The sequence below is a fragment of the Pseudomonas sp. EYE_354 genome, from assembly GCF_023148575.1.
Taxonomy (GTDB): domain Bacteria; phylum Pseudomonadota; class Gammaproteobacteria; order Pseudomonadales; family Pseudomonadaceae; genus Aquipseudomonas.
In genome coordinates, this window is record NZ_JAHXNQ010000019.1 from 57,672 (window position 1) to 112,635 (window position 54,964).

Annotated in this window: 56 protein-coding genes and 2 pseudogenes (1 of these 58 running past the window's edge); 24 read left to right on the plus strand and 34 right to left on the minus strand. The window is 61.8% G+C overall.

The window, feature by feature from the left end; all coding sequences use genetic code 11:
• Positions 1-375: 375 nt before the first annotated feature.
• Positions 376-1,401, minus strand: a complete 1,026-nt coding sequence (sohB, locus tag KZX66_RS22700; protein ID WP_248083475.1) for a protease SohB — start codon at positions 1,399-1,401, stop codon at positions 376-378.
• 192 nt (positions 1,402-1,593) lie between these two features.
• Here sohB and KZX66_RS22705 point away from each other — a divergent pair, with 192 nt between their 5' ends.
• Together KZX66_RS22705 and KZX66_RS22710 are read left to right on the plus strand one after the other, a co-directional pair.
• Entirely contained in the window at positions 1,594-2,304 is a 711-nt protein-coding gene (locus KZX66_RS22705) for a histidine phosphatase family protein (protein ID WP_248083476.1), read from the plus strand.
• Between the two features lie 56 nt (positions 2,305-2,360).
• Positions 2,361-2,675, plus strand: coding sequence for an SCP2 sterol-binding domain-containing protein (locus tag KZX66_RS22710; protein ID WP_248083477.1), 315 nt, complete (start codon positions 2,361-2,363; stop codon positions 2,673-2,675).
• A gap of 60 nt (positions 2,676-2,735) precedes the next feature.
• Here the strand turns inward: KZX66_RS22710 and KZX66_RS22715 are convergent, their stop codons facing one another.
• Both KZX66_RS22715 and KZX66_RS22720 read right to left on the minus strand, forming a co-directional pair.
• Positions 2,736-5,363 carry a glucosidase gene (locus KZX66_RS22715; protein ID WP_248083478.1) on the minus strand — a complete coding sequence of 876 codons (2,628 nt, stop codon included), beginning with the start codon at positions 5,361-5,363 and terminating at the stop codon, positions 2,736-2,738.
• 68 nt (positions 5,364-5,431) lie between these two features.
• A complete protein-coding gene (locus KZX66_RS22720; RefSeq protein ID WP_248083479.1) occupies positions 5,432-6,841 on the minus strand; it encodes an OprD family outer membrane porin in 1,410 nt (469 codons plus the stop codon).
• 288 nt (positions 6,842-7,129) lie between these two features.
• Here KZX66_RS22720 and KZX66_RS22725 point away from each other — a divergent pair, with 288 nt between their 5' ends.
• The gene (locus KZX66_RS22725) at positions 7,130-8,506 is read left to right on the plus strand and encodes a VOC family protein (RefSeq protein ID WP_248083480.1); all 1,377 of its coding nucleotides are present in this window, start codon (positions 7,130-7,132) and stop codon (positions 8,504-8,506) included.
• Positions 8,507-8,639: 133 nt separating this feature from the next.
• On the opposite strand, the gene KZX66_RS22730 is transcribed toward KZX66_RS22725, so the two are convergent.
• Positions 8,640-8,867, minus strand: coding sequence for a YdcH family protein (locus tag KZX66_RS22730; RefSeq protein WP_248083481.1), 228 nt, complete (start codon positions 8,865-8,867; stop codon positions 8,640-8,642).
• 174 nt (positions 8,868-9,041) lie between these two features.
• On the opposite strand from KZX66_RS22730, the gene tkt reads away from it, so the two are divergent.
• Positions 9,042-11,096, plus strand: a complete 2,055-nt coding sequence (tkt, locus tag KZX66_RS22735; RefSeq protein ID WP_248083482.1) for a transketolase — start codon at positions 9,042-9,044, stop codon at positions 11,094-11,096.
• A gap of 70 nt (positions 11,097-11,166) precedes the next feature.
• Here tkt and KZX66_RS22740 read toward each other — a convergent pair whose 3' ends face one another.
• The 6 genes from KZX66_RS22740 to lexA form a co-directional block, all read right to left on the minus strand.
• Complete coding sequence (locus KZX66_RS22740) at positions 11,167-13,686, minus strand: excinuclease ABC subunit UvrA (RefSeq protein WP_248083483.1); 2,520 nt, start codon at positions 13,684-13,686, stop codon at positions 11,167-11,169.
• A gap of 2 nt (positions 13,687-13,688) precedes the next feature.
• Positions 13,689-15,395 carry an ATP-binding protein gene (locus KZX66_RS22745; RefSeq protein ID WP_248083484.1) on the minus strand — a complete coding sequence of 569 codons (1,707 nt, stop codon included), beginning with the start codon at positions 15,393-15,395 and terminating at the stop codon, positions 13,689-13,691.
• Positions 15,396-15,504: 109 nt separating this feature from the next.
• Positions 15,505-18,576 (minus strand): error-prone DNA polymerase, encoded by a 3,072-nt coding sequence (locus KZX66_RS22750; protein WP_248083485.1) that lies wholly within the window; start codon positions 18,574-18,576, stop codon positions 15,505-15,507.
• Entirely contained in the window at positions 18,573-19,985 is a 1,413-nt protein-coding gene (locus KZX66_RS22755) for a DNA polymerase Y family protein (protein ID WP_248083486.1), read from the minus strand. Before KZX66_RS22755 ends, KZX66_RS22750 begins: the two co-directional genes overlap by 4 nt.
• A gap of 7 nt (positions 19,986-19,992) precedes the next feature.
• On the minus strand, positions 19,993-20,607 hold the full coding sequence (gene imuA, locus KZX66_RS22760) for a translesion DNA synthesis-associated protein ImuA (RefSeq protein ID WP_248083487.1): 615 nt from the start codon (positions 20,605-20,607) through the stop codon (positions 19,993-19,995).
• A complete protein-coding gene (lexA, locus tag KZX66_RS22765; RefSeq protein ID WP_248083488.1) occupies positions 20,607-21,224 on the minus strand; it encodes a transcriptional repressor LexA in 618 nt (205 codons plus the stop codon). The genes imuA and lexA overlap by 1 nt, the downstream gene beginning before the upstream one ends.
• Before the next feature lie 200 nt (positions 21,225-21,424).
• Here lexA and KZX66_RS22770 point away from each other — a divergent pair, with 200 nt between their 5' ends.
• The gene (locus KZX66_RS22770) at positions 21,425-21,646 is read left to right on the plus strand and encodes an RHS repeat-associated core domain-containing protein (RefSeq protein ID WP_248083489.1); all 222 of its coding nucleotides are present in this window, start codon (positions 21,425-21,427) and stop codon (positions 21,644-21,646) included.
• Positions 21,647-21,656: 10 nt separating this feature from the next.
• On the opposite strand, the gene nudK is transcribed toward KZX66_RS22770, so the two are convergent.
• Positions 21,657-22,244, minus strand: a complete 588-nt coding sequence (nudK, locus tag KZX66_RS22775; protein WP_248083490.1) for a GDP-mannose pyrophosphatase NudK — start codon at positions 22,242-22,244, stop codon at positions 21,657-21,659.
• A gap of 143 nt (positions 22,245-22,387) precedes the next feature.
• On the opposite strand from nudK, the gene KZX66_RS22780 reads away from it, so the two are divergent.
• Positions 22,388-23,314, plus strand: coding sequence for an alpha/beta hydrolase (locus KZX66_RS22780; RefSeq protein WP_248083491.1), 927 nt, complete (start codon positions 22,388-22,390; stop codon positions 23,312-23,314).
• Positions 23,315-23,505: 191 nt separating this feature from the next.
• Here the strand turns inward: KZX66_RS22780 and KZX66_RS22785 are convergent, their stop codons facing one another.
• Entirely contained in the window at positions 23,506-24,666 is a 1,161-nt protein-coding gene (locus KZX66_RS22785) for an alpha-hydroxy acid oxidase (protein WP_248083492.1), read from the minus strand.
• 121 nt (positions 24,667-24,787) lie between these two features.
• Here KZX66_RS22785 and KZX66_RS22790 point away from each other — a divergent pair, with 121 nt between their 5' ends.
• On the plus strand, positions 24,788-25,573 hold the full coding sequence (locus KZX66_RS22790; RefSeq protein ID WP_248083493.1) for a DeoR/GlpR family DNA-binding transcription regulator: 786 nt from the start codon (positions 24,788-24,790) through the stop codon (positions 25,571-25,573).
• On the opposite strand, the gene KZX66_RS22795 is transcribed toward KZX66_RS22790, so the two are convergent.
• Genes KZX66_RS22795 through KZX66_RS22805 form a run of 3 tightly spaced genes read right to left on the minus strand, consistent with a single transcriptional unit; the run spans position 25,538 to position 26,930 of the window.
• Positions 25,538-26,275 (minus strand): DUF72 domain-containing protein, encoded by a 738-nt coding sequence (locus KZX66_RS22795; protein ID WP_248083494.1) that lies wholly within the window; start codon positions 26,273-26,275, stop codon positions 25,538-25,540. The genes KZX66_RS22790 and KZX66_RS22795 overlap by 36 nt on opposite strands.
• A complete protein-coding gene (locus tag KZX66_RS22800) occupies positions 26,272-26,703 on the minus strand; it encodes a DNA methylase (RefSeq protein ID WP_248083495.1) in 432 nt (143 codons plus the stop codon). Before KZX66_RS22800 ends, KZX66_RS22795 begins: the two co-directional genes overlap by 4 nt.
• Positions 26,704-26,705: 2 nt before the next feature.
• Positions 26,706-26,930 (minus strand): hypothetical protein, encoded by a 225-nt coding sequence (locus KZX66_RS22805; protein ID WP_248083496.1) that lies wholly within the window; start codon positions 26,928-26,930, stop codon positions 26,706-26,708.
• Between the two features lie 184 nt (positions 26,931-27,114).
• On the opposite strand from KZX66_RS22805, the gene KZX66_RS22810 reads away from it, so the two are divergent.
• Both KZX66_RS22810 and KZX66_RS22815 read left to right on the plus strand, forming a co-directional pair.
• Positions 27,115-27,618 (plus strand): DUF4142 domain-containing protein, encoded by a 504-nt coding sequence (locus KZX66_RS22810; protein ID WP_248083498.1) that lies wholly within the window; start codon positions 27,115-27,117, stop codon positions 27,616-27,618.
• Between the two features lie 27 nt (positions 27,619-27,645).
• A complete protein-coding gene (locus tag KZX66_RS22815) occupies positions 27,646-28,206 on the plus strand; it encodes a type 1 glutamine amidotransferase domain-containing protein (protein ID WP_248083499.1) in 561 nt (186 codons plus the stop codon).
• Positions 28,207-28,269: 63 nt separating this feature from the next.
• Here the strand turns inward: KZX66_RS22815 and KZX66_RS22820 are convergent, their stop codons facing one another.
• Positions 28,270-28,476, minus strand: a complete 207-nt coding sequence (locus KZX66_RS22820; RefSeq protein WP_248083500.1) for a PLDc N-terminal domain-containing protein — start codon at positions 28,474-28,476, stop codon at positions 28,270-28,272.
• A gap of 345 nt (positions 28,477-28,821) precedes the next feature.
• Between KZX66_RS22820 and KZX66_RS22825 the strand changes: the two genes are divergently transcribed.
• Positions 28,822-29,298, plus strand: a complete 477-nt coding sequence (locus KZX66_RS22825; protein ID WP_248083501.1) for a hemerythrin domain-containing protein — start codon at positions 28,822-28,824, stop codon at positions 29,296-29,298.
• 71 nt (positions 29,299-29,369) lie between these two features.
• The gene (locus KZX66_RS22830; protein ID WP_248083502.1) at positions 29,370-29,651 is read left to right on the plus strand and encodes a hypothetical protein; all 282 of its coding nucleotides are present in this window, start codon (positions 29,370-29,372) and stop codon (positions 29,649-29,651) included.
• On the opposite strand, the gene KZX66_RS22835 is transcribed toward KZX66_RS22830, so the two are convergent.
• The 5 genes and pseudogenes from KZX66_RS22835 to KZX66_RS22855 form a co-directional block, all read right to left on the minus strand.
• Positions 29,640-29,849 (minus strand): DUF3079 domain-containing protein, encoded by a 210-nt coding sequence (locus KZX66_RS22835; protein WP_248083503.1) that lies wholly within the window; start codon positions 29,847-29,849, stop codon positions 29,640-29,642. The two genes, KZX66_RS22830 and KZX66_RS22835, sit on opposite strands and share 12 nt — an antisense overlap.
• A 180-nt stretch (positions 29,850-30,029) precedes the next feature.
• Positions 30,030-30,215: pseudogene (locus KZX66_RS22840) on the minus strand (GTP 3',8-cyclase MoaA); the annotation flags it as partial.
• Positions 30,216-30,383: 168 nt separating this feature from the next.
• Positions 30,384-30,827, minus strand: coding sequence for a hypothetical protein (locus tag KZX66_RS22845; protein WP_248083504.1), 444 nt, complete (start codon positions 30,825-30,827; stop codon positions 30,384-30,386).
• Between the two features lie 117 nt (positions 30,828-30,944).
• Positions 30,945-31,532 (minus strand): putative natural product biosynthesis protein, encoded by a 588-nt coding sequence (locus tag KZX66_RS22850; RefSeq protein ID WP_248083505.1) that lies wholly within the window; start codon positions 31,530-31,532, stop codon positions 30,945-30,947.
• A 62-nt stretch (positions 31,533-31,594) separates the two neighbouring features.
• Positions 31,595-31,978, minus strand: a complete 384-nt coding sequence (locus tag KZX66_RS22855) for a DUF2946 domain-containing protein (protein WP_248083506.1) — start codon at positions 31,976-31,978, stop codon at positions 31,595-31,597.
• A 182-nt stretch (positions 31,979-32,160) separates the two neighbouring features.
• On the opposite strand from KZX66_RS22855, the gene KZX66_RS22860 reads away from it, so the two are divergent.
• Positions 32,161-32,766: an SCO family protein gene (locus KZX66_RS22860; protein WP_248083507.1), complete on the plus strand. Its 606-nt coding sequence runs from the start codon at positions 32,161-32,163 to the stop codon at positions 32,764-32,766.
• Positions 32,766-33,248 carry a copper chaperone PCu(A)C gene (locus KZX66_RS22865; RefSeq protein ID WP_248083508.1) on the plus strand — a complete coding sequence of 161 codons (483 nt, stop codon included), beginning with the start codon at positions 32,766-32,768 and terminating at the stop codon, positions 33,246-33,248. Before KZX66_RS22860 ends, KZX66_RS22865 begins: the two co-directional genes overlap by 1 nt.
• A gap of 9 nt (positions 33,249-33,257) precedes the next feature.
• On the opposite strand, the gene KZX66_RS22870 is transcribed toward KZX66_RS22865, so the two are convergent.
• Complete coding sequence (locus KZX66_RS22870) at positions 33,258-33,587, minus strand: DHCW motif cupin fold protein (protein WP_248083510.1); 330 nt, start codon at positions 33,585-33,587, stop codon at positions 33,258-33,260.
• A 140-nt stretch (positions 33,588-33,727) separates the two neighbouring features.
• On the opposite strand from KZX66_RS22870, the gene KZX66_RS22875 reads away from it, so the two are divergent.
• On the plus strand, positions 33,728-34,213 hold the full coding sequence (locus tag KZX66_RS22875) for an HIT family protein (protein ID WP_248083511.1): 486 nt from the start codon (positions 33,728-33,730) through the stop codon (positions 34,211-34,213).
• A gap of 64 nt (positions 34,214-34,277) precedes the next feature.
• Here KZX66_RS22875 and KZX66_RS22880 read toward each other — a convergent pair.
• Positions 34,278-34,496 (minus strand): annotated as a pseudogene (locus KZX66_RS22880) (GNAT family N-acetyltransferase); the annotation flags it as partial.
• Positions 34,497-34,550: 54 nt separating this feature from the next.
• Here KZX66_RS22880 and KZX66_RS22885 point away from each other — a divergent pair.
• Positions 34,551-35,042 (plus strand): GNAT family N-acetyltransferase, encoded by a 492-nt coding sequence (locus tag KZX66_RS22885; protein ID WP_248083512.1) that lies wholly within the window; start codon positions 34,551-34,553, stop codon positions 35,040-35,042.
• Positions 35,043-35,059: 17 nt separating this feature from the next.
• The gene (locus KZX66_RS22890) at positions 35,060-35,485 is read left to right on the plus strand and encodes a GNAT family N-acetyltransferase (RefSeq protein WP_248083513.1); all 426 of its coding nucleotides are present in this window, start codon (positions 35,060-35,062) and stop codon (positions 35,483-35,485) included.
• A gap of 41 nt (positions 35,486-35,526) precedes the next feature.
• Here KZX66_RS22890 and KZX66_RS22895 read toward each other — a convergent pair whose 3' ends face one another.
• Positions 35,527-36,729 (minus strand): YgcG family protein, encoded by a 1,203-nt coding sequence (locus tag KZX66_RS22895; RefSeq protein WP_248083514.1) that lies wholly within the window; start codon positions 36,727-36,729, stop codon positions 35,527-35,529.
• A gap of 128 nt (positions 36,730-36,857) precedes the next feature.
• Here KZX66_RS22895 and KZX66_RS22900 point away from each other — a divergent pair, with 128 nt between their 5' ends.
• Complete coding sequence (locus KZX66_RS22900; protein ID WP_248083515.1) at positions 36,858-37,673, plus strand: alpha/beta hydrolase; 816 nt, start codon at positions 36,858-36,860, stop codon at positions 37,671-37,673.
• Complete coding sequence (locus tag KZX66_RS22905; RefSeq protein WP_248083516.1) at positions 37,663-38,805, plus strand: PAS domain-containing sensor histidine kinase; 1,143 nt, start codon at positions 37,663-37,665, stop codon at positions 38,803-38,805. Before KZX66_RS22900 ends, KZX66_RS22905 begins: the two co-directional genes overlap by 11 nt.
• Here KZX66_RS22905 and dapF read toward each other — a convergent pair.
• Positions 38,793-39,596, minus strand: coding sequence for a diaminopimelate epimerase (dapF, locus tag KZX66_RS22910; protein WP_248083517.1), 804 nt, complete (start codon positions 39,594-39,596; stop codon positions 38,793-38,795). The genes KZX66_RS22905 and dapF overlap by 13 nt on opposite strands.
• Positions 39,597-39,816: 220 nt before the next feature.
• Positions 39,817-41,418 carry a L,D-transpeptidase family protein gene (locus KZX66_RS22915; protein WP_248083518.1) on the minus strand — a complete coding sequence of 534 codons (1,602 nt, stop codon included), beginning with the start codon at positions 41,416-41,418 and terminating at the stop codon, positions 39,817-39,819.
• Positions 41,419-41,457: 39 nt separating this feature from the next.
• Between KZX66_RS22915 and KZX66_RS22920 the strand changes: the two genes are divergently transcribed.
• Complete coding sequence (locus KZX66_RS22920) at positions 41,458-42,171, plus strand: murein L,D-transpeptidase catalytic domain family protein (protein WP_248083519.1); 714 nt, start codon at positions 41,458-41,460, stop codon at positions 42,169-42,171.
• Positions 42,172-42,194: 23 nt separating this feature from the next.
• Positions 42,195-42,941 carry a creatininase family protein gene (locus KZX66_RS22925; protein WP_248083520.1) on the plus strand — a complete coding sequence of 249 codons (747 nt, stop codon included), beginning with the start codon at positions 42,195-42,197 and terminating at the stop codon, positions 42,939-42,941.
• A gap of 28 nt (positions 42,942-42,969) precedes the next feature.
• Here the strand turns inward: KZX66_RS22925 and KZX66_RS22930 are convergent, their stop codons facing one another.
• Both KZX66_RS22930 and KZX66_RS22935 read right to left on the minus strand, forming a co-directional pair.
• Complete coding sequence (locus KZX66_RS22930; protein WP_248083521.1) at positions 42,970-43,302, minus strand: hypothetical protein; 333 nt, start codon at positions 43,300-43,302, stop codon at positions 42,970-42,972.
• A 42-nt stretch (positions 43,303-43,344) separates the two neighbouring features.
• A complete protein-coding gene (locus tag KZX66_RS22935) occupies positions 43,345-43,989 on the minus strand; it encodes an ATPase (protein ID WP_248083522.1) in 645 nt (214 codons plus the stop codon).
• A 130-nt stretch (positions 43,990-44,119) separates the two neighbouring features.
• On the opposite strand from KZX66_RS22935, the gene KZX66_RS22940 reads away from it, so the two are divergent.
• Positions 44,120-44,392: a hypothetical protein gene (locus KZX66_RS22940; RefSeq protein WP_248083523.1), complete on the plus strand. Its 273-nt coding sequence runs from the start codon at positions 44,120-44,122 to the stop codon at positions 44,390-44,392.
• Here the strand turns inward: KZX66_RS22940 and yfcF are convergent.
• Positions 44,367-44,999, minus strand: coding sequence for a glutathione transferase (gene yfcF / locus KZX66_RS22945; RefSeq protein WP_248083524.1), 633 nt, complete (start codon positions 44,997-44,999; stop codon positions 44,367-44,369). The genes KZX66_RS22940 and yfcF overlap by 26 nt on opposite strands.
• 221 nt (positions 45,000-45,220) lie before the next feature.
• On the opposite strand from yfcF, the gene KZX66_RS22950 reads away from it, so the two are divergent.
• Positions 45,221-46,375, plus strand: coding sequence for a DUF1624 domain-containing protein (locus KZX66_RS22950; RefSeq protein ID WP_248083525.1), 1,155 nt, complete (start codon positions 45,221-45,223; stop codon positions 46,373-46,375).
• Between the two features lie 80 nt (positions 46,376-46,455).
• Here the strand turns inward: KZX66_RS22950 and metE are convergent, their stop codons facing one another.
• Complete coding sequence (metE, locus tag KZX66_RS22955) at positions 46,456-48,744, minus strand: 5-methyltetrahydropteroyltriglutamate--homocysteine S-methyltransferase (RefSeq protein ID WP_248083526.1); 2,289 nt, start codon at positions 48,742-48,744, stop codon at positions 46,456-46,458.
• 98 nt (positions 48,745-48,842) lie between these two features.
• Positions 48,843-49,448 (minus strand): LysE family translocator, encoded by a 606-nt coding sequence (locus KZX66_RS22960; protein ID WP_248083528.1) that lies wholly within the window; start codon positions 49,446-49,448, stop codon positions 48,843-48,845.
• A 191-nt stretch (positions 49,449-49,639) separates the two neighbouring features.
• On the opposite strand from KZX66_RS22960, the gene KZX66_RS22965 reads away from it, so the two are divergent.
• Together KZX66_RS22965 and KZX66_RS22970 are read left to right on the plus strand one after the other, a co-directional pair.
• The gene (locus KZX66_RS22965; RefSeq protein ID WP_248083529.1) at positions 49,640-50,140 is read left to right on the plus strand and encodes a GNAT family N-acetyltransferase; all 501 of its coding nucleotides are present in this window, start codon (positions 49,640-49,642) and stop codon (positions 50,138-50,140) included.
• A gap of 183 nt (positions 50,141-50,323) precedes the next feature.
• Positions 50,324-51,718: a hypothetical protein gene (locus KZX66_RS22970; RefSeq protein WP_248083530.1), complete on the plus strand. Its 1,395-nt coding sequence runs from the start codon at positions 50,324-50,326 to the stop codon at positions 51,716-51,718.
• 64 nt (positions 51,719-51,782) lie between these two features.
• Here the strand turns inward: KZX66_RS22970 and KZX66_RS22975 are convergent, their stop codons facing one another.
• The 3 genes from KZX66_RS22975 to KZX66_RS22985 all read right to left on the minus strand — a co-directional run.
• Positions 51,783-53,102, minus strand: coding sequence for an OprD family porin (locus KZX66_RS22975; protein WP_248083531.1), 1,320 nt, complete (start codon positions 53,100-53,102; stop codon positions 51,783-51,785).
• A 139-nt stretch (positions 53,103-53,241) separates the two neighbouring features.
• A complete protein-coding gene (locus tag KZX66_RS22980) occupies positions 53,242-54,075 on the minus strand; it encodes a phosphodiesterase (RefSeq protein ID WP_248083532.1) in 834 nt (277 codons plus the stop codon).
• Between the two features lie 10 nt (positions 54,076-54,085).
• Positions 54,086-54,964, minus strand: the 3' portion of a protein-coding gene (locus KZX66_RS22985; RefSeq protein ID WP_248083533.1) for an ABC transporter ATP-binding protein. Its footprint extends 153 nt past the window's final position; the window shows 879 of its 1,032 coding nt (coding positions 154-1,032); its start codon lies beyond the right edge, outside the window; its stop codon occupies positions 54,086-54,088.

Below are 54,964 nucleotides of genomic sequence, written 5' to 3' on the forward strand. Positions count from 1 at the left end.
CTCTGTATTCGAAATATTCAAAATGCCGGGCACGACAAAGTGCGGTCCATGGGGCCGGACCAAGGGTAGTCGACGGAATACGGGGGGCTTTAGCGGTAACGGCAGCAACGGATGTCTTGGGGAAAGACGACTGGGGGGCTCCGAGAGGGTGTTCATGCATGTCCTACGATTAGAAAAGGACCTGAATCCTACAACCGAAGAGCAGATTTCCTTCAGAGCTAAATCATTACAAAATCTGTAACCCCAGCCACGCCAAGGCTTATGGGGTAAGGGCTGGCTTGCGAAGCGACCCTGTGAGCCGAGAGTTGCTTTGTCGGCTACACCGCCTTCGCAAAAGAGCTCGCCCCACAGGGTGCCGCTATTTTCAGGTATGGATTACCAGAAGCGCTGCTGGGTCAAGCGGCTCCACCAGGTCAGCAGTACCCGGTCCACAGAGCCGCTGGCCGCCAGGCCGACGCGTTCCTGCAGGCTCTTGCGCTCGGCGTAATGCAGGTGGAATACCTCGGCGGCCTTGGCCTTGGTGGCCAGGTATTCGTCGCTGGTCTGCAGCTCGTCGACCAGTTGTTTGTCGAGGGCTGCCACGCCCAGCCACACTTCACCCGTGGCGACTTCATCAATGGCCAGTTGCGGGCGATAGCGCGACACGAAGTTTTTGAACAGCTGATGGGTGATGTCCAGGTCTTCCTGGAACTTCTCGCGCCCCTTCTCGGTGTTTTCGCCAAACACAGTGAGGGTGCGTTTATATTCACCGGCGGTCAGCACTTCAAAGTCGATGTCGTGTTTTTTCAGCAGGCGGTTGACGTTGGGCAACTGCGCGACCACGCCGATGGAACCGAGGATGGCGAACGGTGCGCTGATGATCTTCTCGCCGATGCACGCCATCATGTAGCCGCCGCTGGCCGCGACCTTGTCGATGCACACGGTCAACGGCACGCCTGCCTGGCGGATACGCGCCAGTTGCGAGGATGCCAGGCCGTAGCTGTGCACCATGCCGCCGCCGCTTTCCAGGCGCAGCACCACTTCATCCTTCGGCGTGGCCAGGCTGAGCAGTGCGGTGATCTCGTGGCGCAGGCTTTCGGTGGCCGAGGCTTTGATGTCGCCGTCGAAGTCCAGCACGAACACCCGTGGCTTGGGCTCGGCTTTGTTTTTGCTGTTCTTTTTTTCGGTTTTACTTTCGGACTTGCGCAGGGCCTTGAGTTGGTCCTTGTCGAGCAAAGTCGATTCCAGCCGCTCACGCAGGCCTTTGTAAAAGTCATTGAGCTTGTTGACCTGCAGTTGCCCGGCAGATTTACGACGACCCTTGCTGCGCAGCGCCGCGAAGCTGATCAGTACCACCAGAATAGCCACCACCAGAGTGACGGTCTTCGCCAGAAAACTCGCGTATTCGGCCAGAAAATCCATGTTGCTCCTTACCAATGCAGTGCGCCACGCGCGGATTGCCCCAGCATACCGGCGGCACTGTCTTCGAGCCAGCGCTCAAACCTTGCCGGCGCGCCTCCAACGAGCTTTTAAAACAAGCGTATGTTTTTTCATTGACAGCTCTCCGGCATCCTCATAACCTCGCCAGACTTTCAACGTACCGGGAAAACGGACGTGGGCAGCATCTATCTGATTCGACATGGCCAGGCCTCCTTCGGTGCAGACGACTATGACGTGCTGTCGCCCGTAGGCGTGGAGCAAGCGCAAGTGCTCGGCCAACACCTGGCTGACCTCGGCGTGGTATTCGACCGTTGCATCGCCGGCGACCTGCGCCGCCAGCAGCACACCGCCACCGCCGCCTTCGATCGCTACACAGCGCTCGGCCTGCCGGTTCCCGACCTGGAGACCGACAGCGCCTTCAATGAATTCGATGCCGACGCGATTATTCGCGCCCTGCTCCCCGACCTGCTCACCACCGAACCCGACGCACTGGACATCCTGCGTAACGCCGCGCAAAACCGCGGCGAATTCCAGCGCATCTTCGCCCTGATCATCGACCGCTGGCTGGCCGGAACGTATGACCCGCCTGGCCTGGAAAGCTGGCTGGGGTTTGTCGAACGCGTCCAGGCGGGCTTGCAACGCATTCTTGAAACGGCGGACAACTCGCACAAAGTCGCGGTGTTTACCTCCGGCGGCACCATCACCGCCCTGCTCCACCTGATTACCCGAATGCCTGCCGCCCAGGCCTTCGAACTGAACTGGCAAATTGTTAACACCTCGCTCAACCAGCTGAAATTCCGCGGGCGCGAGGTGGCACTGGCTTCCTTCAACAGTCATACCCACTTGCAACTGTTGAAGGCGCCGCAACTCATCACCTTCCGATGAAATGCGGCCAACCGTGACCCCAAGGTCACTGGACTCCACCCTAAAGGATCGAAACCATGACTGACGTAGCTAAAGCTGTAGAAGCAATGAAAGCCAAATTCAACCCAAGCGCTGCCGACGGCCTGGACCTGGTATTCGGTTTCCGCATTGACGACACCAAGAACTTTTCGCTGATCGTCAAAGACAACACCTGCGAGCTGCAGGAAGGCGAAAACCCGGACGCCCAAGTGACCCTGGTCATGGACAGCGAAACCCTGGAAGGTATCGTCGACGGCTCCACCGACGGCATGCAGGCCTTTATGGGCGGAAAGCTGCGCACCGAAGGCGACATGATGCTGGCGATGAAGCTAAGCGAGCTGTTCCCTTCCTGATTCAAGGGCAACCCTGAATCCCAATGGGAGCGGACACGTCCGCTCCCATTTTTTTTCGCGTTAGATTTTCGGTTGCAACAGCAACGCCACCAGCGCACTCCACCCGGTTTGATGGGAGGCCCCCAACCCACGCCCGGTCTCGCCATGAAAATATTCATGGAACAACACTAAATCACGACTCGCCGGGTCCGCTTCCAACTGCGCATACCCTGCCATTGAAGGGCGCAGGCCATTTTCATCGCGAAGAAACAACCCCGTCAGACGCTGACTTAAGCTGTCCGCCACTTCCTCCAGCGACGACAGATAACCGCTGCCCGTCGGGTACTCCACCGAGAAGTCATCCGCGTAGTAACGGTGAAACTCGCGCAGCGATTCGATCAGCATGTAATTGACCGGCATCCATACCGGCCCCCGCCAATTCGAGTTGCCGCCGTACAGGCGCGAATCGGATTCGCCCGGTTGATAGCGCGCGCACAGCGTGTCGCCATTGAGCTTCAACGCCAGAGGCTGCTCAGCGAAGGCCTTGGACAGGGAACGCACACCAAAGCTTGAGAGGAACTCACGGTCATCGAGCATGCGCCGCAGCAGATCCTTGGTGCGTTCGCCGCGTAACAGCGCCAGCAGCAGGCGATTGCCCTGCCCCGGCTCGTTCCAGCGCGAGACCAACTTAGCCAGGTCCGGTCGGTGCTTCATAAAACCCAGCAAGCGCTCACGCAAACCTTGCAACCCTTCGTGTTCACGTTGCTCCAGCACCAGCACGGCAAACAGCGGCATCAGGCCGACAATCGAACGCAGGCGTACGGGCTCGTTCTGGCCGTCGGGGCGGTGAAGCACATCGTAGAAAAACAAGTCCTGCTCATCCCACAGGCCATCGGCGCTGTCATCGACGCGGTTGATGGCACCGGCGATGTACAGAAAATGCTCGAAAAACTTCACCGCAATATCCACGTACACGCCATTGCGCTTGGCCAGTTCCAGGGCGATACGCATCAGGTCCAGCGCATACGCCGCGACCCACGCAGTGCCGTCGGCCTGATCCAATTGATACCCCGGCGGCAAGGCGGCCGAACGGTCGAACAAGGCGATGTTGTCCAGCCCGAGGAACCCGCCCTGGAACAGGTTGCGACCCTCGGCGTCCTTGCGGTTGACCCACCAGGAAAAGTTCAGCAGGAGCTTGTGGAAAATCCGCTCGAGGAAATCCATGTCGCCGACGCCGGTCATCGCCTTGTCTTGCTGGTACACCCGCCAGGTGGCCCAGGCATGCACCGGAGGGTTGGCGTCGTCGAACCGCCATTCATAGGCTGGCAGTTGGCCGTTGGGGTGCATGAAGCGGTCCTTCACCAGCAGCAACAACTGATGCTTGGCATACCCCGGATCGATCAGCGCGATCGCCACCGCCTGGAAGCCCTGGTCCCAGGACGCGTACCAGGGGTATTCCCAGGTATCGGGCATGGACAGGATGTCGAAATTCGATAAGTGCCGCCAATGGGTGTTGCGGATATGCAGGCGCTCGGGCGGTGGCGCCGGTTGGGCGGGGTCGCCATCGAGCCAGCCGTTCACGTCGAAATAATAGAGTTGCTTGGACCACAGCAAACCGGCCAGGGCCTGGCGCTGTACGTTGCGCGCGTCGGCATCGGCGATGCCGTGTTGCAGCGCGGCATAGAAGTCGTCGGCTTCCTGACGACGTTGCTCGAACAGCTTGCGCGCATTGACCGGTGGTGCCTGCATAGGCGCAAAGCGCAGGTACAGGGTTTGGCTTTGCAGGCCCGCCAGCTCAAGGATGAACCGCGCGGCGACCTTGGTGCCGCGGTCACGGCGAATCGCCGTTTCCTGCCCGTGCACCACGTAATCGTTGATGCCGTCCTTGAATGGCCCCGGCGCGGCCAGCCCGTCCAGTGTGACAACGTTGCTCTCGTTTTCGCAGAACAGCCACTCCATGCCGTCCTGGCCCCAGGCAGTCAGTTGGCGATCCGGCAATTCGTGATGACGGGCCACCACTCGTTCACCGTCCAGGCGCAACTGCGGCTTGGGTGCATCAACGGTCCAGCTCCAGTCATTGCGCGCCCACAGCTGGGGCAGCACCTGCACGCGGGTCGGCTGATCCGAACGGTTGTGCAGCGTGACACGCATGAAGATATCGTCAGGCTGATGCTTGGCGTACTCGACGCTGACGTCGCAATAGCGATTGTCTTCAAAGACGCCGGTGTCGAGGATTTCATACTCGGCATCCGCCAGCCCGCGACGGGCGTTTTCGCTGATCAGGTCGCTGTAGGGAAAAGCCCCATGGGGGTATTTGTAGAGCATGCGCATGTAGGCATGGCTCGGGACACCGTCGACGAAAAAGTACAGTTCCTTGACGTCTTCACCGTGGTTGCCTTCGGCATTGGTGAGGCCGAACAGACGTTCCTTGAGGATCGCATCACGCTCGTTCCACAGTGCCAGCCCCAGGCACCAGCGTTGCGCTCTGTCGCTGAAACCGGCCAAGCCGTCCTCGCCCCAGCGGTAGGCACGGCTGCGGGCATGTTCGTGGGGAAAATAGCGCCAGGCGTCGCCATCGGCGCTGTAGTCCTCGCGCACCGTGCCCCACTGGCGCTCGCTCAGGTATGGGCCCCAATCGCGCCAACGCTCGGCATCCTCGGTCGCCAGGCGTTGGCCTTCAATCGTTTGGGTTATGGGCGTGGCCGTCATGGGTCCTCCTCCACCTGCACAGTGAGGTGCAGTGTAGGACCCATCCACGCCCGGATGCACATGAAGACTTAGAAGATGGCGTAGGTGTAGTTGAAGATCAGGCGGGTCTGGTCCTGGTCGGCGGTGCCGGTGTTTTTTCCGTGATAAGTACCGGTACGCAGCGTGGTACCGAAGCCTTTCAGAGGACCGGCCTGCACTACGTAGTCCAAACGGAAGTCGGCTTCGTTTTCTTTCTGGTCAGGACCACCGGCAACGCTGGACTTGATGTCCTTACCGTCCAGATAGGCCACGGACGCCTTCAGCCCCGGTACGTAGGCCTTGAAGTCATAGGCATACTGACCAAAGTTGACCTGCTCGCCCGCTCGGGAGAACTGGCCGACCACCGCGTCGGTGAACAGATAGAAGTCGCTGCCGCCGGCGCCTTGCGCGTGCGGGTCGGCGAGGCTGCCCTGGTTGACCCAGACAAAGCCGCCGTCATCCCCTACGCCGATGTGGCCGAGCATCAGGCTGCTGCCGCCCAACTGATAAGTGAAGGCAGCACTGTAGGTTTTGTTGTCCACTTCGCCAGCATGCCTGGCATAGCCGCCGTTGTTGTTGAACGCATAGCCGCTCGAGCCATTCTTGCCGTCGCTGGTGCTGTCGAAGTAGCGCAGGTCGGTCTTGAAGGACTGGTCATTGCCCAACGGCAATACGTGCACCAGACCGACGTAGTTCTGTTTGTAGAAGTCTTGCAACTGGGCGTAGTAGTACTGCAGCGTCAGGTTTTTCGCGAGGGTGTTATCGGAAAACCCGAAGGGCTTGTAGTCCACACCACCGAACTTGAAGCTGTCGCTGTCGCGCTGACCACCGGCGACACTCAAGCCCGTGGCGTTACTCGATGCACGACCTTCTGCACGGTTCAGTTCACCGCCGGTAAAGGTCACGTTGGGAATGTCGTTCGAGGTCAGCACGCCGCCGTCGAACGTCTGCGGCGCCACACGACTGTCGTTGGCCACCAGGATCGGCAACACCGGCGCCAGGCCGCCACCGACATGCAATTCGGTCTGGGAAATACGGAACTTCACATTCCCCGCCGCACGGCCAAAGGAGTCGGCAGGTTCAGTGCCGTTGTTCCTGGTCGGGAAGAAGCTGTTGCCGTTACCCGCCAGACCTGGGCCCGCTGCGTGGCCATCGCCACCGTCCAGGCGCAAGGCGCCGAACCCCATCACATCAAAGCCCACACCCACGGTGCCCTGGGTAAAGCCGGACTTGTAGTCAAAGCGCAGCGCCGTGGCCGCTTCGCGCAAGTCATTGTTGGTACCCGAACGGTTGTCGGCGCTGTAGTACATGGTCCGCGAACTGACGGACGCATGGCTGTCCTCCAGAAAACCGCTGTGACCGTTGCCGGTGCCCAGCGAACCGAGCCCGAAATCATCCGCGCAAGCCTGTTGTGCAAGCACGGCGGCGGTGATGGATAACGCCAGTGTAGATAGCTTCATGAACGACGGCCCCTAAACGTTTTTTTATGTGATGTGTGTGCAAACGGCGTTTTCATCCCTACAACCGTGACGATTGTTTCATGAGGTCCGGGGCAGACTCCGTGAAGAAAAAGTTAGAAAAACCGCTCGAAAATGAAGTTTCGGCACAGGCGTTTTTTGTCATATTCAGGTCATCCCATTCATTTGCAGAATGAAGTCCAGAGGAATCTTCGTTTGCAAGGCGGCCTGCAGCCCAACAAGATCCAGCAAAAGGCCATGCCCCACTCCACCGCCATCAGGAATTTTTCTATGCCCAGTTCCTTACATGTGAGCCCGGATGAGATCCGCAAGGGCTTTTCCCAGGCCATGTCCGCGATGTACCGAGATGAAGTTCCGCTGTACGGCGCGCTGATGGCGCTGGTGGCCGAGACCAATACCCGCGTGCTCGACGCCGAACCGGACCTGGCCCGACAGCTGCAACGCACCGGCGAGATCCAGCGCCTGGACATGGAGCGCCACGGCGCCATCCGCCTGGGCACCGCGGCGGAACTGGCCACCATCTGCCGCCTGTTTGGGGTGATGGGCATGCAACCGGTGGGCTACTACGACCTCACCCCAGCCGGCGTGCCCGTGCACTCAACGGCGTTTCGCGCGGTGCATGAAGACGCGCTGCAAACCAGCCCGTTTCGCGTGTTCACCTCCTTGTTGCGCCTGGAGTTGATCGAGAACCCTGACCTGCGCGCCTTCGCAGCAGCCGCCCTGGCCAAGCGCTCGATCTTCACCCCTCGCGCCCTCGCCCTGATCGAGCAAGCGGAACAAGACGGCGGCCTTAACGCCGACGACGCCGCCGAATTTATCCGTCAGGCCCTGGAAACCTTCCGCTGGCACCACACCGCCACCGTCACCGCCGCGCAGTACCAACAGCTCAGCGACCAGCACCGCCTGATCGCCGACGTGGTGGCGTTCAAAGGGCCGCACATCAACCACCTCACCCCGCGCACCCTGGACATCGACCAAGTGCAGGCCGCCATGCCCGGCAAAGGCATCACCCCCAAAGCCGTGATCGAAGGCCCACCGCGCCGCCAATGCCCGATCCTGTTGCGCCAGACCAGTTTCAAGGCCCTCGACGAAGCCATCGCCTTCACCGACGCCAGAGGCAGCCACAGCGCGCGCTTCGGTGAAATCGAACAACGTGGCGTCGCACTCACCCCTAAAGGGCGCGCGCTGTATGACCGATTGCTCAATGCCGCCCGCGACGAATTGGGCGCGTTCCCCAACGACACCAACGCCGCGCGCTACATGCAATTGATGGAACAACACTTCCAGGTCTTCCCCGACAACCACGCGCACATGCGTGAGCAGGGCCTGGCCTACTTCCGCTACTTCGCCACAGAAAAGGGCCTTTTGGCACGCGGCAGCGCCAATCAGCCGCGCACACTGGAGGCGCTGATCGCCGCCGGCCATGTCGATGTGGAGCCGTTGGTGTATGAGGATTTTCTACCGGTGAGCGCGGCGGGGATCTTCCAGTCGAACCTGGGGGATGCCGCACAAAGTCATTACGCTGCGAACTCGAATCAAGCCGAGTTCGAGCAAGCGCTGGGGCGCAAGACCCTTGATGAATTGACGCTTTATGACGAGACGCAACAGCGGTCGATGGATGAGTGCATGGAAGCACTGAACGCCTGAAACAAGATGCCACCCGGCTCATCGACGCAGTCCTTGCGCCGCAACAGTCCCCGGAGCCGGGTGGGCGCAGGGCATCACAAAGACAGAGTCACGCGATGCCCCGCCGGTAAATCCGGGCAAAACCTGATGCGTATCAGGCGTCCAATCGTCCGGCGATCTGGTCTTTTATCAGCAGGCGTTTCTTCTTCAGCACTTCCACCTCCCTGTCGTCGGCTTTGCGTGATTCGGCCTCCAGCACGTCTCCATCGGCAGCGTCGTATTGCGTGAGCAGCGAGTCCAGGCGTTTATCGCTCGCCCTGCGTTCGTGAACAACTTCCTTGCTCAATCCCAAGTCCTGATACAGGTCGTGTTTCACTGGCATGGCTTACCTCCGCAAGTTGATCAATGGCTTACGCACTTGAAGCTAGACCATTGCGAGGGGTCTTGTCATGTTTACGCTCAATACATCCCCGTTCGTCGCGGTAACGCCGATGGGATCAAACCTTTGCGGCGCCCGGCCCTCCACACTAGATCGCCACTCGAGGGAGACCGGTTCATGACTAACGCTGCCACCACTGTCGACACCCTGTGCATCAACACCCTGCGCACCCTGGCGATGGACGCCGTACAAAAGGCCAATTCCGGCCACCCCGGCACGCCCATGGGCCTGGCACCAGTGGGATACACGCTGTGGAGCCGCTTCTTGCGCTATCACCCCGAACATCCCGACTGGCCTAACCGCGACCGGTTTGTGTTGTCAGTGGGGCATGCGTCGATGCTGCTGTATTCGCTGCTGCACCTGGCCGGCGTGGTAGAGATCGATGCCAAGGGTAAACGCACCGGGCAGCCGGCGATAAGCCTGGACGATATCCAGCAGTTTCGTCAGGCCGACTCAAAGACCCCAGGGCACCCGGAATACCGCATGACCACTGGCGTGGAAACCACCACCGGGCCCCTCGGCCAGGGCTGCGCCAACAGCGTGGGCATGGCCATGGCCGAGCGGTGGCTGGCCGAGCGTTACAACCGCGACGGCCAGGTGCTGTTCGACTACAACGTCTACACCCTGTGCGGCGACGGCGACATGATGGAAGGCATCAGCAGCGAAGCGGCGTCCATGGCCGGGCACCTGAAGCTGGATAACCTGTGCTGGATCTACGACAACAACACCATCAGCATCGAAGGCCACACTGAGCTGGCCTTCAGCGAGGACGTGATCAAGCGGTTCCAGGCCTACGGCTGGCACACCTTGCACGTGACCGACGCCAATGACTTGCACGCCCTGAGCACCGCCCTGGCGACCTTCCAGGCCAACACCGGCGCACCGACCCTGATCGTGGTCGACAGCGTGATCGGCTACGGCTCGCCCCATAAACACAACACCGCCGCCGCCCATGGCGAGCCGTTGGGTGACGAGGAAATCCGCCTGACCAAGGCCGCGTATGGCTGGCCGCAGGATTCGAGCTTTCTGGTGCCCGATGAAGCACGCACGGTGCTGCGCGATGCCCTGCACGCCCGGGCCGAACCGTTGTTGCAGCAGTGGAACCAGACCCTGGCAGACCTCGACCCGCTATTGGCCGATGAATTGCAGCGCATGCGCGCAGGAGAAATGCCCACGCAATGGCAGGCCGAATTACCCGATTTTGCCGCCGACGCGAAGGGCGTTGCCAGTCGCGCCTGCGGTGGTGAAGTGCTGAATGCCTTCGCCAGGCACATCCCCTGGCTGCTCGGCGGCTCGGCGGATTTGTCGCCGTCGACCAAGACCAACCTCACTTTTGACGGTGCGGGACGCTTCAGTGCCGACGACTACAGCGGGCGCAACCTGCATTTCGGTATCCGTGAACACGCCATGGGCGCGATTGCCAATGGCATGGCGCTGTCCTACCTGCGCCCGTACACCTCGACCTTCCTGGTGTTCAGCGACTACATGAAACCGCCGATCCGCCTGGCGGCGATCATGGAGTTGCCGGTGGTGTTCGTGTTCACCCACGACTCCATCGGCGTCGGTGAGGATGGCCCCACGCACCAACCCATCGAACAGCTGACCCAGCTACGCGCCACACCGGGCCTGCTGACCCTGCGCCCAGGCGATGCCAATGAAACACGAGAACTGTGGAAAGTCGCCCTGGCGCAAACCCATCGACCCAGTTGCCTGGTGCTGTCGCGCCAGCCGCTGCCGACGCTGGACCGCACGCAGTATGCGGCGGCATCCGGAGCGGCCAGGGGCGCTTATGTGCTGGCCGCCGCGCAGGAGCCGCAGGTGATCCTGATCGGCACGGGCAGCGAAGTGAGTTTGGTCGTGGCCGCGTATGAGCGGCTCACAAAAGAAGGGATTGCTGCGCAGGTCGTGTCGATGCCCAGTTGGGAGTTGTTCGAAGAACAGGACCAGGCCTATCGCGACAGCGTGCTGCCGCCGACGGTGAAAGCCCGGGTGGTGGTTGAACAGGCCGGCCCGTTGGGGTGGGACCGTTATGTGGGGCAGACCGGCGCCAAGGTGGTGATGAACAGCTTTGGCGCCTCGGCGCCGCTGGCCAAGTTGCAGGAGAAGTTCGGGTTTACCGTTGAGCACGTCGTGAGCCAGGCCAGGCAACAAATCGAACGCGCCAATCGCTGACCATTATGGTGAGCGAGCTTGCCTCGCGCGGGCAAAACCGCTCACCACAAAAGCCCGGCGGTCGTACGGCCTAATTCAGCGCTCGGGCCAGGAAGGGCGCAGTGCGGCTCTTCTTGCTCCGGGCCACCTTCTGCGGCGGACCGCTGGCAACCACCTGCCCGCCAAGGTCGCCTGCGCCTGGGCCGATATCGATCACCCAGTCACTCTGGGCCACCACGCGCATCTCATGCTCCACCACAACCACCGTGTGTCCTGCATCCACCAGGTTATTGAGTTGGCTAAGCAGGCGGTCCACATCCCGCGGGTGCAACCCGGTCGTTGGCTCATCCAACACATACAAGGTCGCGCCCCGTGCGTTGCGTTGCAATTCAGTGGCCAGCTTGATGCGTTGCGCTTCGCCACCGGACAGCTCGGTGGCCGGCTGTCCCAGCCGCAGATAGCCCAGGCCGATATCGCGCAATACCTGCAGCGAGCGCAGTACGCCTGGCTGTTCGGCAAACACCTCGACCGCCTGTTCCACGGTCAGCGCCAACACCTGGGCGATGCTCAAGCCCTGCCATGTGATCGCCAACGTTTCGGGGTTGTAGCGCGCGCCATGGCAGGTCGGGCACGGCGCATAGACGCTGGGCATGAACAACAATTCAACGCTGACAAACCCCTCTCCTTCGCAGTTCGGGCAACGGCCTTTGGCGACGTTGAAGGAGAACTGCCCGGCATCGTACTGGCGCTTTTTCGCCGCCGGTGTGGCGGCGAACAATTTGCGCACGTTGTCGAACAGCCCGGTGTAGGTGGCCAGGTTCGAGCGTGGGGTGCGGCCGATGGGTTTCTGGTCCACCTGCACCAGGCGGCGGATGTGCTCCAGCCCGGCGCTGATGTGCCCACCACTGGTTTGCGGCGCGTCGTCTTCCAGGCTCGGTTCGTCGTCGTTTTCCACCACGCGCCCAAGCCCGCTGCCCACCAGTTCCAACAGCGCCTGACTGACCAGGCTCGACTTGCCCGAGCCGGAAATACCGGTCACGGCAGTAAAGCAGCCCAGCGGAAACGCCACACTCAGGTCGTTGAGGTTATTGCGCGTCACCCCCGCCAGCTTCAACCAGGCGCTGGGCTCGCGGCGCACCCGATGCGAGGTGCCCGGCTCGGCAAACAGGTACGCGCGGGTCTGAGAGGCCTGCACATCGGCCAAGCCTGCCGGCGGGCCGCTGTACAACACTTGGCCGCCATGCTCGCCGGCAGCCGGGCCCACATCGATCAGCCAGTCGGCGCGGCGCATGGTTTCCAGGTCGTGCTCCACCACAAACAGTGAATTGCCCGCCGCCTTCAAGCGCTCAAGCGCGATGAACAGCGCTTCACCATCGGCAGGGTGTAACCCCGCCGACGGTTCATCCAGCACATAGATCACGCCAAACAGTTGCGAACCCAATTGAGTGGCCAGACGCAAACGTTGCAACTCGCCGGACGACAACGTCGGCGTACTGCGCTCCAGGGACAGGTAACCCAACCCCAGCTCGGTCAAGGTGCTGACCCGCTCGAGCAAATCCTGGGCAATGCGCTGCGCCGCCAGGCGTTTTTCCACAGACAGTTTCATCCTGTCCTGCCCCGCCGCCACCGGCCGCAGCAGTTCGGCCAGTTGCGCTAGCGACAACTGCGATAACTCACCAATGTCCACCCCGGCAAACTTCACCGACAACGCCGCCCTGGTCAGGCGCTTGCCCTCGCACAACGGGCACGGGCTGCCCTGCATGAATTGCGCGACGCGCTTTTTCATCAGCGCACTTTGGGTGTGGGTGAAGGTGTGCAGGATATAACGCCGCGCGCCGCTGAATGTGCCTTGGTAACTCGGCTCCAGCTTGCGTTTGAGTGCGTCGCGGGTTTGCTTCGGGGTGAGACCGGCGTACACCGGCACAGTGGGGGTTTCTTCGGTGAACAGGATCCAGTCGCGCTGCTTTTTCGGCAGGTCGCGCCACGGGATATCCACGTCGTAGCCCAGGGTCACCAGGATGTCGCGCAGGTTCTGGCCCTGCCAGGCCAGCGGCCAGGCGGCCACCGCGCGCTGGCGAATCGTCAGTGAGGGGTCGGGCACCATCAATGCCTCGGTCACCTCATACACGCGCCCCAAACCGTGGCATTGCGGGCAGGCGCCCTGGGGCAGGTTCGGTGAAAAGTCCTCGGCGTACAGCATCGGCTGCCCCGCCGGGTAGCTGCCGGCGCGGGAGTAAAGCATGCGGATAAGGCTCGACAAGGTGGTGACGCTGCCCACCGACGAGCGCGCACTCGGCGTGCCGCGTTGCTGTTGCAGGGCCACGGCGGGCGGCAGGCCCTCGATGCTGTCCACATCGGGCACGCCCACTTGATCGATCAAGCGCCGCGCATAGGGCGCCACCGACTCGAAATAGCGCCGCTGGGCCTCGGCATACACCGTGGAAAATGCCAGGGACGATTTGCCCGAGCCCGACACCCCGGTAAACACCACCAGGGCATCGCGGGGGATGTCCACATCGACATTACGCAGGTTGTGTTCGCGAGCGCCGCGCACCCGCACAAAACCTGGGCGTTGGGCAGTGATCGGGGGGATGTTGCGCTGAGACGTCATGGTCAACCTTGTCTGGCGGTGAGCACGCGGCGCACCCTTAGCGTCAGGGCTTCGGGGCTGTAGGGCTTGCTCAGCAGATGAATATCGGGGCTCAGCAAGTGGTTGCTGGAGAGGATGTCGCGGGTGTGCCCGGAGGTGAACAACACCGGCACGGGGGGCTGTTGCTGGCGGGCCCAGTCGGCCAGGTCGGTGCTCTTGACCCGGCCAGGCATGACCACGTCGGTGAAAATCAGGTCCGGTTGCAGGCCGCCTTGTAACTTGAGGATGGCCTGGTCACCGTCTTCAGCGGTGAGCACGGTGTAGCCCGATTGTTCGAGCACCTCCACCACGGTCAGGCGCACGCCTTCGTTGTCTTCCACCACCAGGATGGTTTCCTGGCCGCCCATCGACGCCACAGGCTCGGACGGCGACTCCTGGCATTCCTCGCCCAGGCTGCGTGGAAAATACAACTGCACCACGGTGCCCTGGCCTTCTGCGCTACACACGTCGACATGCCCGCCACTCTGGCGCACGAAGCCGAACACCATGCTCAAGCCCAGGCCGGTACCGTGTCCGTCGCGCTTGGTGGTGAAGAACGGCTCGAACACCTTGGCCTGGATGGCCGGCGACATGCCCACCCCGGTGTCACTCACCGCCAGGCGCACATACTCGCCGGGGCTGATGCTTTTGCCGATGCAGTCGTTGGGATTGAGGATGATGTTTTCGCCGGTGATGCGAATCACGCCCTCGCCTTTCATGGCATCGCGGGCATTGATCGCCAGGTTGAGCAAGGCATTTTCCAACTGGTTGCGGTCAACGTGGATGCACCAGGGGTCTGTGGGCAATTGCACATCCAGGTGGATGGTTTCGCCCAGCGCGCGCTGCAACAGTTCGCCGAGGTTTTCGTAGATGCGCAAGGGGTTGTACACCGCCGGCGACAGCGGCTGGCGCCGGGCAAAGGCGAGCAATTGCGCCGACAGCTTGGCGCCTCGCTCCACCGCCGCAATCGCGGCACTGACGCGACGCTGCACCTGAGGGTTGTCCGGCTCATGGCGGGCCAGCAGATGCAGATTTCCGGAGATCACTTGCAACAGGTTATTGAAGTCGTGCGCCACGCCGCCGGTGAGGCCACCGATGGCTTCGAGTTTTTGCGACTGGCGCAACTGGTCTTCAGCGACCGAGCGCGCCTGCACTTCGGCGGCGACGCGCTTTTCGAGGTTATGGGTGAGTTCCTGGCGCACCTGCTCGGACTTCACCAGTTCGGTAGTCTCGACCACGATGGCCAGCACCCCGGCCGGTTGCTGATCGTCACCGGCGACGGGGCTGTAATACAGGTCCAGCCAGACCGTTTCCGGCTGCCCATTGCGCAGCAGCACCAGGTCCTTGTTGTTGAACGACAAGGTGCCGCCGGCCAGGCAGGTGTCCACCACGTGGCGGTTGAAATCCGCCACTTCGGGCCACCCCAGTTCCACCGGCGTGCCCAGCAGGTACGGGTGCCGGCCGCCGGCAAATGCCGAGTAGCTGTCGTTGTAGATCATGTAACCCGCCCGCCCCCAGAGCATCACCATGGGCACCGGCGAGGCGAGCATCATCTGCACGGTACACGCAAGGCTGGTGGACCATTGGTCGATCGGCCCGAGGTCGGTGGTCGACCAATCGAACCCACGAATACGCTGGGCCATTTCACCGGCCCAACCTTCACAGCCATGGGGGTTGGATAAGAATTGCATCGTTTGGCTCAAGGCAAAGAGAAGACAGTCGCCATTTTTGGAGCTTACACGGCGCGGTTGGTTTCATCTGGTATAAATTTGGGCGTAAACACCCTCAGATGCACCGGCTTCATTGAAAGTCGCGACTGCGCACATGAATGCCTTCCAACAGCGACGTCAGGTCGGTCAGGCGCCCGGCAATCAAGTGTCGCACCTCGCCCACCGCCTCCCAACGTCCATCCACCTTGAGCAGACGCGAGCCCACCAATGCCTGGCGCTGGCGCTCGGCAAGGTCACGCCAGACCACCACATTGAGGTTGCCGAATTCGTCTTCCAACGTCACGAATGTCACACCACTGGCAGTGCCTGGGCGCTGCCGGCCGGTGACCAGCCCCGCCACACTGACATTGCGTCCATGCTCCACCGCCATCAGCTCGCGGGAACTGCGGCAACGGCGCTTACGCAACTCATCGCGCAGCAACGCCAGCGGGTGCGGCCCAAGGGTGGTGCCGAGCGTGGCGTAATCCGCGTGCAGGTCCTCGCCCACCGTGGGCGCGGGCAAGTCCACCAGCGCTTCATCGGGGCCTGGCAAACCGGCAAACAGCCCCAGTTGTTTGTGCACCCCGGCCACGTCCCAGCGCGCCTGATGCCGGTTGCCGGCCAAGGCGCGCAAGGCGCCGGCATCGGCCAGCAGGGCCTGGGCACGCGCATCCAGCCCGGCGCGTGCATCCAGGTCGGCAATGTCGCTGAACGGCCGGCACTGACGCGCAACTTCGAGGCGACGCCCGTCCGCTTCACGGAACCCGGCGATCATGCGCAACCCCATGCGGATCGCCGGTTGCCCGCCGTCGATGGGCTCCAGGCTGCAATCCCAGTCGCTGGCCTGCACGTCCACCGGACGGATCTGTAGCCGATGGCGCCGCGCATCCTGCAGGATCTGATCCGGGCTGTAGAAACCCATGGGCCAGCTGTTTATCAGTGCACAGGCAAACGCCGCCGGTTCATGGCATTTGAGCCAGCAACTGGCGTAGGTCAGCAAGGCGAAACTGGCCGCGTGGGACTCCGGGAAGCCATAGCTGCCAAAGCCTTTTATCTGCTCAAAAATATGCGCGGCAAATGCCTCGGTGTAGCCGTTTTTAAGCATGCCGGTGCGCAGGCGTTCCTGATGCGGTTCCAAGCCGCCATGGCGTTTCCACGCGGCCATGGAGCGGCGCAACTGGTCGGCCTCGCCAGGGCTGTAGTCGGCGGCGACCATGGCGATCTGCATCACTTGCTCCTGAAACAGCGGGATGCCCAAGGTGCGCGTGAGCACACTTTCCAGTTCCGGCGACGGATAGGTGGTGGCTTCTTCCTTGTTTCGACGGCGCAAATACGGATGCACCATGCCGCCCTGGATCGGCCCCGGCCGCACGATGGCGACCTGGATCACCAGGTCATAAAAGGTCTGTGGCTTGAGCCTGGGCAACATCGACATCTGCGCCCGCGACTCGATCTGGAACACACCGATGGTGTCGGCCTTGCTGATCATCGCGTAGGTGGCCGGGTCTTCCTTGGGAATCGTGGCCAGGGCCAGGTCAAGGTTGCGATGGCGACGCAGCAGATCGAAACAACGACGGATCGCACTGAGCATCCCGAGCGCGAGGATATCCACCTTGAGCAGACCGACCGCGTCCAGGTCGTCTTTGTCCCACTGGATGATGGTGCGCTCGGCCATCGCGGCGTTTTCCACCGGCACCAGGGTGTCCAGCGGGTATTCGGAAATCACAAAACCGCCGGGGTGCTGGGACAGGTGCCGGGGGAAGCCGATCAACTGCTGGGTAAGCGTGAGCACGCGGCGCAGGATCGGGCTGTCCGGGTCGAAGCCGGCTTCGCGCAGGCGTTCCAACGGTGGCGCCTCGTCATTCCAGCGCCCGCAGCAATCGGCCAGGGCGTTGATCTGGTCCGGCGGCAACCCCAGCGCCTTGGCCACGTCACGCACCGCGCCGGCCGCGTGGTAGCTGCTGACCACTGCGGTCAACGCGGCGCGGTGGCGGCCGTAGCGCTGGAACACGTACTGCAGCACTTCTTCGCGACGCTCGTGCTCGAAGTCCACGTCGATATCCGGCGGCTCGTTGCGCTCCTCGGACAGGAAACGCTCGAACAACATATTGGTCAGGCTCGGGTTGATTTCGGTGATGCCCAAAGCAAAACACACCGCCGAGTTAGCCGCCGAGCCCCGGCCCTGACACAGAATCGACTGGCGGCGGGCAAAGCACACGATGTCATGCACGGTGAGGAAGTAGCTTTCGTAACCCAGTTTGCTGATCAGGGTCAGCTCGTGATCGATCTGCTGCAAGGTCTTGGCGTCGATGCCGTGGGGCCAGCGCCTGGCGATGCCGGCTTCGGTGACGGCGCGCAGCCAGGATTGAGCATCATGCCCCGTCGGCACCAGTTCGCGCGGGTAGTGGTAGCGCAGTTGGCCGAGGTCGAAGGTGCAACGGCGCGCGATGTTCAGGGTTTCGTCGAGCAAGGCTTGGGGGTACAGCGCGCCGAGGGCCTCCAGGCTGCGCAGATGGCGCTCGCCATTGGGGTGCAGGCGTGTGCCGGCTTCAGCCACCGGCACGTGATGGCGGATGGCAGTCATGGTGTCCTGCAGGGCGCGGCGGCCGCGCGCATGCATGTGCACATCCCCACAGGCCACCGCCGGGATATTCAGACTCGCGGCCAGTTGCAGGCGCTGCTCAAGATGACGCGCATCGTCCTGGCCGCAGTGCAGGTGCACGGCCAGCCACAGGCGTTCGGCGAAGGTGCGGCGCAGCCATTGGATCGAGGCCTGGGTATCGCTGTCCTGCGCGACCCACAGCGCCAGCAAACCACCGAGGGGTTGCTCGAAGTCTTCCTGCAGCAGGCGGTAATGGCCTTTTTCGGCACGGCGTCGGGCCACGGTGATCAGCCGGCACAGGTGCTGGTAGCCGCGCAGATCCTGCACCAGCAGCACCAGTTTCGGGCCGTTCTCGATGCACACTTCGCTGCCGATAATCAGCGGCAGCTCTACCGCCTTCGCGGCCTGCCAGGCGCGCACGATGCCGGACAAGGTGCACTCATCGGTAATCGCCAAGGTGCTGTAACCCTGACGCTTGGCGCGTTCAAACAACTCGAGCGCACTGGACGCGCCGCGCTGGAAGCTGAAGTTGGACAGGCAATGCAGCTCGGCGTAGCTCATGCAAACCAGCCTTGCAGCCACAAGCCATCGTTTTGCCCGACGCTGCGGTAAGCCCAGCCTTGTTGGCCGGCGCGGGTCCGGACCAGGTAATAGTCACGGCGGATGTCGGCGCCGTCCCACCAGCCGGACTCGATGCGCTCCGGGCCCATAAGAATCTGCACGCCCTGCTCAGCCAGCAAGGTGGGTTGATTGAGCAGCCAGCCGGGGCGCCGCACCTTGTTCAAGCCCGGGCACGCGCGGGTGTCGGTCGCCGCTTGCCAGGCGCACTCGGGGCGATGGTCGGCATGAAAACGCAGGCCTTGCACGGCTTCATCGCCCAGGCGTGCGCGCAGGCGTTCACGCAATTGCTCCCACGGCAGGGTCTGTTGCGGGCGGTCGTCGAACAGGTCCTGGCGCTGCGGCACGAACACCGGCAGGTCCTGGGCCACCAGGCGAAAACCGCGCACCGGTGCGCTGACCTGCACCTGTTCCAGGCGCCCACGGGCCAGTTCGAAGAGCATCGCCGGTTCACGCTCGGCGCTGAGCAGGCCGACCTTGATCACACTGTCGGGCAGTTGGGCGTGCTCCAGGTGCAGGTCGAAACGCTGTACGCCACTGTCGCGACCGCACAGAAACGCGGATAAATCGGCGGTCAAGCGGCGCAGGGGAAACAGCAGTGCCTGGTGGGACTGCACGTCAAAATTCAACTCGATGCGCACATCGAACTGGTCCGGCGGTTGGTAAAAACCGAGGGCCAATGGGCGCTGCCCGGCCAGGGCATCCAAGTGTTTGAGCAGGCCGGCATCGAAGCGTCGCGCCAAGGTGTGTCGGGGCAAGGCTTGCACCTGGGCCAGGGTGCGCAGGCCCATGCGCGACAAGGCGGTGGCCGCCTGGGGCTCCAGGCCGGCGCGGTCGATGGGCAACGGCGCCAGGGCGTGCAGCAAGGCGTCGTCGCCGACGGCCAGGCCATCGTAGAGATTGGCCAGCACCCGCGCCGCCGCCGGGTTGGGCGCAGCGACGATACGGTGGCGAAAACCCAGTTCGGTCAACTCCTTGCGCAAGCGCGCTTCGAACTGTGGCCAGGGCCCGAACAGCCCCAGGCTCGATTCGATTTCAAACAACAGGGCGCGTGGGTAATACAGGCTCACCTGGGAGCTGAACTTATAGGCCCAGGCCGCCAGGAACTGCTGCCAGCGCTCGATTTCGGCGGGGTCGTATTCAGCGCTGGCAAAGCTCTTGGCCAGGGCATGGGCTGCCGTCAGGGAAAGACCTGGGCGCAAGCCCAAGGCGCGCGCGGCGTCGTTGACGGTTTGCAGCACACGCCGCTGCGGTGTGCCGGCCAGCAGCGCCAAGGGCTGGTCGGGCTCGGGATGCACACGCTGCACCCCGTCCAGCGCCAATTGCGGGAAGACAATACACACCCAGCGCATGCCAACCTCAGTGCCCGGCCAGCGCGATCGGCGCCGGATGAGCCAGGCCACCGCGGCACTTGAGCACCCGCACTTGCGCAGGCGCTGCTTCGACCGCCAGGCGCAAGGCCGCCGGCGATGAATGGACCGCTTCGCTCAAGGCGCGCCAGGCAAACGCCAGGGTCTGGCCGGTTTCCGCCGCCACTTGCAGACGCCGCAGCGCGCGATCATCGACCTTGCGCGGCCAGCACAACACCGCGCCGCAACTGCCGGAACGCAGGCACTGCTCCACCGCCCACAACACGTCACGCTCCTCGGCCTGGATCACCGAGAGCCGGCGTACATCCACCCCGGCGTTCTGCCAGGCATGGGGGTACGGCGTATAGGGCGGCGCCACCAACACAATGCGTTCCCCTGCTTTGGATAAGCGCGCCAGGGTCGGCAGCACCAGTTGCAGCTCACCGATACCGTCCTTGGCCATCAGGATTTCACTCAACGCCGACTCCGGCCAGCCGCCGCTGGGCAACACCGCATCCAGCGCGGCCAGCCCGGTGGGGTGCGCGCTGGCGGGAGGCGCGGCCGGTCGGCCTTTCCACACGCGGCCGCCGTTGAACAGCGTATCCAGCGCAACCACGGCGCCCATCAGCCTTGCCTCACCAGGCCGCAGAACACCCCTTCGATGGCCAGGTCCTGATCCGGGCCCACCACAATGGGTTGATACGCGGGGTTGCGCGGCAGCAGGCGCACGCTGTCGCCACTGCGTTCAAACCGCTTGATGGTGACTTCGCCGTCCAGGCGCGCCACCACGATCTGTCCGTTCAAGGCTTCGGCACTGCGGCGTACGCCCACCAGGTCACCGTCGAGGATGCCGTCTTCGATCATCGAGTCGCCCTGTACCCGCAGCAGGTAGTCGGGGGTTTTCGCGAAGGTGCTCGGGTCCAGTTGCAGACGGCTGTGCACTTCGGCGTCGGCGCCAATGGGCCGGCCTGCGGCGACACGGCCGAGCACGGGCACGTCAAGCCATTCCGGGCGCGCGGCTTGATTAAGCACACGAATACCGCGGGCCTGGTTGGGGTTGACCTCGATAAAACCCGCTTCGGTCAATGCCACGACGTGCTTGCGTGCGACGCTGCGCGAGGCAAAGCCGAACGCCTCGGCAATCTCGGCGAGGCTCGGGGGCTGACCTTGCTGCGCGATACGGTCGCGGATGAAGGTCAGGATGGCGGTACGGCGGGGGGTCAGGGTTGTCATGGAGTACATTTGTACTCTTGTGGGAAATTTCTGACAATAGCCGGCAGTCGCATAGCGGGGACGCGAATTGTCGAAACGCCCCACGCAAGCGCCGGATAACCTCTACTCCCCGCCCCTGATAACCGCTGCAAAGTCCTTCGCCTGAATACACAGTGCGAGGGATTGCAGATGGTTGTCTTCGTTATGGCCCTGGTTAATGGGGCAATGCCTTGAACCCGGCCATCGGCAGGCTGGCCCTGACCCCAATGGACGTAAAGAAGGTCGATGCCGAAGGCGTCTTTCGTGACTTTCGTGAATGCCTGAATACCTTTTTCGATCAAGAAAGCGGACTGCACTACAACCGCCATCGCTACTACAATCCGGATATTGGTCGTTACCTCACGCAAGACCCGGTGACGTTGGCGGGTGGGATCAACGCGTACCTCACCTGAAAGGGCCGACTCACCAGCCGTCTTTCAACATCCTCAACTCCAGGTGCTGCAGCAGCATGATGGTCTTGCCATCCGCAATCTCCCCGCTCTGCACCATCGCCAATGCCTTCTCGAAGCCCAGTTCCAACACCTCGATGTCTTCGCCCTCTTCTTCCAGGCCACCGCCACTGCTCACGCGATCCCCTGGCTGGTATTCGCCGATAAAAAAGTGAATCCGCTCGGTAACCGAACCCGGGCTCATGAACGCCGCGAAGACCTTCTCCACCTGCCCCACGCGGTAGCCCGTCTCTTCTTCCGCTTCCAGGCGGATGCGTTCTTCGGGGCTGGCGTTGTCCAGCAACCCGGCGGCTGTTTCGATCAGGTAACCAGGGTAATCGTTGACGAACGTGGGCATGCGGAACTGGCGAATCAGCACCACCGTACGCTGCTCGCGGTTGTACAACAGGATGGTCGCGCCATTGCCTCGGTCGTACACCTCGCGGGTTTGGGCTTGCCAGCTGCCGTCGCGGCGGCGCAGGTCGAAGCTGTATTTCTTGAGGAGGTACCAATTGTCCGAGAGGGTTTCTTCGGCAGTGATGCGAACGGGGCTGTTGTCCATGGTCGGGCCTTTGTTCAAAAGAAGGCGCCATTGTCAGCTCTGTAATACTTTGCAAGCAATCACCCTGCACGACTGTCGAATTTATACCTGCCGCTGTAGGCCATCTGGTAAAAACCCTGCTTCACCTTTGCCCTGGAACCTTCATGTCTTCTCGTTTTCTGTCGCGCTTGCGCCTGCGCTGGTTTCCCCTGTTGTGCATGCTGGTGTTGATCGTCGGCTTGCCGGTGGGGTGCAGCGTACTGCAACAAAAAGAGCGCGAGCTGGTGTTTCGTATCGAGCCGGGCACTGCCAGTTGGTACAGCGGTTTACCGAAGGCGGTGCAGGAATTTGAACTCAAGCCCGCCAGTTTCAAGTCAGGGCAGAACATTCACGCCTGGTGGTACCCGGCCGACCAGAAAGACGCGCCGGCGGTGCTCTACCTGCACGGCGTGCGCTGGAACCTCACCGGGCAGCTGTTTCGTATCGAGCAACTGCAGGCACTCGGTTATTCGGTACTGGCCATCGATTACCGTGGCTTTGGCCAAAGCAAAGGTGACCTTCCCTCGGAAACCACGGTTTACGAGGACGCGCGTATCGCCTGGGAACGTTTCCAGGTGCTGCAACCAGACCCAAGCAAACGCCTGATCTACGGGCACTCGCTGGGCGGTGCGGTGGCCATCGACCTGGCGGCGGAACTGGGTAAGCAGACGCCGCTGCCGGTACGCGGGCTGGTGATCGAATCAACCTTCACCTCCCTCGCGGATGTGGCCACGGCGGTGGCCAACACCTCGTTGCCGGTGCGCTGGTTGCTGTCGCAGAAGTTCGATTCCATCGACAAGATCGCCGACATCCAGATGCCGCTGCTGGTGGTGCACGGCCTTGACGACCGCTACGTGCCACCGCGTTTCAGCCAGCAGTTGTTCGACGCCGCCAGGGAACCCAAGCGGCTGTTGTTGGTGCCCGGTGCCAGCCATAACAACAGCATGAGCCTGGCCGGTCGCAGCTATCGCCAGGCACTCGACAACCTGATGCAAGCCCGGATGCCGGCGCAGGTGGTTACGCACTCCACAGGCCGCAATAACCCGTCATAAATAGGTTTTCGGCACTGGGTCCGCACTTGCCTGTCAAGCGCAAACCCAGCCCATGCTGGCCCAAACGCAAAGTTGATCAAATATTGATCTATGCTTAAATCGCCAAGCCAGCCGGGGGTTCGCAAAGTTATCCACAGAGATACCCACGGTTTCCGTGGACAACTCTTTTTATTTTTTTACGTTTTTTTTGCTTATCGAATGCTTTCTGGAAATGTACCGGGCAACAAAATCTCGCGATTCACATCGCGTATATCGTTATACCCGCACAATGCCATCGACACGTCCAATTCACGGGCGATGATCTCAAGCGCCTTGGTCACGCCCGCCTCCCCCATGGCACCCAAACCGTACAAATGCGGCCGGCCGATCATCGTGCCCTTGGCGCCCAGAGCCATGGCCTTGAGCACGTCCTGGCCGGAGCGAATGCCACCGTCGAGCCACACCTCAATACGCTCACCCACCGCGTCGACAATCGCCGGCAACTGGCTGATGCTCGAGGGTGCACCGTCCAACTGACGGCCGCCATGGTTGCTGACCACCAACGCATCCGCGCCGGAATCGGCGGCCAGACGGGCGTCTTCCACATCGAGGATGCCCTTGATGATCAGCTTGCCGCCCCAGCATTTTTTGATCCACTGCACATCGTCCCAGCTCAAGCGCGGATCGAACTGTTGAGCGGTCCACGACGACAGCGAACTCATGTCCGCCACGCCCTTCACATGCCCGACGATATTGCCGAAGCCACGCCGTTGGGTGCCGAGCATGCCCATGACCCAGCGCGGCTTGGTCGCCATGTTGAGGATATTCGGCAGGGTCAGCTTGGGCGGCGCCGACAGACCGTTGATCAAGTCTTTGTGACGTTGCCCAAGAATCTGCAAGTCCAGGGTCAGCACCAGGGCGTCCACACCGGCAGCCTTGGCGCGTTCGATCAATTGCTCGACAAAGGCGCGGTCGCGCATCACGTACAGCTGGAACCAGAACGGCTGGCCGACGTGCTCGGCGATGTCTTCCAGCGAGCAGATGCTCATGGTCGACAAGGTGTAGCGCAGGCCGAACCTAGCGGCGGCACGCGCGGTGAGTATTTCGCCATCGGCATGCTGCATGCCTGCCAGACCGGTGGGCGCCAGCGCGACCGGCATGGCCATGTCCTGGCCGATCATGCTGGCGCGGATCGAGCGCTCATCGATATTGCGCGCCACACGCTGGCGGAACTTGATGGCGGCAAAGTCGCTTTCATTGGCGCGGTAGGTGCTCTCAGTCCAGGACCCGGAATCGGCGTAGTCGTAGAACATCCGTGGGACACGTTTTTGCGCCAGCTTGCGTAAATCTTCGATGGTTGTCATCAACGACATCTAGGTCACCTCTCCCTGAACTGACCCCAGAGAGTAACCGCCCATCGGCCCTGCAACCAGCCATTGCGTTTAGATCGACCGGCGACTAATCTCGCACAAACCCGCAAATAAGTGCAAAAACATGCATAACACCCACCAAGCCATTGATCTGCCGTCCTTGCGCAAACAGAAGATTCTGTTGCTGCTGGAACGCGACGGCAAAGTCACCGCCTCGCAATTGGTCGAACACTTTGCCGTGTCCCAGGACACCATCCGCCGCGACCTCGGCGAACTCGCCGCCGCCGGCCTGTTGCAACGTGTACACGGCGGCGCCCTGCCCCGGCCGAAAGACACCGGCAAGGACTTCTTCACCCGCGTCGGCGAGAGCAATGAGGCCAAGCGCCATCTTGCACGACTGGCCGCAAACCAAGTGCAGGACGGCCAGATCGTGTTGTTCGATTCCGGCTCGACCACGCTGCAGATCGCTCAGTCATTGCCGCGCTCGATCCGCCTGACCGCTGTCACCACCTCGCCGATGATCGCCATCGCCCTGGCCGACCATCCGGATGTGAACGTGATCCTGGCCGGCGGCCAACTCAACCCCGCCACACTCTCCACCGGCGGCTTCGAAGCCGTACGCCTGATCCAGAGCATCAAGGCCGACCTGCTGTTTACCGGCGTGTGCGCCTTGCACCCGCAGGTGGGCATCAGTTCGCTGCATTTTGATGAAGTGGCGGTCAAAAGAGCCCTGCTCGACAGCGCTTCCCACGTAGTGGCCGTGACCACCGCCGACAAACTCGGCGCCGTGGAGCCGTTTGTGGTGGCGCCGTGCAACCGCATTCACACATTAATCACCGAGTGGCATGTGCCGAACCTGGAGGCGTATGAGCAGCTAGGTGTGGACGTTCTGCGGGTTGAGGTCGAGTAGAGACAAGGCGTCGGCCACCGCATGGCCGCTCGCGGTGTTGTCGAATATGCACCAGGTGGGAACGCCCTCTGCAGCCGACTGGCCCAAAAGTCGCGCAAAGGCCTGCACACGTTCCGGACCATAGGCACTGTGATAGACGCGCGGCGAGCCATGCAGGCGCCAATAGCGCACGCCGTGCCAGCCGGCCCAGGTGACAGAGGCGTCAAGCACCGGCGGGTCGGCCGCCACGCGCCCTATCTGCATTGCCTGCAACAGCGCCTCAGCGGCGTGCCAACTGAAGTGGCGTGGTTCAAGCACCACATTGCCGGCAAACCGTCGACGTAACGCCGTAAAAAACGCGTCGGCCGTGGCGGGTTCATAGGTCAATGAAGGGGGCAATTGCACCAGCAGGCAGCCCAGATGCTCGCGCAATGGCAAGCATTGCTCGAGAAATTCATCCAGCGCCATCTCACACTGCTGCAAACGCCGGGTGTGGGTAATGTGCTTGGGGACCTTCACCGAAAAACGAAACGCTGGCGGCACGCTCTGTCCCCAGCGCGCATAGGTTTTCGGCTGGTGGGGCCGATAGAACGAGCTGTTGATCTCCACCGCATTGAAGCGTGACGCATAGCGCTGCAAATGCGTGCCCTCACGGCTGAACGCCGGCCAGTGCTCACGCGGCAAACTCCAGCCCGCGCATCCCACATACAACGCTGGCGTCAAAACAGCACCGCCGCCGCATCGCGCATGAAAATCTCGATGGTCTTGGGCCCTACCCCCTCGAACTCAGCCAAGCGCTGCTCGAACGCCTGGCGGTCGGCGCTGGCGCTGCGCATCTGGGTGAGCTTGCCGGCATAGTCGGCGTTCAACTTGGCGCTGAGGTCCAGCAAGCGCTGCGCCGTGGTTTCGTCATAGCGCACGTAATGGGCGCGGCCCAGCATCGCCACCAGTTCGCGCGGGGTGCAGTGCTGCAACTTGCGCGCGGTGTCGCGGCCATGCTCTTGGACAATCACCTTGTACGCCTGCGCGGCAATCGAAGCCTGGATGCGCTTGCCCATCAGGAAGCTGGCGATAAACCACTTGAACAGGCTGCTGTCGTCATCGGGCTTGAGCTCGATGCCCAGGTCGGCGGCGGTAATAACACCTGCCATGCTCAGCGGTCCAGTTTGCGCTCGGCGTCTGCGGCCTGCTCGCGGATCGCATCGGTCTGGCGCTCAGTGTCTTTGATCGATGTGGGCGTGAGCACTTTGTCGACGGTTTCTGTTTTGGGATTCGCCTGCGCCAGGGTCTGACCTTTTAAAGCATCGTCGGTACCTTTCTGGGCGTCTTCAGAACTGATCGGGTCAGGGGTTTTGTCGGCGGTCTTAGGGTCGGTCACGGTCTCTCTCCAAGCCATTGAAAGCGCGCAGAAACAGCGCGCACTTATGCAGCAGAGCGTGTGGCATTTCGATCGTTCAAAGAAATTGCCCTGCGGGATTTTCGCGAAAAAAATTTAAACCTTTTGCACAGGCATCGGCTCAACAGACAGGTACTGGCACTCGCCATTTTCAAGGAGAAACACCATGACTACTTTGCTGATGAAACAAATGGGCCTGACATTCGCACTGGTTGCGGGCTCTATCTCGACCGCCATGGCCGCCACGTCCAACGACTTCGTTGAAAACGCCGCACAAGGCGGTATCACCGAAGTCGAGGCCGGCAAGCTGGCCTTGGAAAAAAGCACATCGGCCGATGTAAAAACATTCGCCCAGCACATGGTCACCGACCACACAAAGGCCAATCAGCAACTGATGGCCCTGGCGAAAAAGCTGGATATTGAAGTGCCGGATGACGCCGCGCTGACCGACAAAGCCAAAAAAGCCATCCTCGAAATGCGCGACGAATCGTTCGACAAGGCCTACGCCAACAACCAGGTGGCCGCCCATGAAAAAACCGTCGAATTGTTCAAGAAAGAAGCTGCTTCTTCGGACAACGCCGAGTTAAAGGCATTCGCCAGCGAGACGCTGCCGACCCTGGAAAAACACCTGCAAATGGCCAAGGAGCTGCAAAGCAAATACGCCAAATAATCCACCCAGCACACAGGAGACTCGACCATGAGTTCGTCACTCAGCGGCAAGAAAATCCTTATCATCACGTCCAACACCGGCATCGAACGCGATGAGCTGGTAAAGCCTTTGGAAGCGCTGCGCGGTTATGGCGCCACCGTGACCCACGGTTCCAGCAAGGGCGGCACCACCCAGACCTTCGTCGGCGATACCGAGAAGGACAAGACGGTAGAATCCGATGTGCAGTTGTCGGACGTTCTTAGCAGCGACTTCGACGCGCTGGTGATTCCCGGCGGCACCGTCAACGCTGACACTCTGCGCCAGGACGCGGCGGCATTGCGCTTGATCAAAGACTTCGCCGACGCCGGCAAGACCATCGCCGCTATCTGTCACGGGCCCTGGACGCTGATCGACGCGGGCGTGATCAAGGGCAAGACCCTGACCTCGTATAAAAGCGTGCGCATCGACCTGGAAAACGCCGGTGCTGCCGGCTGGGTCGATGCCCAGGTCAAGGAATGCAAAGCCAATGGCTGGACGTTGATCACCTCACGCACACCGGATGACCTGCCGGCGTTCAACGAGGCGATTGCCAGCGCCGTGGCTGGCTGATAGTCGAGCTCTGAACGTAAACAGGCGCCCCATGGGGCGCCTGTTTGCCGACCGTGCTGAACCTCAGCTTTTACGGTGTTCGGCCATCTCACGCTTAGGCCCGAACATCGCCCAGGCGATCAACCCCAACACCGGCACAAAGATCAGAATAACCAACCATAACCCCTTGGTCTCCCAGCCGCTGGTGCTACGCAGTACCACGTTGATGGCCCACAACTCCAACAGCAGCACAATCACCGCCAACCCAATCCAGACATATTCTAATTGCATGCTTCACCTCCTGAGGTCTAAGGGTTAGGTCAAGCACGAGCCCCAAGGGTTCCATCGGATTTGTGCTATTTGAGCCGGCACGTGGATAGAGACCTGGCGGCCTGGCCTGTGAGGTCAAGCAGGCAGTAGGCGCCACATTCATCAAGCCGGCCGACCACCATGGGCGTAATGCAATCCGCTTGACCGCCGACCATGCAAGCTGCACGACCCGAGCCGTCTTTAATTCGCCACAACCCATTGATCCATAGGTACTTTTATCGAAATTATAAATTGGTACGGCTGATGCAATGACTCCGACGAGGCGCGCACTTCGACGCGCCCGAACCCAGTCTGTGAGGTTTCATCATGAATGCGATCGACCTTCTCAAAGCCGACCACGAACGTGTCAAAACGCTGCTGACCCAACTGAACGAGTCCACCGAACGCGGGGTAAAAAAGCGCACCGAATTGCTGGCCAAGCTGGAGATGGAAATCACTCTGCACACCAAGCTGGAGGAAGAGATTCTTTACCCAGCCTTCCGTAAAGCCGGCGGCAAGGAACAAGACGTCATGTACCACGAAGCCAAGGAAGAGCACCGCACCGTCGACGCCCTGGTGCTGCCTGATCTTAAGAAGACCGAACCTTCCACCACCGAGTTTTCCGGCCGGGTAAAAGTGGTCAAGGAACTGTTGGAACATCACATCGAGGAAGAGGAAACCGAGATGTTCCCTCAAGCGAAAAAACTGCTCGGCAAAGCGCAGCTCGAAGCGCTTGGTGCAGAAATGGAAGCCATGAAAGCAGCGTATAAAAAAACCATGGGCGCTAAACCGATGGCGGCTTGATTACCGCCCGTCGTCCCACTGCGTCGGGGAGAGGGAAACAGTTTTGCGCAATGGATCAAGAGGATTGAATCATGAAGCACTCGCGAAGGATTTTGCTCGCCCTCACCCTGACTGCCCTGTGCGGTCAACCTGCCTTTGCTGCATTTGGCGACAACCCCACAGCTGCGGCCGATGCCTTGGCGGGCGACGGCGCCGCCGGCTCTGCCCTGCCGCCCGGGACTTATCCAAGCAGCCCTTCCGACCGGGACAAAAAAACCCAGGAAAGCGACCAGCAGCAGACGGACAAAACGTCCAAACCTGCGGACTCCGATTCCGACACGAAACCACCCAGAAAACCGCGTTCAGGCAGTTGACGGCTCATCGGCGCTCGGTGGCTCGGGGGCAAGGCCCCAGTCGCCGTGTTCGTACCAGTCGTCACCGAGCATCTCGGCGGGGTGCATGGTGCGGTCGGCGCCGTTGCCGCAGGCCAGGTCGCTGGCGCCGCAGTAGCGATCACAGCCCCAGCAGATGCGTTCGGGGTGCTTGGGGTGCAGGGGGAAAGGCTTGGCCATGGGCGGGATCCTTGCCGGTGGGCGATAGCCACACCCTACGTCCGGTGGCGGCTGGTGGGCTTGATTGATGTCAATTGGGTCCGTTCTTACAGCTGGGGCCCCGAACACAGGGGTTGGTTCAGGATGGGGTGTCGATGGTAGGACAGAGTACATATCCGTGCTGCCGCAACGGATATGTACTCAATACTCAGTTCCCCCAATCACCCCATCCCCCCTGAAATCATGCCGCAACAGCTTGCCCCTCAACCCCATACGCAACGCCTCAACCAACGGCCCGTCATCCAGCGGATAGCGCCGCAACAAAGCGCGAAAATCCAGCGCATCTTCCTGCCCCAAACACAACAACAACTGCCCTTCAACGGTCACCGACGTGGAACTTGCGCTGGTCGACATGCCCGTTCAAGTCCAGCACGCCTTGAGCCTGGTGTGCGCGAGCGAGTGGGATGACGGTGTGCATGACAGGCTCCGGAACAGGCGACGGTGAGCCATTGTCCGGTGCGACGCCACGGCGCACCTTGATGTGCATCAAGGGCTTTACCAGGTGAGGTAGAACATGCTCTTGGCCAACAGCACAATCGCGACCATATGCCCGAACAGGCTCAGGTGCACCCCACGGATATAGCGCGCACTGACGCTGCCCCGGCGCATCCGCGCCATGGTCAGCAAAAAGTGCGCGAGCACGCTGGCGGCGAGGATCAACTTAAGGCTCAACAAGGTGCCGAACGAGGAAGACAACGGCGCGGCCAACGCCGGCCAATAACGCAGCCAGACCATACCGAGCCCGGCGCCGAACAGCACCAGCAACACCCAGGGCATCAGCACCCTGGCACGCCGGCCGACGCCCTGCTCCACCAACACCATCACGCGCAGCGGCAAGTGCCGGTGCAAGTGCCCCAGGATCAGCACCTCGAAAAACACCGTGCCGATAAAAATCAGCGCGGCGAACAGGTGAGCCAATAACAGCAGCAGATAGAGCATCGTGGCCTCTCAAGGGGACCGGCCGGGGAGCGCTCAGTGTGCCGGCGGACGCAGGGTGCAGCCTTGATGCCGATCAAGGCTCGGCTGACGTGCCTTGCAGCACCGTGCTGCGCCAGGTCACGCCCAGGCCTTGGAACGTGCCCGTGGGGGCCCGGGAACGATACCGTTTGCCGGTGGGGCCAGGTCGGGAGGCACCCTCCAGCCGCTGAAGCCACCGCGTGCGGTCAGTGGGCACCAGGCGAAATCCCACGGCGCGGGGGGCAAGGCGCGCGGTTCGACAGCGGCGCGCCCAGGTTTTTTCCAATCGAACAGCGTCACCCCTTGCCACGCCAGCACCACGCCTTCGGCCGGGCTGTCATCGGTATTGACCCAGCAGGCCGCCGCGGCGGCCATGAAGGCTTCGATGGGCTCATCGTCAATCTGCTCGCGATACGGCGAGTCCAGCAGCCAGCGGCAGACATTCAGGTGGTAGGTCCAGTCCTGGGCGGGCTGGTTGCGGTAGGCCCAGGTCATGAAGCTGCGAAACAGGTTCAGGCCCTCGGGCGGGTCCAGCTTGAGCAGCGCCGGACAGATGTCGAACAGGCTGTGCCAGTACGGCAACAGACGTGCATCCAGGTGCACGAAGCAGCGGGAATTGCTGGGGTATTGCGCAGGTACAGGTTCGGCACGCAGGCGACGGGCGCCGGCAGGCAATGGGTGGCTCATGAAACGCACTCACAGTCGTGACGATAGAACGCCGCCCTGTTACAGGCGGCCCAAGGCACACGTCAGACGGCGGGGGAAGCGCGGGGGTTGGCCGAGGGCCAGACGTAGCGTGGCGGCGCCTTGTTGCGCCGCGCATAGGCCGGGCGCGGGGTTTGCGAGAGGCCCAGCAGCCAGGCCAGGCCCATCAGGAACACCAGGGCGAGCGTCAAGGTGGCGCACACTGGGCAGGCAAAGTAGTTCGAGATGTTACTGGAAGCCGCGCCGCCGGACCCTTTGTCGGAAAGTGGCGCCTGTTTACCCGCCACCGAACAGAACGCCCCGCCGATCCCGTTGAGTTGCTGGCCCACCATCTGCCCATGGCCCAAACCGCACACGAACAGGTTCATCAGTACGCAGAAGTACAGGCTCCAGGCGATCAGCGAACGGTTGGAATGGCTCAATTTCATGGCGGCGACTCTACCACCCGAGACACAAAAGAGGCCAAATGCACCGCGCACCTGTGGCAGAACGTCGCAGATTACGTGGGGTAGCCAGGGTTGGTAGACTTGGCGCCCTCCTCGTTTACTCCTTTTCAAAGCCTGATGTGTAGATCCAGCGCAATGCAGGCGTTTCACAGGATGCCCAGTTGATGAGTACGCTATTGACCCGCCGCAACGTTCTGACCGGCATGAGCCTGCTGGGTCTGGGCCTGCTGGCCGGTTGTGACAGCAGCCCAAAATTGAACTTCAGGTACGGCAAGGACCTGAGCGACAAGATCATGGGCCGCACCTTCAAGCTCAAGAACACCGAGGGTGACACCGTGACCCTCAGTTCCTACCGTGGCCTGATGCCGGTGGTGTTCTTCGGTTTCACCCAGTGCCCGGCCGTGTGCCCGACCACCCTCGCCCGCGCCGCTCAGGCCAAGAAGCTGATGGGCCGCGACGGCGAGATCATGCAGGTGATCTTCATCACCCTGGACCCGGAGCGCGACACGCCGGAGATTCTCGACAAGTACGTCAAGGCCTTCGATCCCAGCTTCGAGGCGCTGTACGGCACCCCGGAAGAAATCGCCGTGGCCGCCAAGGAGTTCGGGATCTTTTATGAAAAGATCCCCGCCGGCGACACCTACACCCTGTCCCACACGGCCACCAGTTTTGTCTTCGACACCCGCGGCAACCTGCGCCTGGGCCTGCAAGCATCCCTTACCGCTAAAGAGTGCGCAGAAGACCTGCTCACCGTCATGGAGGTCTGCTAATGACTGCCGTACAACACCTCAAGCGCCTGACCTTGAGTCTCGCCCTGTTGGGCTTCGCCGCGCATGCCAGCGCCGAGGTTCAAGTGACCGATGCCTGGGTGCGCGCTTCAGTGCCGGGCCAGCCGTCCAGCGGCGCGTTCATGACCCTCACCGCCGACACCGACAGCCAGTTGCTGCGTGTCGCCTCGCCGGTGGCCAAGGACGTGCAGATCCATGAAATGAGCATGAAGGACGACGTGATGCGCATGGGCCCGGTGGACTCGGTGGCCCTGCCCGCAGGCCAGGCGGTCAAGCTCGACCCGAACGGCTACCACGTGATGCTGATGGGCCTGACCGGACAGATCAAGGAAGGTGATCAGGTACCGCTGACCCTGACCGTGGAAAACGCCAAGGGCGAAAAACACAGCGTCGACGTGAGCGCCACCGCGCGCGGCCTGGATGGTGTGGACCATAGCCACATGGACCACAGCAAGATGCACTGACCGTGCCGCTCAATCGACAATAAACAGCTTCGCCCCAACGCTTGTCGATGAGCGATGGGCCTCCATGTCATTGCCCACCTGGTAACTCATCCCGGCCGTCAGCGTGAACTGACGGCCGTCTTCCAACGCCGTATGCAACTCGCCCTCCAGGCACAGCAGCACATGCCCGCGCGTGCACCAATGATCGGCCAGGTAACCGGCGGTGTACTCGACCATGCGCACGCGGGTGGTGCCGAAATGGCAGGTGCGCCACGAGGCACTGCCGGTAACGCCTGGGTGACGCTCGGGCGCGACGGTGGACCAGTCGGTGATGCCAAACGGGACAGCGGTGAGTTCCATGGTGTACTCGGTGGTCGGTTGACGTGGCGTGAGACTATCCAGCTGCCGGCACGTGCGATAGACACAGATGGCTTGGTTTTGAGGGATACAGGCCGACGGGCTTGTTATCCTGGCAGCCTTGCTCCCAAGGACGCGTGCTGATGCAGATTGATCCCGCTTATATCCTGCTTGAGACCGAGCACTGGTTGCTCAACCATCACCTAGCCACGCATCTGCCGGGTTACCTGATGCTGGGCGCCAAGGCGCCTGTGGATGCCCTGGCGGACATGCCGGATGCGGCGTTGGCCGAATTGGGTGGGCTGCTGGCTAAAACCCAGCGCGTCATGCAAGCACACCTCAAACCCAAGCACTTGTATATAAGCCGCTATGGACATATGCCGGGATTTCCTCTGCATTTTCACTTCATCCCGGTGTATGACTGGGTCGAGGACTCGTTCTGGCAGGATGCGCGTTACCGGCGACTGCAAGACTTGGGTTTGCAGCCCCAGGGACACCCACTGACCGACGGCGCGGAGTTAACGCTGTTTGTGTGGCGCGAATTTGGCGAGAGCCCCACGCCTGCGTTGATCCAAGGGCCATCGGTTGGGCAGGTTGTCGACAGCCTGCGCGCGCACCTGCGTGACTGAGGAATACCCGCTGCAGGTGCCGGTGGTCGTCGGTGTCTACCCAACGTTGGCTTGGGTCATCGGTTTAACCCAGTTTCTTTTCATCGGAAATACACGCCAACTGCAACCCCGACGGCGCGTGGTAAATCGCCGGTTCATCGCCCACGTAGCCAAACCCGCGATAAAAGCCCGCGGCATTCAACGTGGCGTCGAGCACCACCTCTTCAATAGCCAGTTCCCGGGCAACGCACTCAAGGTGATCCAGCATCGCGCTGCCATACCCACGCCCGGTGAAGGCAGGCAACGCGGTGGTTTTGTCTCTATGATAGGGCCCTTCGCTCAACCTCCAGGAACCCGAATGCCCGCCCTCACCTTGCGCAACGCCCTCCCCGCCGACGCCGCCCGCTGCTATGACATCGAAATCAGCGCCTACGAAGGCGACGAAGCCGCCACCCTGGAAAAGATCGCCACGCGCATTGCCCGCTACCCCCAGGGTTTTCTGATTCTGCAAGCCGATACCACGGTGGTGGGATTTATCAACAGTGGCTGCGCCCATGACGTGGTGATGTCGGACGAAGCGTTCAAGGAATTGGTGGGGCATGCGCCCGAGGCGCCGAATGTGGTGATAATGTCGGTGGTGGTGGACCCGGCGCATCAGGGCCAAGGGTATGCCAAGCGGCTGATGAGCGAGTTCGTGCAGCGCATGCAAGCCTTGGGCAAGCAGACCATTCACCTGATGTGCAAGGAGCAGCACGTGCCGTTGTACCAGCGCATGGGCTACACCTACGTTCGGCCATCGCCCTCGGACCACGGTGGCATGGCGTGGCATGAGATGGTTAAAGCGCTCTAACAGCCAGGGAGTCAGTCATGAACGCACCGCTTATTGAAATCAGCGACCAGCCCAACCCCGATGCCGAGCGCGTTCTCAGCAGCGGTCTGGCGGCGTTCAACGAACACGCCAGCGGCTACCATGACCGGCGCCCTCTGAGCGCGTTGATCCGAGACCCGCACACCGGGGAAATACTCGGGGGCATAACCGGCAGGACCGCGTTCGGCATGGCCTTCCTCGACCTGTTTCACTTGCCCGAAACACTGCGCGGTGTGGGCCTGGGCAGCCGGTTGTTACACGCGTTCGAAGAGGAAGCCCGGCGCCGGGGTTGCTTGAATGCCGTGCTGTACACCATCAGCTTTCAGGCGCCAGGGTTCTACGAAAAAAATGGGTGGGTGCGGTTTGGGGAAATACCCTGTGCGCCAGAGGGCAGCAGCCGCGTGTTTCTCTCCAAGCAGTTATGACGTCCAGGGCGAGGCGACCGCCCGGTGCGCCAGGCACTGAGCTACCAGCTCCCCGAAGCCCCGCCGCCGCCACTGGAACCACCGCCGCCCGACGAACTGCTGCTGGAGCTGGAGCGGCTTGAGCTGCTCGAACTGGAACCGCCACTCGAGCCGGAGCCTGAGCTGCCAATGTTCTGCACAAACACAACAAACGCCGCAAAAGAAGCCACCGGTATCGCCACCAGCCAGCCTTGGTAACCGTGCCCCACCAGCAGCCCTGCGACGACATAAATGCCCAGCACCGCCAACGCACGAACGAGGAAGAAACGCGGGCGGGTTTTCCAGGACTGTTTGATGATGAAGAACAACCCCACGTAAAGGCCCAGCACCAAAGCCCCACCCAACGGCCAGAGCAACCAGTGAACGTAGTTGACCGCCATAAAGCGGTTCGCCACCACCACCGCGATGATGTACGCAAGCACGCCGAGCACGCCGTAGAACACGGTGCGGGCCATCCACAAGCCGCCGAACGTGGCGCCGCCGATCAGCAGGGTCAGCGGCACCAGCAGCAAATACATGGGCCACTCGTGACCACCGCCCAATACGGTCAACAGCAACGTGACCGCCAAGGTGGCGATCAGCGCCCGGCGCCAACGCAACTTGCCGGCCGCCATCAGCACCCCGCCGACGCTGCCGACAATGAACGCCAGCAACACGGCGAGGGCTCCCATCGGGAAGCCCGGTTCAGCCACGACCGGCAGCTCGCCGCCGTCCACCAGCACAATCAGGTCGTCCACCCCTCTGCCGACCCCACCGACATAGTCGCCCTGGCGAAACGCCGGCGTGATGTGTTCTTCAATGATGCGGTGGGCCAACAGGTCGGTGACGGTGCCTTCCAGGCCGTAGCCCACTTCGATGCGCACCTTGCGGTCATCCTTGGCCACCAGCAACAGGATGCCGTCATCGACATCCTTGCGCCCCAGCTTCCAGGCACGGAACAGTTGGTTGGTGTAGTCCTCAAGGTTCGCGTCGCCGATCGTGGGTATCAGCAGCACGGCCACTTGCGCACCTTTGCGCTGTTCCAGGGCGGCGAGTTGGTCTTTCAGACGGGTGGTGGTGCCGGCATCCAGGGTGCCTGTGAGGTCGATCACCCGCTGGTCGAGGGCCACGCCAATGGGCGACGGATCAGCCTGGGCGGTGATACACAAGCCTGCCGACGCCAGCACCAGCAGACTCAAGACGGATTGCCGCAACCACCGCTTCATATTTGTTACCTAAAGTTTCTTCCTGAAGGTGGCGACTTTACCTTATCAGCGCTATAAGGCGTGACCCAAAGCCTTCGACTATCTAAACTGCGTCCCTTATAGCAATACGCCACAACCTCGAGATACCCATGGACCTACGCCAGCGCAACAACGTCAATGTGATAGGCAACGGGACCTCGACCCTGGTGTTTTCCCACGGATTCGGCTGCAACCAGGCCATGTGGAATGACCTGGCGCCGCAGTTCGCCGACCGTTTTCGCATGGTGATGTATGACCTGGTGGGGGCCGGCCTTTCCGACCTGGCTGCCTTCGACAAAGCCAAATACAGCGCGCTGGACGGCTACGCCTGCGACTTGAATGAGATCATCGACGCCTATGCCGAGGGCCCGGTGATTCTGGTCGGGCATTCGGTCAGCGCGATGATCGGCGCCCTTGCCGACCGCCTGGTACCGGGGCGCATCGCAGCGCATGTGATGATTGGCCCGTCGCCACGCTATATCGATGCCGAGGGCTACGTCGGTGGTTTCACCCGCGCGGACATCGATGACCTGCTCGACACCCTCGACAGCAACTTTCTCGGCTGGTCCAGCAGCATGGCGCCGGTGATCATGGGCGCGCCGCAGCAACCGGCACTGAGCGTCGAGTTGACCGAAAGCTTCTGCCGCACCGAACCGGACATCGCCAAGCAGTTCGCGCGGGTGACTTTTATGTCGGACAACCGCCAGGACGTAATCGGCCTGACCACCCCGGTGCTGATCCTGCAATCGAGCGACGACCTGATTGCGCCGGTGGCCGTGGGCGAATACCTGCATCGCGTATTGCCCAACAGCACCTATTGCCTGGTGGACAACGTCGGCCATTGCCCGCACATGAGCGCGCCGCAGGCCTGTGCCGTGGCCATGGACGCGTTCCTTGCGCCCTGGATACCCGCTCGTGTCAGCTGAAGTGTTCGACAGCGCGGCCTGTGCCCTGGCCGTCACTGCCGAGGACGGCATGATCCTCAAAGCCAACACGCGCTTCGGCGAGTGGTTGGGGTTCAGCATCGGCGAACTGTGCAGCCAGCGCTTTCAGGACTTGCTGACCATGGGTGGGCGGATCTTCCACCAGACCCACCTGGCACCGATGCTGCGTATGCACGGCAGCGTCACCGAAGTGAAGCTGGACATGCTGCACCGTGACGGACACAAGGTAACCGTGCTGCTCAACGGCAATAAACGCGCGCAAGCCGACGCCGTGGTGTACGACCTGGCGCTGTTCGGCACGACCGACCGTGACAAGTACGAACGCGAACTGCTCAATGCGCGCAACCTGGCCGAAGCGCTGCTGCAGGAAAAAACCGCCACCGAAGTGGCGCTGCACCAGGCCCAGGCTGAATTGAAAGAGGCCTATGCCATCGCCCAGCGCCGCGCGCTGTTTGCCGAGCAAATGGTCGCGATTGTCAGCCACGACCTGAAGAACCCGCTCACGGCCATCCGCATGGCCACGGATTTTCTCACCCGCGCCGAGCGCACGCCCAAGGAACAGCAACTGCTCGGGCACATCGCCCAATCGTCCGAGCGCGCCCAACGCATGATCGCCGACCTGCTGGACTTCACCCAGGCCCGGGTCGGCCAGGGCATCACCATCAAAGCGGCACCGTTGGCGTTGCATGAGGTGATTCACCGTGCCGTGGACGAACTGCGCGTGGCCTTCCCCAATGCGACCCTGGTGCATCACACCGAAGGCCTTGGCGACGCCTGCCTGGATGCCGACCGCGTGCAGCAGATCATCGGCAACCTGGTGGCCAACAGCGTGGCCTATGGCGACCTGCAACGGCCGATCACCGTGACCTCGCGCCTGGGTGACGGCATGTGCGAAGTGGCGGTGCACAACCACGGCGCGATGATTCCCAAGGCATTGTTGAGCGGGTTGTTCGAGCCCATGACCCGTGGCAGCGATCAGGGCAGCGATGTGCGCAGCGTGGGCCTGGGCCTGTATATCGTGCGCGAATTGGCCAAGGTGCATGGCGGTGACGTAGACGTGCGTTCGTGCGCCACGGCCGGCACGACGTTCACGGTGACGTTTCAGAACACGTAGGCGCTGCCCTGCATGATCGGCGCCACGCTGCCGGTCAATACCACGCCGCCCCTCCCGTCCCAGTGCACCGTGAGCGTACCGCCGTCGCACTGCACCTGCACCGTGGCATCCAGCAAGCCACGGCGAATGCCATTGACCACCGCCCCACAGCAACACGACCCGGAACCCAGCGGCACACCGCCGCCGCGCTCCCAGATGCGCAGGCGGATGTGCCCACGGTCGAGCACCTGCACAAAATGCACATTGGTCCTGGCTGGAAACAGCGCGTGATTTTCCAGTAACGGGCCTGCGGCAGGTACGTCAACGGCGTCGATGTCGTCCACAAAATACGTGCAGTGAGGATTGCCCATGCTGCACGCCGCCGGGTTGCCGCTGATCGACAATGTGCGTGTATCCATCGCCTCGGCCAGCGGCACCGCGGCCCAGTCCAGCGACGGCTCGCCCATATTTACCGAGACCTGGCGTCCGGGCTGGCGCGTGCAGGTCAGCAGGCCGCGGTCAGTGCGCAGCACGATCGAATCGCTGCCGGTTTCGTGCATCAGGCGGTCGGCCACCCCACGCGTGGCACTGCCGCAGGCGGCCAGGGGCGTGCCGTTGGCGTTCCAGAACTTGATGCGCGCGGCGGCGTCGTCGCAGTCGAGCACCACCGCCAGTTGGTTGAAACCGATACCGGTGTGGCGATTGCCCAGGCGCCGGGCGATTTGCGCGGTGATCGGGTCGTCCTGGCCACGGCGGTCGACGATGATGAAGTCGTCGCCATTGGCGTGCATCTTTACGAACGGCAAGGGCATCGGCTGTCCAGGGGTCGACCGGAGGGTGAGCCGAAGGATACCCTGAACCCGCGCCACTGACCTATCGAAGGACCGAACCATGCTAATTGTGTTCAGCGGACTGCCCGGCACCCACGTGGTCACCGCAAACATCACATCGGCAGGCGCCGTTGAAACCCTCCTCAGCCACTTGCGTGCAGCATGAAAGCCGCACCGCTCGCCGACGCTTGACCGCCCGAAATCACAGCACGCTGCCCATCGCCTTCATCAACACCAGATCCCGCGCATAAATATCCGGCGCGTACACCAGACCACCCTGACGGTCGACTTCCACCGTCCAGTAGCCCAGCAGCACCGGCACCGGCGTGGCCAGACGGAATTCGTGGGTCACGCCGGTAGCCAGCAGTTCATCGGTGCGAGCACGCTCGGCCGGGCTGACCAGCAGATCGCGCAGCAGCAAGGGTTGTTCGACGCGTACACAGCCGGAGCTGAACGCGCGCGGGCCTTTGGTGAACAGCGGCTGGCTGGGGGTGTCGTGCAGGTACACCGAGTAGGGGTTGGGAAAGCGCATCACGATCTTGCCCAGTGGGTTGCGCGGGCCGGCTTCCTGGCGCAGCAGGATATTACCGGGGTGCGCCCAGTCGATCTGCTCGGGCGCCAGCGGGTTGCCTTCGGCGTCGAGCACTTGCAGATTTTGCTGGCGCAAATAGTCGGGGTTGAGGCGGATGGCCGGGAGTTTGTCCTCGCGCATGATGGTCGGCGGGATGGTCCAGGTGGGGTTGAGGGTCAGCCGGGTGATACGTGACTTGAGCAACGGCGTCTGGCGTTCGGCACGGCCCACTTGCAGGCGGGTTTGCCACACGGGGATGCCGCTCTGGTACACGCTCAGTTGCGCAGCCGCGACGTTGACCAGCACGCCTTCGGGCTCCAGGTCCTGGGCGAGCCAGCGGAAACGCTCAAGGTTGATGCGCAATTGCTCGCGGCGTACGGCCGGGCTGATATTGAGTTCGGCTACAGTCCCGGCACCGATCACGCCATCCGCTTGCAGGGAGTGGCCCAGCTGGAACGCCTTCACCGCCTCAACCAGTTCGGCACGGTATTGCGTGTCGCTGCCCTTGGGTTCACTGGCCAGATAACCGCCGCTGTAGAGCCGGCGCGCCAGTTCCGGCACACGCGGGTCCTGCATACCGGGGCGCAACAGCGGGCCGCTGCCGACCGGATCCCAGTGGGGCAAAGGTTGCTGGCGCACGGTGGCGTAGGCATTGCGCAGGCTGCGATAGAGATCGGCGCTGGGGCGTGCCTGGTCAAAGGCCTGTGCCATGTCTTGCAGGCCGACGGCAGCGAAGGCCAGCACCTCGGTATCAGGCTCGCGGGTCGGCGGTTGGGCATGCCACAGCGGTTCGAAGCGCGACTGCTGCAGACGACCGAAGTGCAGATCCTGAAGCGCTTGCAGGTAGCGCTGGCTGCTGCCGATATCGCTGCACAGCACGTTGGCCGTGGCATCGGTGGTGGGCGAGCTATAGTGGGTGGGGTCCAGGCCATCGTCGGCGAGCATGAGCAACTGGGATTGCAACGCCTGGCGGCGCGACTCGTCCGACCACAGCGGTGCATCGCCTTGCTGTTGGTAGAAGGCTTGCAGACGCGCCTGGACGGCGGCGTCTATCTGCGACGCCAGGCCGGGGCAGACGCTGGGCAGTTGCGCCAGGGCCTGCTGCACCGGGGCAAGGTCCAACGGCGCGGGGGTGGTGACGGGCAACGGCTGCACAGCCAGTGCACCGGCCGTGGCGACCAATGGTGCAACGAGCAAGCAAATGCTCAAGTAACATGCGTGTTTTTTGAACAATGGCTTGGCTCCAATCCACAGCGGGGGGATGTACTGTAGATGCTGACTTTTATGTGTCGCCTTGGCGTGATCACCCTAAGCTTGGCTATGTTGAGCAATTCTGCGCTCGCCGCCAATGGCAATCCTCCTTCCTTGTATAGCAGCCTGGCCCGCTCGGCTCCAGAACTCAATCCCACGGTACTCAAAAGCGCACTGAATGCGATGCAGTGTGCGGTCAGTAATGGCGAGGAACGCTCTGAGCGCCTGGCCGTGATCGACTACTCCCAGCCCTCGACCGCCCGTCGGCTATGGATCTTCGACCTGCGCAAGAAAACCCTGGTGCTGCGCGACCTGGTGGCGCACGGGGCCAAATCCGGGGAAAACTTCGCCACCCAGTTCTCCAACCTCGAAGGCAGTCACCAATCCAGCCTGGGGCTGTTCCGCACCCAGGAAAGCTACCTGGGTACCCACGGCTACTCGCTGCGCATGGACGGCCTGGAGCCGGGCTTCAATGACCTGGCGCGCGATCGCGCCATCGTGATTCATGCGGCCGACTATGTGAGCCCGTTGTGGAGCAAGCGCGAAGGCCGTATCGGTCGCAGCCAGGGTTGCCCGGCCGTACGCCCGCAGGTGGCGCGACAGGTGGTGGACAAGCTCAAGGATGGGCAGTTCATGTTTTCGTGGTATCCCGACCAGCGCTGGTTGAAGTCTTCGACCTACCTCAATTGCAAACCCCAACAGGTGGCCAGTAGTCGTACAATCCGTGGCGGTTAGCCACAGATAAAAGAGAGCTTCGAATGCTTCTACATCAATCGACCTGGATCGAGATCGGCCAATTCCTGGCGCGCAGCCGCACGGTGGTCATCCCCATCGGCTCCAACGAGCAACACGGCCCGACCGGCCTGCTGGGCACTGACTGGATGTGCCCGGAGATCATCGCCCATGAGGCGCAAAAGAACGCCGACATTCTGATCGGCCCCACCTTCAATATCGGCATGGCCCAGCATCACCTGGGTTTTCCCGGCACCATTTCCCTGCGTCCTTCCACCTTCATCGCCGCGATTGGCGACTGGGTGCGCTCGCTGGCCGGGCATGGTTTCGACAAGATCCTGTTCCTCAATGGCCACGGCGGCAACATCGCGACCATTGAAGCGGCGTTTTCCGAGCTGTACGCCGAAGCCAGCTTCGCCCGGCGCCCTGCCGGCTTTGCGTTGAAGCTGGTGAATTGGTGGGACCTGGAAGGCGTCACTGACCTGGCGCAGCGCCAATTCCCGGTGGGCCATGGCAGCCATGCCACACCGTCGGAAATCGCCGTGACGCAATGGGCCTACCCGGACTCGATCAAGTCCGCCGACTACGCACCTCAGATCGCCAACACCGGCCCAATCCGCGAGGCCCTGGACTTCCGCGCCCGTTTCCCGGATGGGCGCATGGGCTCGGACCCGGCTCTGGCGACCGTGGAAAAAGGCGGAGAATTGGTGGCGTTGGCGGCGCGAGGGCTGATTAAAACAGTCAACGGCTTCAGCAACGAAACCAGACCCTGAGCCCTGCCCCGTTGCCCGTGGCCTGGCGTTACTGGCATTCCTTGGCGGACATTTCCAGCCGCGACGGCGTGAGGGCCGACGCCAGCGGCTTGCGCTCATACAAGAACACCTTGCCGCCCTCGCCTGCCTTGTAGACTTCCAGCACGTCGTCGGCGGCGATCTTGCTGGTCAACACCACCCTGGCGTGACGCGAGTTCTGCGTCACGGTGGAGGTGATCCCGTGTTTTTCCAGCTTAGGCAAGACGCACTGCACATAGGCGTCAGGGCCCTTGATCGATTGCAGGGTCAGGGTGGGGGTATTGGGCGAGGAAACACAGCCGGCCAACAACAGAGCCGTCAGGGGTACGAACAAAGCGCGCATGAAAAAATCCTGAGTCGAAAAATAAAGGGTCAAACACACACATCAACTGGCGCGCACCAGCGCCTTGAGCGACACATCGAACTGCTTTAACGCATCGAGCTGCACATCCCGCTGCCGCTCGATCTGCGCGGCGATTTCCGGCGCTGATTTGTCACGCACCCACACCGACGGCACCTGTTTATGCACCGAACCTTCGGCCTTGGCGATGTACTGCAGGTCGGCGTCATAGAACCGCGCCACAAAACGCGCCTCGACTTCATCGTTACGCGGGGTCAACAGTTGGTTATGTGTATCGAGCATCACCACGACATCCGGGTGCGCCTGCAGCAATGCATCCAGATTGTCGTAGACCGTCACCGACGAAAAGGTGCCTTGCAGTGAGTTCATCAACCAATCGATGGCCAGTTCCGGGTCGGAGCTGTTGACGAACGCCGCACGGATCCGCCCGTCGAGCACATCCTTGGCGCCGTTCAAGGCCATGTCGTGGTAGCGTTCAAGGTAGCCGAGATTGTCGCGGGTGGAGTCGCTTAACAACACACCCACCGATTGCGCCGGCTGCAGAGAGTCTACGCCAGCGGCGATTGGTAGCAAATGGCCTTTACGCAGATCGCCCGCGATTGCTGCGTTGTTCACCACTGCGGTGCCGAGCATCAGGGCCATTAAAGCCAGTTGAATTATCGTCCTCATCGCGCGTTTCCTTGAACTGCGTCTCGATGAAGTCATTTTGCCCTTTCCCTGCAAAAACAGAACTTGCGTTGCGTGATGGTGACTATTATCTGAAGCGATAGTGTCACGACAAAACCTATAAGGACTTGCCATGAAGCCCCACCAGAAAACCTTCGACCGCATCCGCGAAGCCGTCTTGCCGGAGTACCGTGAGCGCGTCGCCGATTACCTGACCGAGTACGAAAAGGTACTGCTGGATGCGGCGGCGGAGGCGGACCAGATCAACGCCAGCGCCCAGCAACTGCGCGGTTACCTGCGCGGCTTGAACACCACGCGGGTGCTGGGCATGGCCGATTGGGAAGACCTGGACCGACGCGTAACGCACATCAGTGAAAGCGCTACAGCACAGGGCGTGGCTGATTGACCCACGCCTGCACCGACGGCCGCAGCCACTGACGCCGGGCGTACGCCACCAGATCGGCGGGCACGTTGTCGCCGTTCAGGATCAAGCGATTAAGCATGAGCGCCAGGTCCACATCGGCAATCGACCACTCACCGAACAGGTGGGCCGGGTCACCTGCCAACAGCGTCTGCGCGCCACTGATCAAGCGCCGGGCGGCCGCCTCGGCCACCGGCGACAACGGCGGCATCTGCTGCCCGCAGAACACCACCAACGTGGAGCGTTCCTGGCGAATCGGCAGTAAATCGCTGCGCAGCCACGCCTGCACCTGCCGCGCCCTCGCCCGCTGCCTGGGATCGGCCGGGTACACCGCGGTTTCGGGATAAGCCTCGTCCAGGTACTCGGTGATCGCCGAAGACTCCGACAGCGCAAAATCGCCTTCCACCAGGGTCGGTACACGTTGGGTCACCGACAACCGGGCGAAATCCGCCGTCTGGTGTTGCGCGGCCTCAAGGTCCAGGGTGACCAGATCGAAGGCCAGGCCTTTTTCGCGCAGTGTGACGAACACCGACATGGCATACGGGCTGGTAAAGATCGAATCGACGTAAAGGCGCAACGGACTCTGGCTCATGGGCAATCTCCTTTTATGAGCCCTCACGCTACGAGATGCGCGCGAATAAAGACAATGCAGGGTTTTTATGGGGGCATTCCTGGCGGGAATACCGCCACCCGTTATCCGGCAAACCCGCCGCTGTCCAGAAAGCCCATTTAACAGCAGCCAACGCGCGGCAACGCGCCGCATAATGTTATAGGATAACGCCAACTTTCCGACCTGCCCTGCGATGCTCCCCCATGACCGATGCTGCTCCCCTGCGCCAACGCCTGCTCTCCATCGACGCCCTGCGCGGTTTGGTGATCCTGTTCATGCTGTTGGACCACGTGCGCGAAACCTTCCTGCTGCACCGCCAGGTCAGCGACCCCATGAGCATCGACGCCACCGAGCCTGCGCTGTTTTTAAGCCGCAGCCTCGCGCATTTGTGCGCGCCGGTATTCGTGCTACTGACCGGGCTGTCAGCGTTTTTATACGGCCAGAAGTATCAGGGCCGGGCCGACGTGTCGGCGTTCCTGTTCAAGCGCGGGCTGTTCCTGGTGGTCCTGGAGTTCACCCTGGTCAACTTCGCCTGGACCTTTCAACTGCCACCCAGCGTGATCTACCTGCAGGTGATCTGGGCCATCGGCGTGAGCATGATCGCCCTGGCCGCCCTGGTGTGGTTACCGCGCCCGCTCTTGATTGCACTGGCGCTGGTGATCATCGGCGGTCACAACCTGTTGGATGGGCTGCACTTCACGCCCGGTTCGTCGTTGCAAACGTTGTGGTCGATCCTGCATGAACGCAGTTGGATTCAAGTGACCGATACCCTGCGCCTGCGCGTGACCTATCCCGTGCTGCCGTGGATCGGGGTGATTGCCCTGGGTTACGCCGTCGGCCCCTGGTTTGCGAACGGTATGCCGCCAGCGTTGCGCCAGCGTTATCTGCTACTGGGCGGTGTGAGCGCGTTGGCGGGATTCGTGCTGTTACGGGCGGCTAACGGGTATGGCGAGAAACCCTGGCAAGCCCATGAGAGCAGCGTGCAGACGCTGATGAGCTTTTTCAATGTCACCAAGTACCCGCCCTCGTTGCTGTTCCTGGCATTGACCCTGGGCATTGGGATGCTCCTGCTGTTGGCGTTTGAACGCGCCGGTCACAAGCGTTGGATCAGCGTACTGGCGGTGTTCGGTGCGGCGCCGATGTTCTTTTATCTGCTGCACCTGTTTGTGCTGAGACTGTTGTATGTCGCCTGTGTCGCGTTGTTTGGGCTAGACCATGGCAACTACTTTGGCTTCGATACCATCGCCGCGGTCTGGTGGGCAGCGCTGTTACTGCCACTGGCGCTTTACCCGCCCGTGCGCTGGTTTGCCGGACTCAAGGCGCGACGCCGCGACCTGGCCTGGCTCAAATACCTCTGAGCTGACCCAAACCTCTGACCTGACGCAAAGCCAATGTGGGAGCAGGCTCCCACATTTTTCCAGCGTGCTTGCCCGAAAAGTCAGGCCAGCTCAGCGCGCAGCTGACGCGCGGCCGCCACCATATGAATCAACGCTGCCTCGGTCTCTGACCAGCCACGGGTCTTCAAACCGCAATCGGGATTCACCCACAAGCGCTCGGCCGGAATCCGCCTGGCCGCCTTGCGCAGCAGGTTGGCCATTTCCGACACATCCGGAACCCGTGGCGAGTGGATGTCATACACGCCCGGACCGATGTCATTCGGGTAAGCGAAGGCTTCGAACGCGTCCAGCAGTTCCATGTCCGAGCGTGAGGTTTCGATGGTGATCACGTCCGCATCCATGGCCGCGATGGACTCGATCACGTCGTTGAACTCGCTGTAGCACATGTGGGTGTGGATCTGGGTTTCATCACGCACCCCAGAGGCACACAGGCGGAACACCTCGGTGGCCCAGTCCAGGTACGGCTGCCACTGCGCCTGGCGCAACGGCAGGCCTTCACGAAACGCGGCTTCGTCGATCTGAACGATTTTGATCCCGGCAGCTTCCAGATCGATCACTTCATCGCGAATCGCCAGGGCCAGTTGACGGGCCTGCACCTCGCGGCCCACGTCTTCGCGCGGGAAGGACCACATCAGCATGGTCACCGGGCCGGTCAGCATGCCTTTCATCACTTTGTGGGTCAGGCCTTGGGCGTAGCGGATCCACTCCACGGTCATCGCTTTGGGGCGGCTCAGGTCGCCGAAGATCACCGCCGGTTTCACGCAGCGCGACCCGTAGCTCTGCACCCAGCCAAAACGGGTGAACACGTAGCCATCCAGTTGCTCGGCGAAGTACTCGACCATGTCGTTACGCTCGGCTTCACCGTGGACCAACACATCCAGGCCGAGGTGTTCCTGGATTTCGACGGCGTGTTTGATCTCGCTGTGCATCGCCTCGACGTATTCAGCCTCGCTCAACTTGCCGGCCTTGTACGACTGACGCGCCAGACGGATCGACGCCGTCTGCGGGAACGAACCGATGGTAGTAGTGGGAAACAACGGCAGGTTGAGATCCGCGCGCTGCTGCTCGATACGCTGGGCAAACGGCGAATGGCGCTGGCTGTCCTGGGCGGTAATGGCGGCAACGCGTGCTTGTACCGCCGGCTTATGAATACGTGGCGAAGCCGCACGTGCGGCCTGCACGGCGCGACTTTGCGCCAGAGCCGCGAGCACGTCTGGCGCCTGGGGGGCGTCGACCGCCTGGGCCAGCACCGCCACTTCGGCACACTTTTGCACGGCAAACGCAAGCCAGCTCTTGAGCTCAGCGTCCAATTGGTCCTCACGCCCCAGATCCACCGGGCTGTGCAGCAACGAGCAGGACGGCGCTACCCACAGGCGATCGCCCAATTTTTCATGGGCATGCCGCAAGGTCGCCAGGGCATTTTCCAGGTCGCAGCGCCATACGTTACGGCCGTTGACTACCCCCAGGGACAACACCTTGTACGCCGGCAGGCGGTCGAGGATGGTCGGGTACTGTTCCGGCGCGCGCACCAGGTCGATATGCAAGCCGTCGACCGGCAGGTTGGCGGCCAGGCCAAGGTTCTCTTCCAGGCCACCGAAGTACGTGGCCACCAGTTTTTTCAGCGGGTCGCGCTGGATCAGGTTATAGGCGCGCTCAAAAGCGTTTTTCCACTCCTGCGGCAGGTCCAGCACCAGGATCGGTTCGTCGATCTGCACCCACTCCACGCCCAGTTCCGCCAGACGCTGGAAGATCTGGCCGTACAACGGCAGCAGGCGATCGAGCAGGTCCAGCTTGTCGAAATCAGCGCCCTTGACCTTGCCCAGCCACAGGTAAGTCAACGGGCCGATCACCACCGGCTTGACGGTGTGGCCCAGCTCGCGGGCTTCCTGGACCTCTTCGAACAATTGGTCCCAACCCAGGTGGAAGTGCTGGTCAGCGCTGAATTCAGGGACCAGGTAGTGGTAGTTGGTGTCGAACCACTTGGTCATTTCCTGGGCGTGGGCACCGCCGCAGCAGCTGTCGCTGACACCGCGGGCCATGCCGAACAGCGTCTGCAGGGTGGCCTTGCCATCCGCTGGGCGAAAACGCGGCGGGATTACACCGAACATCAGCGAATGCGTGAGCACCTGGTCGTACCAGGCGAAGTCACCGACGGGCAGCAATTCGATGCCGGCCTGTTTCTGCAGGTCCCAATGGGTTTTGCGCAAGTCACGCCCCACGGCGCGCAGGCCGGCTTCGTCAAGTTCGCCCTTCCAAAACGCTTCCTGCGCTTTTTTCAGTTCACGGTCGCGTCCAATGCGCGGAAATCCAAGGGAATGAGCGACTGCCATGACTTACAACTCCAATGTCGAATAGATATGGCAGCCATTGTCGACACGCATCGATAGTGAGACAAACTCATTTTATTTTAGATCGTCACAAGTTCTACTCATGTTCGAATGACATGCAGATAAAACGCGTGGAACATGAACACCGCGCACACCGCCAGCGCCAGGCCCATGCAACGGTTGAACAGGGTGAAGGCCGAATGGCCGCTGATCCGCCGCCCCAGCATCGCCCCGAGCAGCGCATACACCCACGGCGCCCCCACGGCACCCAACGCCAGCAGGGCCGACACCCCGGCGATGGCCGCGCCGGTGATATGCGCCGCCGGCAGCATCACGCTGGTGATCGGCAACACCGCCATGACGCCCTTGGGGTTGAGCAGTTGGATCACCAGGCCGTTCCAGAACGTTAAGGATTTGGTCGGTACGCTTGACCCTTCGTCAACCACTGTACGCGCGGTGAACACCTGGTACGCCAGGTAAAGCGTGTAGACACCGCCCGCCAAGGAGATATAAGGCAACGCCGCTTGGGAAATGATTGCTTCACCGGTGTAGCCAAACAGCACGAACATCACCATCATCGCGCAGCCCACCCCGATGAAAAACCCGGTAGAGCGGCGCAACTTGCCGGTGAGGCCGGCATTGAGCCCCATGAAGTTCACGGGACCGGGGCTGTACATGACGCTGAACGCGTAGAGAAAGATATCCATGGGAGACCTGCTGAAAGAAGTGCGGCCAGTCTACTCAGGCGCTCCGGGGCGGATCTTGTACGTTTGTGGCAGGCCAGCAACCCGGCCGCTCAGACCACTAAACCGCCTTTGTGATTAAGACCGATCTGCGCACGAGGCCCTGTCATGGAAGTACAGTTACGCGTGCTCACAAGAAGGCGAGTTCAATCGATATGCAAGAGCGTCACCCACTCAGCGACCTCTACGACGACGGCGTTTCGATACGCCCACTGATAGACCTTCCCCAAGCGGTACGCGCGTTGGAGGCCCAGGCCATCAGCGAAGGATTCGGGTTCCTGACACGGCTGATCACCGAATGGGACAACCACACCAACCGATTCAGTCGGCCAGGCGAATGCCTGTTAGGCGTGTTTTACCAAGACCAATTGGTCGCCATCGGTGGCATTACCCAGGATCCCCATGCCGGGCCAACGGTCGGTCGGCTGCGCCGGGTATACGTCGCCACTCACGTGCGTCGACGCCGGTTGGGGCGCACCCTGGTGCAAGCACTGCTGGACCACGCCGCCCTGAAATTTGAAGAAGTACGGTTGTTCACCGACACACCCGAAGCTGCCGCGTTTTATCGGCGCTGCGGTTTTCAGCCGATAAGCGACGGGACCGCGACCCATGTGAAGTCATTGAGCCTTGCGAACGCGGCTTGCGCGTCAAGTTGACGTTCTACGTGGTGTGTACTAAAAGCTACGCACTCCCTCGTTCCGCCACCCTAGCGCCACCCCCGAAAAAGGACTTTCCCGGTGAAGATACGCAGTCTGTTATGCCTGCTCCTCATTCTCACAGGTTGTATGCAAATCCAACCTCGCGACGCCCAAATCGACAGGGCGTCGGATGGTGCCGTCATGGTTCAGATTCTGGTCAACAGCCCCAATGTCAGCTTTTTTTTCAAGAACTGGCAGACCATTACCCTTGAGCGTGTGAGCAGCCCCACAGGTGAGCACGGCGACAAGTTCTCACTGCGTAAAAACGAAGAAGCCACTTCCAGATCAGCCATCTACGCCGGCTCATTACCGCCAGGCACTTATCGCCTGGGACAGTTCAACGCAGGCCAATGCGGCGCAATGTGTGTCAGCAACGAAGTCGATATCAGTTCGGACTTCAGCCGCTTTGCTGTGCAAAGCGGTCAGCTGACTGACTTAGGGGTCATTATCCAGACGCCGGTCAAGGACCGCCTGGTATTTGTGCATAGTCAGGCCCCCGCCAACGAGTCCACGCGAGAGCGTGTCCAAGCCTTATTTCCCGGTCTGAGCCCGCTGCTCGCCAAGCCAACGCTGTCATGGGATGGGCAAACCGTAAAGGCCGACATGACAAGCGCCTTTGAACTGAGCAAAGCCCTCAGCTTCGGCGTTATGTCGCTGCAGCAGACTACCGAAAACACTTTTATCTACGCCAGTGCCAACGGCGTGATCTATGAATGGACGCCCGGACAACCCGCCGTTGCGCATGATGTAGGGGTGCGCAACGCCATCGAATCGGCCCTCGTCACCGGCGCCGGAACCTGGCTGGCAGGCGGGGAATTGGGCACATTGCGTCAATCGGATGACCAAGGAAGGCATTGGCGGTCCATCCGAGGCAACCTGCCTTTTGGCGTCGTTACCAACTTGCACCAATGGAAGGACCAGGTCATCGCAACCACATTGCGCGGAAACAGTATCTACATTCACAGCGCACCACTGGGTAGCGATCACTGGACGCAGTTGGCGCGCTACGAAAAGGAACTCTCCCTGCGCGCGCTCTCTGAGCTGTTCCCTACCAGGTCTTACTTGCTGGGAAACGAGTTGGTCAGCTCTGTGCCCGGTGACAAGGTCGGCGTGTTGAATCTTGAAAACCGGCAGTCCGCGCTCTACCCGCTGCCGGGTGGCATTTCTCTGTTCTGGGCTTCCAACGATGGCGTGCTGCATTGCAGCTGTGCGGCATCAATGATTTTCAACCCCTATGAAAGCCATGACCACGGCAAGACCTGGCAAGACTCGACCCACACGCGATATATGTTTGGCTCCAACTTCAGGGACAAGAACAACGGCGTCGCCCTGCACTATGTGCTCTATTCCGATATGCGCATGGCCTATACGCAAAACGGTGGCACTACATGGACCGAAACGACCGCACTCTCCCCCACCCTGATCAATGAGTTCTTCTACAGCCGCGACGGCAAATCGGTGTTCGCCTCAATGGTCAACGGCAACTTGCTGCAGTCCAAGGATGACGGGCGTAGCTGGACCGCCGCCATCCGATAAATACAGGCCATGAAACGCCCCTGTTGCGAGCTAATCTGCACCTCGCAACAGGGGCCAGCGGGTCTTACATCAACGGAATCGAATAGCTCACAAACAACCGGTTCTGATCCTGGTCCCGCGCCACTTCACTGCGGGACATCCCGTTGCGCCAGCCAAACCCGACGTTCTTGAACGTGCCGCTCTGCACCACGTAATCCAGGGAGATATCCCGTTCCCACTCGCTGGCATCGTTGCCGCTGGCGGTGAGGATATGCTCGCCCTTGAGGTACATCACCGACGCCTTGAGGCCCGGTACGCCGAGGGATGCGAAGTCATACGCATACTGTGCAAACGCCGTGCGCTCGCCGGCCTGGATGAACGTTTGCACGGTGCGGTCGGTGTAGAGGTACAGGCTGGCACCGCCCTCGCCTTTGCCCACCAGGCCGCCCTGGTTGAGTTGGGCGAAGTTGCTGTCGTCCGAGACTTGCTGATAACCGGCGGTGATCGCGTGCGGGCCCAGGGAGTAGATGAACGCCGCGCTCCAGGTGTTGTTGTCGATTTCACCGTTGCCGTTCTTGGTGTAACCGCCGAACTTGTAGCCTTCGGCACGGCCGGCGGCGCTGCTGTTTTTGCCGTCGGCGGTGGTCTTGAAGTAGCGCAGGTCAGTCTTCAACGAGCCGTATTCGCCCAGCGGCAACACGTGGATCAACCCGGCGAAGTGTTGCTGGTAATAGTCCTCGAGGTTGGCGTAGTAGTACTGCAGCATCAGGTCTTTGGTCAGTTTGTAGTCAGCGCCGGCGTAGGTGAATTTGTTGCTTTCACGGGTGCCACCGGCCGCGGCCAGGCCGCTGCTGTCGCTGGAACCACGGCCGGTGGTGTGTTGCAGTTGGCCGCCGACCAGCGTCAGGTTGTCGATGTCGTTGCTGGTGACTTGCCCACCCTCAAACGACTGCGGCAACAGGCGCCCGTCGTTGCTCACCAGAATCGGCAGGTTCGGGCGCAGGTAGCCGTAGCGCGCTTCGGTCTTGGCAAAGCGCGCTTTGGCCGTGGCGCCGCCACGAGCCCAGTTGTCAGCGGCTTTGCCGTCATCGTTGGGGATCATCGAGCTGCCCACATGGCGCCCGCCGCCGCTGTCGAGGGTCACACCAAGCATGCCGATGGCATCCAGGCCGAACCCTACGGTGCCGTCGGTAAAGCCCGACTGGTAGTTGAGGATAAAAGCCTGGCCCCACTCCTCCGTCTTGGACGGCGCGGCCGTTCCGTCGCGGTTATCGTTATTGAAATAGAAGTTACGCAGGCCCAGGTTGGCTTTGCTGTCGCTCAAAAAGTCCGCAGAAGCCAAGGGGCTCAGGACAATACCCAAGCCACCGGTCAACAGACTCAATACATTCAACGTTGCTTTCATCAGGACGAACTCCGGCGCGGAATCCAAGTTCCGGGCGCAAAAAAGAGCAGCAGGATGCCGTCGGCCACACGTTAAGTTGGCCGCGGCGTTAACGGTTATTCAGCGAGTCAGTTGAGTGAAGTGAAACCTCCGTACAACCTCAGTCAATCAATCCATGAGCGTCATAAAACGGATACGGGCCCGGGTAGTCCCCGAACACGCCGTTGTGGCTGATCAGCCCTTGCTGTGCCTCCCAGCGATGCAACAGATACCCCGCCGGCTCCAGGTTGAAATGCGCAGGCGCCGCCGCCTGCAAATCCAGCACGATCTGATGGGACGTGCCGGGGCACACACAACTGAGGCTGCCACCGAAGCGTCGCTGCATCGGCCGGTGCAGGTGCCCGCATAACAGGCGTTCCACTTGCGGGTGGCGGGCGACGACCGCTTCCAGGGCGGCGGCATTGATAAAGGGTTCGCGGTCCATATGGCCGATGCCGCTGATAAAGGGCGGGTGATGCAGGATCAGCAAGGTCGGCATATCGGGGCGCAACGCCAGTTGGGCGTCGAGCCACTGCACCTGGCTGTCGAGCAACTGGCCGCCGTGGCCACCGGGAATGGTGGAGTCCAGGCCAATCAGTCGCAGCGGATGCGCGTCCACCACCCAATCCAACGGGCCGTCTGCCGAACGCGGCAAGTAGGCGTGGTCGCTGAATGCATCCAACAGCGGCCCACGGCTGTCATGGTTACCCGGCACCAGGTAGCACGGCATGTGCAGGCGCGCGAGTTCCGGGTGCAGCACGGCGTATTCATCGGCGCGGCCGAAGTCCACCAGGTCGCCGCTGACCACCACGATATCCGGCCGTGGCTGGCTGGCATTCAGGTGGTCGACGGCACGGCGCAGCGCGCCCAGGGTATCCACAACGCCATAGGTGAGGCGCTGGCCGGCTTTAAGGTGCAGGTCGCTGATCTGTGCGACTAAAAACGGACGATTCACAAGCAGACTCTCATGCATTGAGGGTGAACAATTTATGCGGCGCAACTGCCAGAGCCATCGGCGCGCCGACGGCGTACAGGTGGTTGTCGCTGCAGTCCACCAACAGCGGTTGCGGGCCGCCTACGTCCACCAGCAGGCGACTTTGGGCGCCCTGGAAAAACTGCGCGAGCAGATGCCCGTGCAGATGCCCTTCGTGCTCCATCACCCGCAGGTGTTCGGGGCGGCAGTACACGGTATTGGGCAGATTAGCTTCGTGCCAGGGCAACTCGCCGCCGCAGACTTTCAAGCCGTGAGTGGACGGCTCGATGACCTCAAAAGCGTTCAGGTTGCCGACGAAACCGGCGACGAAGGCATTCGCAGGTTTCTGGTAGATCTCCCGTGGGCTGGCCAGTTGCGCGATGCGCCCGTGCTCCATCACCAGGATGCGGTCGCCCAGGGCCATGGCTTCGCCCTGGTCGTGGGTGACGAACACCGAGGTAATGCCCAGGCCCCGCAGCAGTTCATTGAGCTCACTGCGCAGGCGCTCACGCAATTGCGCATCGAGGGCTGCCAGCGGTTCATCGAGCAGCAGCACCTTGGGGCGCGGTGCCAGGGCCCGGGCGAGCGCCACGCGCTGGCGTTGGCCGCCGGACAACTCATGGATGCTGCGTTTGCCGTGCTGTTGCAAACCCACCAGCTCCAGCAGCTCTTCGCAACGCTGAGTACGCTCGCGCGGCGCCACGCCGCGAATCTTCAGGCCATAGACGATGTTCCCCGCCACATCGAGGTTGGGAAACAGCGCGTAGTTCTGAAACACCATGCCCACATCACGCCGCTCGATGGGCAGACGCGTCACATCCGTGTCACCGAACAGCACCTGGCCGATGTCCGGGCGTTCCAGGCCGGCGAT

What these genes read in the sequence shown, in the direction of transcription:
- sohB (WP_248083475.1), bottom strand. Translation starts at nt 1,401, where the DNA reads ATGGATTTTCTGGCCGAATACGCGAGTTTTCTGGCGAAGACCGTCACT.
- KZX66_RS22710 (WP_248083477.1), top strand. Translation starts at nt 2,361, where the DNA reads ATGACTGACGTAGCTAAAGCTGTAGAAGCAATGAAAGCCAAATTCAAC.
- KZX66_RS22715 (WP_248083478.1), bottom strand. Translation starts at nt 5,363, where the DNA reads ATGACGGCCACGCCCATAACCCAAACGATTGAAGGCCAACGCCTGGCG.
- KZX66_RS22720 (WP_248083479.1), bottom strand. Translation starts at nt 6,841, where the DNA reads ATGAAGCTATCTACACTGGCGTTATCCATCACCGCCGCCGTGCTTGCA.
- KZX66_RS22725 (WP_248083480.1), top strand. Translation starts at nt 7,130, where the DNA reads ATGCCCAGTTCCTTACATGTGAGCCCGGATGAGATCCGCAAGGGCTTT.
- KZX66_RS22730 (WP_248083481.1), bottom strand. Translation starts at nt 8,867, where the DNA reads ATGCCAGTGAAACACGACCTGTATCAGGACTTGGGATTGAGCAAGGAA.
- tkt (WP_248083482.1), top strand. Translation starts at nt 9,042, where the DNA reads ATGACTAACGCTGCCACCACTGTCGACACCCTGTGCATCAACACCCTG.
- KZX66_RS22740 (WP_248083483.1), bottom strand. Translation starts at nt 13,686, where the DNA reads ATGACGTCTCAGCGCAACATCCCCCCGATCACTGCCCAACGCCCAGGT.
- KZX66_RS22745 (WP_248083484.1), bottom strand. Translation starts at nt 15,395, where the DNA reads ATGCAATTCTTATCCAACCCCCATGGCTGTGAAGGTTGGGCCGGTGAA.
- KZX66_RS22750 (WP_248083485.1), bottom strand. Translation starts at nt 18,576, where the DNA reads ATGAGCTACGCCGAGCTGCATTGCCTGTCCAACTTCAGCTTCCAGCGC.
- KZX66_RS22755 (WP_248083486.1), bottom strand. Translation starts at nt 19,985, where the DNA reads ATGCGCTGGGTGTGTATTGTCTTCCCGCAATTGGCGCTGGACGGGGTG.
- imuA (WP_248083487.1), bottom strand. Translation starts at nt 20,607, where the DNA reads ATGGGCGCCGTGGTTGCGCTGGATACGCTGTTCAACGGCGGCCGCGTG.
- lexA (WP_248083488.1), bottom strand. Translation starts at nt 21,224, where the DNA reads ATGTACTCCATGACAACCCTGACCCCCCGCCGTACCGCCATCCTGACC.
- nudK (WP_248083490.1), bottom strand. Translation starts at nt 22,244, where the DNA reads ATGGACAACAGCCCCGTTCGCATCACTGCCGAAGAAACCCTCTCGGAC.
- KZX66_RS22780 (WP_248083491.1), top strand. Translation starts at nt 22,388, where the DNA reads ATGTCTTCTCGTTTTCTGTCGCGCTTGCGCCTGCGCTGGTTTCCCCTG.
- KZX66_RS22785 (WP_248083492.1), bottom strand. Translation starts at nt 24,666, where the DNA reads ATGTCGTTGATGACAACCATCGAAGATTTACGCAAGCTGGCGCAAAAA.
- KZX66_RS22790 (WP_248083493.1), top strand. Translation starts at nt 24,788, where the DNA reads ATGCATAACACCCACCAAGCCATTGATCTGCCGTCCTTGCGCAAACAG.
- KZX66_RS22800 (WP_248083495.1), bottom strand. Translation starts at nt 26,703, where the DNA reads ATGGCAGGTGTTATTACCGCCGCCGACCTGGGCATCGAGCTCAAGCCC.
- KZX66_RS22810 (WP_248083498.1), top strand. Translation starts at nt 27,115, where the DNA reads ATGACTACTTTGCTGATGAAACAAATGGGCCTGACATTCGCACTGGTT.
- KZX66_RS22815 (WP_248083499.1), top strand. Translation starts at nt 27,646, where the DNA reads ATGAGTTCGTCACTCAGCGGCAAGAAAATCCTTATCATCACGTCCAAC.
- KZX66_RS22820 (WP_248083500.1), bottom strand. Translation starts at nt 28,476, where the DNA reads ATGCAATTAGAATATGTCTGGATTGGGTTGGCGGTGATTGTGCTGCTG.
- KZX66_RS22825 (WP_248083501.1), top strand. Translation starts at nt 28,822, where the DNA reads ATGAATGCGATCGACCTTCTCAAAGCCGACCACGAACGTGTCAAAACG.
- KZX66_RS22830 (WP_248083502.1), top strand. Translation starts at nt 29,370, where the DNA reads ATGAAGCACTCGCGAAGGATTTTGCTCGCCCTCACCCTGACTGCCCTG.
- KZX66_RS22835 (WP_248083503.1), bottom strand. Translation starts at nt 29,849, where the DNA reads ATGGCCAAGCCTTTCCCCCTGCACCCCAAGCACCCCGAACGCATCTGC.
- KZX66_RS22845 (WP_248083504.1), bottom strand. Translation starts at nt 30,827, where the DNA reads ATGCTCTATCTGCTGCTGTTATTGGCTCACCTGTTCGCCGCGCTGATT.
- KZX66_RS22850 (WP_248083505.1), bottom strand. Translation starts at nt 31,532, where the DNA reads ATGAGCCACCCATTGCCTGCCGGCGCCCGTCGCCTGCGTGCCGAACCT.
- KZX66_RS22855 (WP_248083506.1), bottom strand. Translation starts at nt 31,978, where the DNA reads ATGAAATTGAGCCATTCCAACCGTTCGCTGATCGCCTGGAGCCTGTAC.
- KZX66_RS22860 (WP_248083507.1), top strand. Translation starts at nt 32,161, where the DNA reads ATGAGTACGCTATTGACCCGCCGCAACGTTCTGACCGGCATGAGCCTG.
- KZX66_RS22865 (WP_248083508.1), top strand. Translation starts at nt 32,766, where the DNA reads ATGACTGCCGTACAACACCTCAAGCGCCTGACCTTGAGTCTCGCCCTG.
- KZX66_RS22870 (WP_248083510.1), bottom strand. Translation starts at nt 33,587, where the DNA reads ATGGAACTCACCGCTGTCCCGTTTGGCATCACCGACTGGTCCACCGTC.
- KZX66_RS22875 (WP_248083511.1), top strand. Translation starts at nt 33,728, where the DNA reads ATGCAGATTGATCCCGCTTATATCCTGCTTGAGACCGAGCACTGGTTG.
- KZX66_RS22885 (WP_248083512.1), top strand. Translation starts at nt 34,551, where the DNA reads ATGCCCGCCCTCACCTTGCGCAACGCCCTCCCCGCCGACGCCGCCCGC.
- KZX66_RS22890 (WP_248083513.1), top strand. Translation starts at nt 35,060, where the DNA reads ATGAACGCACCGCTTATTGAAATCAGCGACCAGCCCAACCCCGATGCC.
- KZX66_RS22895 (WP_248083514.1), bottom strand. Translation starts at nt 36,729, where the DNA reads ATGAAGCGGTGGTTGCGGCAATCCGTCTTGAGTCTGCTGGTGCTGGCG.
- KZX66_RS22900 (WP_248083515.1), top strand. Translation starts at nt 36,858, where the DNA reads ATGGACCTACGCCAGCGCAACAACGTCAATGTGATAGGCAACGGGACC.
- dapF (WP_248083517.1), bottom strand. Translation starts at nt 39,596, where the DNA reads ATGCCCTTGCCGTTCGTAAAGATGCACGCCAATGGCGACGACTTCATC.
- KZX66_RS22920 (WP_248083519.1), top strand. Translation starts at nt 41,458, where the DNA reads ATGCTGACTTTTATGTGTCGCCTTGGCGTGATCACCCTAAGCTTGGCT.
- KZX66_RS22925 (WP_248083520.1), top strand. Translation starts at nt 42,195, where the DNA reads ATGCTTCTACATCAATCGACCTGGATCGAGATCGGCCAATTCCTGGCG.
- KZX66_RS22930 (WP_248083521.1), bottom strand. Translation starts at nt 43,302, where the DNA reads ATGCGCGCTTTGTTCGTACCCCTGACGGCTCTGTTGTTGGCCGGCTGT.
- KZX66_RS22935 (WP_248083522.1), bottom strand. Translation starts at nt 43,989, where the DNA reads ATGAGGACGATAATTCAACTGGCTTTAATGGCCCTGATGCTCGGCACC.
- KZX66_RS22940 (WP_248083523.1), top strand. Translation starts at nt 44,120, where the DNA reads ATGAAGCCCCACCAGAAAACCTTCGACCGCATCCGCGAAGCCGTCTTG.
- yfcF (WP_248083524.1), bottom strand. Translation starts at nt 44,999, where the DNA reads ATGAGCCAGAGTCCGTTGCGCCTTTACGTCGATTCGATCTTTACCAGC.
- KZX66_RS22950 (WP_248083525.1), top strand. Translation starts at nt 45,221, where the DNA reads ATGACCGATGCTGCTCCCCTGCGCCAACGCCTGCTCTCCATCGACGCC.
- metE (WP_248083526.1), bottom strand. Translation starts at nt 48,744, where the DNA reads ATGGCAGTCGCTCATTCCCTTGGATTTCCGCGCATTGGACGCGACCGT.
- KZX66_RS22960 (WP_248083528.1), bottom strand. Translation starts at nt 49,448, where the DNA reads ATGGATATCTTTCTCTACGCGTTCAGCGTCATGTACAGCCCCGGTCCC.
- KZX66_RS22965 (WP_248083529.1), top strand. Translation starts at nt 49,640, where the DNA reads ATGCAAGAGCGTCACCCACTCAGCGACCTCTACGACGACGGCGTTTCG.
- KZX66_RS22970 (WP_248083530.1), top strand. Translation starts at nt 50,324, where the DNA reads ATGGTTCAGATTCTGGTCAACAGCCCCAATGTCAGCTTTTTTTTCAAG.
- KZX66_RS22975 (WP_248083531.1), bottom strand. Translation starts at nt 53,102, where the DNA reads ATGAAAGCAACGTTGAATGTATTGAGTCTGTTGACCGGTGGCTTGGGT.